The organism is Flavobacterium potami, assembly GCF_020026915.1.
GTDB classification, from domain to species: Bacteria; Bacteroidota; Bacteroidia; order Flavobacteriales; family Flavobacteriaceae; genus Flavobacterium; species Flavobacterium potami.
In genome coordinates, this window is record NZ_JAINUY010000002.1 from 576,714 (window position 1) to 634,384 (window position 57,671).

56 protein-coding genes (1 of these 56 only partly in view) are annotated in these 57,671 nt (G+C 32.9%); 17 read left to right on the forward strand and 39 right to left on the reverse strand.

Annotation, left to right across the window (positions count from 1 at the left end):
- Window positions 1–691, reverse strand: the 5' portion of a protein-coding gene (locus K6T82_RS08355) for a DUF421 domain-containing protein (RefSeq protein WP_223705475.1). 2 nt of this gene lie to the left of the window's left edge; the window shows 691 of its 693 coding nt (coding positions 1–691); its start codon is at window positions 689–691; only part of the stop codon is in view: it crosses the left edge, with 1 base visible at window position 1.
- 175 nt (window positions 692–866) lie between these two features.
- Window positions 867–1,838, reverse strand: coding sequence for a D-alanine--D-alanine ligase (locus K6T82_RS08360; RefSeq protein ID WP_223705476.1), 972 nt, complete (start codon window positions 1,836–1,838; stop codon window positions 867–869).
- 234 nt (window positions 1,839–2,072) lie between these two features.
- Here K6T82_RS08360 and K6T82_RS08365 point away from each other — a divergent pair, with 234 nt between their 5' ends.
- Together K6T82_RS08365 and K6T82_RS08370 are read left to right on the forward strand one after the other, a co-directional pair.
- A complete protein-coding gene (locus K6T82_RS08365) occupies window positions 2,073–2,693 on the forward strand; it encodes a PASTA domain-containing protein (RefSeq protein ID WP_223705477.1) in 621 nt (206 codons plus the stop codon).
- Window positions 2,683–3,726: an RluA family pseudouridine synthase gene (locus K6T82_RS08370; protein WP_223705478.1), complete on the forward strand. Its 1,044-nt coding sequence runs from the start codon at window positions 2,683–2,685 to the stop codon at window positions 3,724–3,726. Before K6T82_RS08365 ends, K6T82_RS08370 begins: the two co-directional genes overlap by 11 nt.
- A 253-nt stretch (window positions 3,727–3,979) precedes the next feature.
- Here the strand turns inward: K6T82_RS08370 and K6T82_RS08375 are convergent, their stop codons facing one another.
- The 17 genes from K6T82_RS08375 to K6T82_RS08455 all read right to left on the reverse strand — a co-directional run bounded on the left by K6T82_RS08375 (window position 3,980) and on the right by K6T82_RS08455 (window position 17,664).
- Window positions 3,980–5,221, reverse strand: coding sequence for an ATP-binding cassette domain-containing protein (locus K6T82_RS08375; protein ID WP_223705479.1), 1,242 nt, complete (start codon window positions 5,219–5,221; stop codon window positions 3,980–3,982).
- A gap of 15 nt (window positions 5,222–5,236) precedes the next feature.
- A complete protein-coding gene (locus K6T82_RS08380; RefSeq protein WP_223705480.1) occupies window positions 5,237–6,082 on the reverse strand; it encodes a sulfurtransferase in 846 nt (281 codons plus the stop codon).
- Window positions 6,083–6,086: 4 nt separating this feature from the next.
- Window positions 6,087–6,941 carry a ThuA domain-containing protein gene (locus tag K6T82_RS08385; RefSeq protein WP_223705481.1) on the reverse strand — a complete coding sequence of 285 codons (855 nt, stop codon included), beginning with the start codon at window positions 6,939–6,941 and terminating at the stop codon, window positions 6,087–6,089.
- 17 nt (window positions 6,942–6,958) lie between these two features.
- A complete protein-coding gene (locus K6T82_RS08390; protein ID WP_144214307.1) occupies window positions 6,959–7,348 on the reverse strand; it encodes a DUF1398 domain-containing protein in 390 nt (129 codons plus the stop codon).
- Window positions 7,349–7,457: 109 nt separating this feature from the next.
- A complete protein-coding gene (locus K6T82_RS08395; protein ID WP_223705482.1) occupies window positions 7,458–8,447 on the reverse strand; it encodes an alpha/beta fold hydrolase in 990 nt (329 codons plus the stop codon).
- 141 nt (window positions 8,448–8,588) lie between these two features.
- Window positions 8,589–9,437, reverse strand: a complete 849-nt coding sequence (locus K6T82_RS08400) for a mechanosensitive ion channel family protein (RefSeq protein WP_223705483.1) — start codon at window positions 9,435–9,437, stop codon at window positions 8,589–8,591.
- Between the two features lie 16 nt (window positions 9,438–9,453).
- On the reverse strand, window positions 9,454–9,879 hold the full coding sequence (locus tag K6T82_RS08405) for a hypothetical protein (protein ID WP_223705484.1): 426 nt from the start codon (window positions 9,877–9,879) through the stop codon (window positions 9,454–9,456).
- A 12-nt stretch (window positions 9,880–9,891) separates the two neighbouring features.
- Window positions 9,892–10,329, reverse strand: a complete 438-nt coding sequence (locus tag K6T82_RS08410) for an acyl-CoA thioesterase (protein WP_057122622.1) — start codon at window positions 10,327–10,329, stop codon at window positions 9,892–9,894.
- A gap of 88 nt (window positions 10,330–10,417) precedes the next feature.
- Window positions 10,418–10,837 (reverse strand): nuclease-related domain-containing protein, encoded by a 420-nt coding sequence (locus tag K6T82_RS08415; protein ID WP_223705695.1) that lies wholly within the window; start codon window positions 10,835–10,837, stop codon window positions 10,418–10,420.
- Window positions 10,834–11,514 (reverse strand): hypothetical protein, encoded by a 681-nt coding sequence (locus tag K6T82_RS08420; RefSeq protein ID WP_223705485.1) that lies wholly within the window; start codon window positions 11,512–11,514, stop codon window positions 10,834–10,836. Before K6T82_RS08420 ends, K6T82_RS08415 begins: the two co-directional genes overlap by 4 nt.
- A gap of 15 nt (window positions 11,515–11,529) precedes the next feature.
- Complete coding sequence (locus K6T82_RS08425) at window positions 11,530–11,991, reverse strand: SRPBCC family protein (protein WP_223705486.1); 462 nt, start codon at window positions 11,989–11,991, stop codon at window positions 11,530–11,532.
- A 70-nt stretch (window positions 11,992–12,061) separates the two neighbouring features.
- On the reverse strand, window positions 12,062–12,532 hold the full coding sequence (locus tag K6T82_RS08430) for a hypothetical protein (protein WP_223705487.1): 471 nt from the start codon (window positions 12,530–12,532) through the stop codon (window positions 12,062–12,064).
- A gap of 46 nt (window positions 12,533–12,578) precedes the next feature.
- Window positions 12,579–13,838 carry a Na+/H+ antiporter gene (locus K6T82_RS08435; protein WP_223705488.1) on the reverse strand — a complete coding sequence of 420 codons (1,260 nt, stop codon included), beginning with the start codon at window positions 13,836–13,838 and terminating at the stop codon, window positions 12,579–12,581.
- 18 nt (window positions 13,839–13,856) lie between these two features.
- Window positions 13,857–14,585: a hypothetical protein gene (locus K6T82_RS08440; RefSeq protein ID WP_223705489.1), complete on the reverse strand. Its 729-nt coding sequence runs from the start codon at window positions 14,583–14,585 to the stop codon at window positions 13,857–13,859.
- Window positions 14,586–14,607: 22 nt separating this feature from the next.
- Window positions 14,608–16,095: a TlpA family protein disulfide reductase gene (locus tag K6T82_RS08445; protein ID WP_223705490.1), complete on the reverse strand. Its 1,488-nt coding sequence runs from the start codon at window positions 16,093–16,095 to the stop codon at window positions 14,608–14,610.
- Between the two features lie 106 nt (window positions 16,096–16,201).
- Window positions 16,202–16,681 (reverse strand): hypothetical protein, encoded by a 480-nt coding sequence (locus K6T82_RS08450; RefSeq protein ID WP_223705491.1) that lies wholly within the window; start codon window positions 16,679–16,681, stop codon window positions 16,202–16,204.
- 47 nt (window positions 16,682–16,728) lie between these two features.
- Window positions 16,729–17,664 carry a toxin-antitoxin system YwqK family antitoxin gene (locus K6T82_RS08455; protein ID WP_223705492.1) on the reverse strand — a complete coding sequence of 312 codons (936 nt, stop codon included), beginning with the start codon at window positions 17,662–17,664 and terminating at the stop codon, window positions 16,729–16,731.
- Window positions 17,665–18,062: 398 nt separating this feature from the next.
- Here K6T82_RS08455 and dnaK point away from each other — a divergent pair, with 398 nt between their 5' ends.
- The 13 genes from dnaK to K6T82_RS08520 all read left to right on the forward strand — a co-directional run bounded on the left by dnaK (window position 18,063) and on the right by K6T82_RS08520 (window position 41,086).
- A complete protein-coding gene (gene dnaK / locus K6T82_RS08460; RefSeq protein WP_223705493.1) occupies window positions 18,063–19,946 on the forward strand; it encodes a molecular chaperone DnaK in 1,884 nt (627 codons plus the stop codon).
- Window positions 19,947–20,111: 165 nt separating this feature from the next.
- Window positions 20,112–21,185, forward strand: coding sequence for a magnesium/cobalt transporter CorA (corA, locus tag K6T82_RS08465; RefSeq protein ID WP_223705494.1), 1,074 nt, complete (start codon window positions 20,112–20,114; stop codon window positions 21,183–21,185).
- A gap of 66 nt (window positions 21,186–21,251) precedes the next feature.
- Window positions 21,252–23,345: a phosphate acetyltransferase gene (pta, locus tag K6T82_RS08470; RefSeq protein WP_223705495.1), complete on the forward strand. Its 2,094-nt coding sequence runs from the start codon at window positions 21,252–21,254 to the stop codon at window positions 23,343–23,345.
- Between the two features lie 114 nt (window positions 23,346–23,459).
- Window positions 23,460–24,644, forward strand: a complete 1,185-nt coding sequence (locus K6T82_RS08475; protein WP_223705496.1) for an acetate/propionate family kinase — start codon at window positions 23,460–23,462, stop codon at window positions 24,642–24,644.
- 96 nt (window positions 24,645–24,740) lie between these two features.
- Window positions 24,741–27,485: a helix-turn-helix and ligand-binding sensor domain-containing protein gene (locus K6T82_RS08480; RefSeq protein ID WP_223705497.1), complete on the forward strand. Its 2,745-nt coding sequence runs from the start codon at window positions 24,741–24,743 to the stop codon at window positions 27,483–27,485.
- A 244-nt stretch (window positions 27,486–27,729) separates the two neighbouring features.
- Complete coding sequence (locus K6T82_RS08485) at window positions 27,730–30,744, forward strand: SusC/RagA family TonB-linked outer membrane protein (protein ID WP_223705498.1); 3,015 nt, start codon at window positions 27,730–27,732, stop codon at window positions 30,742–30,744.
- A gap of 4 nt (window positions 30,745–30,748) precedes the next feature.
- Window positions 30,749–32,227: a RagB/SusD family nutrient uptake outer membrane protein gene (locus tag K6T82_RS08490; RefSeq protein WP_223705499.1), complete on the forward strand. Its 1,479-nt coding sequence runs from the start codon at window positions 30,749–30,751 to the stop codon at window positions 32,225–32,227.
- A gap of 73 nt (window positions 32,228–32,300) precedes the next feature.
- The gene (locus tag K6T82_RS08495; RefSeq protein ID WP_223705500.1) at window positions 32,301–33,677 is read left to right on the forward strand and encodes a glucoamylase family protein; all 1,377 of its coding nucleotides are present in this window, start codon (window positions 32,301–32,303) and stop codon (window positions 33,675–33,677) included.
- Between the two features lie 6 nt (window positions 33,678–33,683).
- On the forward strand, window positions 33,684–34,397 hold the full coding sequence (locus K6T82_RS08500) for a carboxylesterase family protein (protein WP_223705501.1): 714 nt from the start codon (window positions 33,684–33,686) through the stop codon (window positions 34,395–34,397).
- A gap of 10 nt (window positions 34,398–34,407) precedes the next feature.
- The gene (gene bglX, locus K6T82_RS08505; protein ID WP_223705502.1) at window positions 34,408–36,708 is read left to right on the forward strand and encodes a beta-glucosidase BglX; all 2,301 of its coding nucleotides are present in this window, start codon (window positions 34,408–34,410) and stop codon (window positions 36,706–36,708) included.
- 90 nt (window positions 36,709–36,798) lie between these two features.
- Window positions 36,799–37,572: a glycerophosphodiester phosphodiesterase family protein gene (locus tag K6T82_RS08510; protein ID WP_223705503.1), complete on the forward strand. Its 774-nt coding sequence runs from the start codon at window positions 36,799–36,801 to the stop codon at window positions 37,570–37,572.
- 36 nt (window positions 37,573–37,608) lie between these two features.
- Window positions 37,609–39,528, forward strand: a complete 1,920-nt coding sequence (locus K6T82_RS08515) for a discoidin domain-containing protein (RefSeq protein WP_223705504.1) — start codon at window positions 37,609–37,611, stop codon at window positions 39,526–39,528.
- A gap of 166 nt (window positions 39,529–39,694) precedes the next feature.
- Entirely contained in the window at window positions 39,695–41,086 is a 1,392-nt protein-coding gene (locus K6T82_RS08520; RefSeq protein ID WP_223705505.1) for a M20/M25/M40 family metallo-hydrolase, read from the forward strand.
- Window positions 41,087–41,211: 125 nt separating this feature from the next.
- On the opposite strand, the gene K6T82_RS08525 is transcribed toward K6T82_RS08520, so the two are convergent.
- The 16 genes from K6T82_RS08525 to K6T82_RS08600 form a co-directional block, all read right to left on the reverse strand.
- A complete protein-coding gene (locus K6T82_RS08525; protein WP_223705506.1) occupies window positions 41,212–41,514 on the reverse strand; it encodes a hypothetical protein in 303 nt (100 codons plus the stop codon).
- Window positions 41,515–41,518: 4 nt separating this feature from the next.
- Complete coding sequence (locus K6T82_RS08530; protein ID WP_223705507.1) at window positions 41,519–41,971, reverse strand: ubiquinone biosynthesis protein COQ4; 453 nt, start codon at window positions 41,969–41,971, stop codon at window positions 41,519–41,521.
- A gap of 88 nt (window positions 41,972–42,059) precedes the next feature.
- Window positions 42,060–42,737: a YiiX family permuted papain-like enzyme gene (locus K6T82_RS08535; RefSeq protein ID WP_223705508.1), complete on the reverse strand. Its 678-nt coding sequence runs from the start codon at window positions 42,735–42,737 to the stop codon at window positions 42,060–42,062.
- A gap of 100 nt (window positions 42,738–42,837) precedes the next feature.
- Window positions 42,838–43,734, reverse strand: coding sequence for a hypothetical protein (locus K6T82_RS08540; RefSeq protein ID WP_223705509.1), 897 nt, complete (start codon window positions 43,732–43,734; stop codon window positions 42,838–42,840).
- A gap of 19 nt (window positions 43,735–43,753) precedes the next feature.
- Entirely contained in the window at window positions 43,754–44,572 is an 819-nt protein-coding gene (gene kdsA / locus K6T82_RS08545; protein ID WP_223705510.1) for a 3-deoxy-8-phosphooctulonate synthase, read from the reverse strand.
- A gap of 288 nt (window positions 44,573–44,860) precedes the next feature.
- On the reverse strand, window positions 44,861–45,340 hold the full coding sequence (locus K6T82_RS08550) for a hypothetical protein (protein WP_223705511.1): 480 nt from the start codon (window positions 45,338–45,340) through the stop codon (window positions 44,861–44,863).
- Between the two features lie 15 nt (window positions 45,341–45,355).
- Window positions 45,356–45,724: a hypothetical protein gene (locus K6T82_RS08555; protein WP_223705512.1), complete on the reverse strand. Its 369-nt coding sequence runs from the start codon at window positions 45,722–45,724 to the stop codon at window positions 45,356–45,358.
- A gap of 9 nt (window positions 45,725–45,733) precedes the next feature.
- Window positions 45,734–46,186, reverse strand: a complete 453-nt coding sequence (locus K6T82_RS08560) for a 2-dehydro-3-deoxyphosphooctonate aldolase (RefSeq protein ID WP_223705513.1) — start codon at window positions 46,184–46,186, stop codon at window positions 45,734–45,736.
- 29 nt (window positions 46,187–46,215) lie between these two features.
- The gene (locus K6T82_RS08565) at window positions 46,216–46,896 is read right to left on the reverse strand and encodes a lysoplasmalogenase (protein ID WP_223705514.1); all 681 of its coding nucleotides are present in this window, start codon (window positions 46,894–46,896) and stop codon (window positions 46,216–46,218) included.
- Window positions 46,897–46,904: 8 nt separating this feature from the next.
- Complete coding sequence (locus K6T82_RS08570) at window positions 46,905–48,176, reverse strand: sterol desaturase family protein (protein WP_223705515.1); 1,272 nt, start codon at window positions 48,174–48,176, stop codon at window positions 46,905–46,907.
- Between the two features lie 64 nt (window positions 48,177–48,240).
- Entirely contained in the window at window positions 48,241–48,516 is a 276-nt protein-coding gene (locus tag K6T82_RS08575) for an ATP-dependent Clp protease adaptor ClpS (protein ID WP_223705516.1), read from the reverse strand.
- Between the two features lie 34 nt (window positions 48,517–48,550).
- Window positions 48,551–49,384, reverse strand: a complete 834-nt coding sequence (gene prmA, locus K6T82_RS08580; RefSeq protein WP_223705517.1) for a 50S ribosomal protein L11 methyltransferase — start codon at window positions 49,382–49,384, stop codon at window positions 48,551–48,553.
- 125 nt (window positions 49,385–49,509) lie between these two features.
- Window positions 49,510–50,262, reverse strand: a complete 753-nt coding sequence (gene tpiA, locus K6T82_RS08585; RefSeq protein ID WP_223705518.1) for a triose-phosphate isomerase — start codon at window positions 50,260–50,262, stop codon at window positions 49,510–49,512.
- 98 nt (window positions 50,263–50,360) lie between these two features.
- Window positions 50,361–50,858, reverse strand: coding sequence for a TlpA family protein disulfide reductase (locus K6T82_RS08590; RefSeq protein WP_223705519.1), 498 nt, complete (start codon window positions 50,856–50,858; stop codon window positions 50,361–50,363).
- Between the two features lie 310 nt (window positions 50,859–51,168).
- A complete protein-coding gene (locus K6T82_RS08595; protein WP_223705520.1) occupies window positions 51,169–52,269 on the reverse strand; it encodes a BT_3928 family protein in 1,101 nt (366 codons plus the stop codon).
- An 80-nt stretch (window positions 52,270–52,349) separates the two neighbouring features.
- Complete coding sequence (locus K6T82_RS08600; RefSeq protein ID WP_223705521.1) at window positions 52,350–52,889, reverse strand: DUF1599 domain-containing protein; 540 nt, start codon at window positions 52,887–52,889, stop codon at window positions 52,350–52,352.
- Window positions 52,890–53,115: 226 nt separating this feature from the next.
- Between K6T82_RS08600 and folP the strand changes: the two genes are divergently transcribed.
- Both folP and K6T82_RS08610 read left to right on the forward strand, forming a co-directional pair.
- Entirely contained in the window at window positions 53,116–53,940 is an 825-nt protein-coding gene (folP, locus tag K6T82_RS08605) for a dihydropteroate synthase (protein ID WP_223705522.1), read from the forward strand.
- A gap of 162 nt (window positions 53,941–54,102) precedes the next feature.
- Complete coding sequence (locus K6T82_RS08610; protein WP_223705523.1) at window positions 54,103–54,735, forward strand: hypothetical protein; 633 nt, start codon at window positions 54,103–54,105, stop codon at window positions 54,733–54,735.
- 27 nt (window positions 54,736–54,762) lie between these two features.
- Here the strand turns inward: K6T82_RS08610 and rlmH are convergent, their stop codons facing one another.
- From rlmH to K6T82_RS08630, 4 genes are all read right to left on the reverse strand, one after another.
- Window positions 54,763–55,236: a 23S rRNA (pseudouridine(1915)-N(3))-methyltransferase RlmH gene (gene rlmH / locus K6T82_RS08615; RefSeq protein WP_223705524.1), complete on the reverse strand. Its 474-nt coding sequence runs from the start codon at window positions 55,234–55,236 to the stop codon at window positions 54,763–54,765.
- Between the two features lie 107 nt (window positions 55,237–55,343).
- Window positions 55,344–56,789: an amidohydrolase family protein gene (locus tag K6T82_RS08620; protein WP_223705525.1), complete on the reverse strand. Its 1,446-nt coding sequence runs from the start codon at window positions 56,787–56,789 to the stop codon at window positions 55,344–55,346.
- 195 nt (window positions 56,790–56,984) lie between these two features.
- The gene (locus tag K6T82_RS08625) at window positions 56,985–57,269 is read right to left on the reverse strand and encodes a GNAT family N-acetyltransferase (RefSeq protein WP_223705526.1); all 285 of its coding nucleotides are present in this window, start codon (window positions 57,267–57,269) and stop codon (window positions 56,985–56,987) included.
- Window positions 57,270–57,275: 6 nt separating this feature from the next.
- Window positions 57,276–57,671 carry an OsmC family protein gene (locus tag K6T82_RS08630; RefSeq protein ID WP_223705527.1) on the reverse strand — a complete coding sequence of 132 codons (396 nt, stop codon included), beginning with the start codon at window positions 57,669–57,671 and terminating at the stop codon, window positions 57,276–57,278.

Here is a 57,671-nt window from a genome sequence, read left to right on the forward strand (position 1 = left end):
ACGTTATCCTTTTTGTATTAATAGATTCAACCCATTCGTCTTTTTTACAGACTTTACAATTTGCTGTTCCTGCTTTTTGTTCTTCTGTATTTCCACAGAAACTGCAAGAGTAAATGCCATCAGTAGGGATGAATTTACTTTTTGCATAAAATAAGGAAGGCAGAATTGGTAATCCGTATCCAACCTCTTTGTCTTCGTAGTAAAAAACACTTATCTCACCACTGGTTTCAATAAAAGCATGTTTGACTTGCCCTAAATGTTCAATAGATTTGATACGCAATTCTGCGAAAAACTCATCTTGCGCCAAACTTTCTTTTCTGAAAGTAGAAACAGAAAATTTCCCATCATTGATCAAACATTCGGTTTTACCTTCTATAAACTCTTCAAACTTCTTGCTTTTTCCTGTCAGCCAGGTTACAGAACGGTATAAAATAATAATCGTAGAAAAAACTATCGCTGCAGGAATAATTCCGACATCTTCATAAAACATTGGGTCGCCGGCAGCAGAACCTAATGCAATAATAATTACGGTTTCGAAAATAGATAATTGTTTTACACCTCTTTTTCCTGCCAGTTTTAAGGTCAGTAAAAGAATGATAAACATTACGGTTGAACGAAATATTACTTCAAAAATAAAGCTCTCTGGTAGATTGTTAAAAAGAAGTCTTTCCCACTCGAAAATTTGTTTCATTTTTTAATTGCTAAAAATTATCTATCTAAGGTACTAAGTTTTGATGTCTAAGATGTATTTAAATTTCCATGTCTCAAACTACGTTTTTCTGTAAATTTTGATAAACAAGCAATTCTAAAAATAAAAGTAAAGGTGCTAAAATCTTAGAATCTTAGCACCTTTGTATTTTAGTAACTTATTTCAAAGCTAACTCAATCGCATTTGTAAATAAATCTTGCAGAGAAATTCCGGCCGCTTTTGCTTGTTGCGGAATCAAGCTTTCTGTTGTTAAGCCAGGAATCGTGTTCATTTCCAACATATGTGGTTCGTCGTTTACAATGATGAATTCGCTTCTTGAGAAACCTTTCATTTTTAAAACTTCGTAAGCACGTTTTGCAGTTTCTCCGACTTTTTTAGTCATTTCGTCAGAGATTCTCGCTGGTGTTATTTCTTGAGATTTCCCTTTGTATTTTGCTTCATAATCAAAGAAATCATTGTCTGATACAATTTCTGTAATCGGCAACACTTTAATTTCACCTTGGTAATTGATTACTCCAACAGAAACCTCAGTTCCGTCAAGGAAACTTTCAATGATGATTTCGTTGTCTTCTTTATAAGCCACTTCAATAGCAATTGGAAGTTCAGCTTCTGTTTTTACTTTCGAAATTCCGAAACTTGAACCTGCTTTGTTTGGTTTGACGAAACAAGGAAGTCCCACTTTTTTCACGATTTCTGCTGTATTGATTTCGTCTCCTTTATTCAAATAATAAGAAACAGCCGTTTTGATTCCGTATGGTTTTAGAACAGACAATAAATCTCTTTTATTGAAGGTTAGAGCCGATTGATAGTAATCGCAAGAAGATTGTGGCAGACCGATTAATTCGAAATACGCCTGCATTAAACCGTCTTCACCCGGAGTTCCGTGAATAGCATTGAAAACACAGTCAAAAGTAATTTTTTCGCCGTTTACTGTAACTGAAAAATCATTTTTATCTATTGGGAATTCGGCATCGTTTTGGTCTACATAAACCCATTTTTCTTTAAAAATGTGAATACGGAATCCGTTGTATTTTGTTTTGTCAAGATATTGATAAACGACATTTCCGCTGATTAAAGAGATCTTGTATTCGCTAGAATAGCCGCCCATGATGATGGCAATGTTTTTCATGTTTTTGTTTCAGGTTTTAATTTGTTTACTTCGTCTGTTCGGCTTTTAGCCTCGGGGTCAAGTTTCAGGTTTTACTATGAAATGTTAATCTGTTTTTGAAACTTTTATTGAGTATATGATTTTTTAATAAATAACGTTCTTATGAAACCAATTCCAAAGATCTTTGTTTTAAACAAAATTATCATTTTTTTTGAAACGAAATACTTTATCTTTGTCGCTATTAAAAATAAATTTATGAGTTTACGTCAGTATTTAACAAGTCGAGTTTTTTTCTTGCAATTGCTTGCGGCCGCAGCTATTATCGCGATTATTGGTTACTTATTTATGCATTGGTTGACTTTTACAACAGATCACGGACACGAAATTGCAGTGCCAAATTTGTCTAAATTGACCGAAGAACAAGTAGAGCAAAAGCTTGATGAACTGGATTTGGATTACGTTCTACTAGACAGTGTTGATTACAGAAGTGAATTTCCTAAATATAGTGTTGTTGAGCAAGATCCGCTTCCTGGAACGAAAGTGAAAGTGGGAAGAAAAATTTATATAAAGATTAATGCTTCAGGTTTTTCTTCTGTGAAAATTCCTGATTTGATTGAAAAAACATACCGCGAGGCTGTGCCAACTTTGAAGGCATTAGGTCTTGAGCTTGGAACCATTACCTACATTCCAAATCTTGGAAAAGATATGGTTTTGGAAATGCGTTTGAAAGGTAGAAACTTAAAAGTAGGAGATCGTGTGCTTAAAGCCTCTAAAATTGATTTGGTTTTAGGTGACGGAAAAGCAAGTTATGTTGATGAAAGTCAGTCGGATAGTACAGCTACGGCGCCTGCAGAAACCCCAAATGATGAACAATAATATTGAAGAAAACTTAGATCTGGAAGACGAATTATTCGAACATTACAGATTTGAAGTCCCAAAAGGTCAAGCGTTTTTGCGTATTGACAAATATTTAATGTATTTGATTCCGAATGCCACACGAAATAAAATTCAGAATGCGGCAACGAATGGAAATATTTTTGTGAATGATATTCCAGTAAAATCAAATTATAAAGTGAAACCTCTTGATGTGATAACGGTTATGTTGTCGCATCCTCCTTTTGAAAATCATATTCTACCAGAAGATATTCCGTTGAATATTGTTTATGAAGATGACGCTCTCTTGTTAATCAATAAAGAGCCAGGAATGGTTGTGCATCCAGGTCACGGTAATTATACTGGGACTTTGGTAAATGCTTTGGCGCATCATTTTGATAATTTGCCAATGAACAGCAGCGAACGACCAGGTTTGGTGCATCGAATTGACAAAGATACTTCTGGACTTTTGGTTGTGGCCAAGACAGAAGCAGCAATGACGCATTTAGCAAAACAATTTGAAGCTAAAACAACCGAACGTGAGTATATTGCTCTTGTTTGGGGAAATGTTGTGGCAGATAGCGGTACAATTGAAGGAAACTTAGCAAGACATTTGAAAGATCGCATGCAAATGGCGGTTTTTGATGATCCAGAAATTGGTAAACCTGCCATTACGCATTATAAAGTTTTGGAGCGTTTTGGTTATGTAACTCTTATTTCTTGTAAACTGGAAACTGGAAGAACACACCAGATTCGTGCGCACATGAAACATATTGGGCATCCGTTATTTAATGATGAACGTTACGGCGGACATTTGATTTTGAAAGGAACTACTTTTACAAAATACAAACAGTTTATAGAAAATTGTTTTAAAGCTTTGCCACGTCAGGCTTTACATGCTAAAACACTTGGTTTTGTTCATCCGAATACAGGAGAAATGATGCGATTTGATACAGAACTGCCTCAAGATTTTAAAGATTGCATCGAGAAATGGCAAAATTATGTGAAGTCGCATAATGTTGAAGATGAAATGTAATTAGATGATTAGAAAATGTGCCAATTAGAAAATTACTTGAATATTGGTTAAAATAAAAAAAAGCTCCTTTTGGGAGCTTTTTTGTTTTTACGATATTTTTATTCGTTCCAATATTCCGTAGAGACGCACTGTAGTGTGTCTATGTATTGTGGATATTCGTTGGGGAGACGCACTGCAGTGCGCCTCTACAAATATGTTTTAGGTTATAATTGATAATTATCTAATTATCTAATTGACACATTTTTTAATTATCTTAATTCAATTCTGAGTGGTATTTTATTTTTCCAACTGAACCCGTTTCTGACGGTAAAAGTTCGAAAACAGAAGTAGGAGCGAGGCCTTGTTCTATTCTATGTGAAACGTAAATAATACTTACGTTTGTTTCTTGTTTGATGGTGTTGATTAATTGAATCACTAAATCTACATTTTCATCGTCTAAGCCTTCAACCGGTTCGTCAAGAATTAATAATGGCGGATGTTTTAAAACCGCACGAACAATTAATGCTACTCGTTGTTGCCCGATAGAAAGATCGATGAAACGTTTTTTTCTTAAGTGCGTCATTTCGATTACTTCAAGCCATTGTGTAACTATATTTTTTTGATGTGTTGTTGGTTCTGTGTACAATCCGATTGAGTCAAAGAATCCTGATAAAATCATTTGTTCCAATGTGTGACTTTTTTGGAATAAATCGGTCATCGATGTCGTGAAAATTCCGATTTGTTTTTTGATTTCCCAAACACTTTCGCCAGTTCCTTTTTTTCTTCCAAACAAAAATAAATTCTGTCCAAAACCTTTCGGATTATCTCCTGTAATTAAAGATAAAATGGTACTTTTTCCAGAACCATTCGGACCTATTAATTGCCAGAATTCGCCTTGTTTTATAGTCCACGAAATGTTGTTCAGAATTTTTTGTTCTTCGTAACTTACTGAAACATCGTCTAATTTTATTAAGACACTTTCGTGAAAATTATGTGGTTCTGCAGCTTTAGGAATTGCAGCAGTATTTAAAGTTTTAAAATGATTGTCGTTTTTTACAAAAGGATGTAATTCGAATGAATTGTCTTTTATTAATGCTTTATTTGGAACAAAATCCAATACATCGACATTACGATTCAATAATTGAATAATCGCAATAGAATCGGTTAGTTTTTCTAAAGATTGTGCCAAAACAACTCTCGAAGCTTGATCTAAATGATCAAACGGATTATCAAAAATGATAAAATCTGGTTTTTGATCAATGCAATAGCGTAAAAACTCTTTTTTGCGTTCTCCAGAAGAAAAAGTTCTCAATTGTCTGTTAGATGTTGTTGAAGCTTCAACGCTGTCGTATTGAAACTCTTTTTCAATAAATTTTTCAATTGAAATATCGGAGAAAAGAATTCCTTTTTGGTTATTAAAAACGGCTAAATCTCCTTTTGCTTCTCCGTTCAATATATTGTCTATAAAAGCTTTTTTGTTTACCTGATTAGATAAAAGTATATCCCAATGCTGCATTGTGTTTTTTTAATATTATTTATTCTCTTTTAAAGCCATTTCGCGGTCGTTTCTCGACCATTCGCTCCAAGAGCCGACATATAGTTTTGGAATTGGAATTCCAGCGTAATCCATTGCTAATAGTGTGTGGCAAGCTGTAACACCCGAACCGCAATGAACGATTGTATTTTCTAGTTTTTTGTTCCCAAGAATCGCTGTGTATTTTTCAGCCAATTCATCGGAAGATTTAAATAATCCGTTTTCGTTCAAATTTTCAGTTAAAGGAACGTTCACAGCTCCCGGAATATGTCCTGCAATTAAATCCAACGGTTCTGTTAAGCCTTCAAATCTATTTTTGTCTCGAACATCGATTACAATATTTTGATCATTCTTACGAGCTTTTTCAACTTCTTCTATATCCGCTAAGGCTAATTTCCATTCTTTAGAAGGGTATGTTGTTTTTTCAAAAGTTTCAGTTCCAGAATTTGTTTGAAAACCTGCTTGGAGAGCAGCTTGATAGCCACCATTTAAAACCTGAATTTTTTCATGTCCCACGGCACGCATCATCCACCAGAATCTGGCAGCGAAGTTTGAACCATTTTTATCATCATAAACCACAACATGATCTAAAGGTAAAATTCCTAAAGAGGAAAGTGTTTTTGCAAATTCATCGGGAGAAGGCAATGGATGTCTTCCACCATGAGCAGGATTTTCTGGAATGGAAGCCAAATCACGATTTAAATCTACAAAACGCGCACCTTTTAAATGTTCGTTTTGGTATACTTCAAAAGCATTTGATCCAGCTCTTGCATCAATTAAAATGATTTCTGAAGCAGATATCAATTCTTCAGCAGAAATTAGTGGTGAGATAGTTGCAGCCATTCTTTTATTTTTTCTTTGAATTTCCCATCCAAAGAAGGGCATTCAAAATTAATTGACTTTCTGTTTTATTTTCAAAAGTGTACGATAAGGTTTTGTTTGTTCCGCCTTCGTAATCAATATCATTATGTCCCATATTTACGTACAGCATTTTGTATTTTTTGTTTGTCCAAACCACAGGATAATAACCGCTATGCCAAATTTCATGAGCTTTTGGACCAGTTCCTAAAGGAAAACTAGATTCATCTATTGCCAATAAAATTTCAATATCTGGATTTTTGGTCAAATCATTTGACCATCTGTACCATTCGTTTGGCGCTGAACTAAACGTCTTTGGCAGATTTTTAGTTACAGGATGCTGATTTTCTACCCTTAAAACAGCAGATGTAGGTCTCCACGTATTGCTTCCATATTCACCAGAACCTAAAAAAGTGTTATGATACCAATTCCAATCTTCTGGATAACTTGAATCTTTTAAAGCGAAAGCTGAGAAATGAAATCCAATAAAACCACCACCGTTTTCCATGTACTTTTGAAAAGCCTCACGTTGTTCTTTCTTTTCCGGACGTGTGTCTAAAAATAAGACAACCTGATATTTTGATAGAAATTTTGCGTTCAAATTTTCCCAATTACTGGTTGAATCGTATTGGAAATGATTTTCAGAAGCCAATTTCGGAAAGTATTTATTCGCTTCATGCACAAAACTAATATGCGCCTGATCGTTTTTTGCGGTATAAAATGCGATTACTTTAAATTTTGAATGTTCTTTTTTGGTTTGAGAAAAACCAAATAGAGAAATCAGCAATGCAAAAAATATAGTACTTCTTTTAAAAACAGTTTTCGGATTTAAATGGACAGACATGAAACGGTCGTGATAAATTAGCTAGGAATTTTTTCAATCAAAATCTCGTTTTCAGATTTGTCAAAATAAGTGCAGGTCATTTCGACAATATCAACACGCCATTTTGCAATTCCCGCTTGTGCACAGTGATTGCAGAAAGTCATATAATCGGTCTCTCCATGCTGATGTTTTACCAAATTTTCTATAAAAAGCTCTTTGTTTGGAAAGTCAGCTACTTTGATTTCAGGATATTTTTCTTCCGCTTCAGCGGTATAATTATTTAATCCATAATAAACAACACTTCCATCTTTTACATAAGTGTCATAACCTTTTACTCCTAAGATGATTAAATCTTGAATGTAATTTGGAAAATCTGCTCCCGATTTTACTTTTGAATGTGCTTCTTTTATTTGTTCTATTGTAAACATGTTTCTTAGATTTTAAGTTAGTTAAGGTTTTCCGCCACGAATTCACGAATTATTTTTAAAGATTTTTTTTTGAAGAAAAAATTCGTGAATTCGTGGCGGAAAAAAAAAATTATTTCAAAAATACGATTAATGATTTTATAAATGAATCAAAAGATTCAATATGTGGCAAATGTCCCGTATTTGGAATTTCGACCAGTTTTGCATTCGGAATTGCTTTTTGTGTTTTTTTGCCCAATTCAGCATAGTTTCCCATTGTTTTTTGAATTTCGGCAGCAACTAAAGGTTTTCCTAAAGCGGTTTTATCTCTCGTTCCAATGATTAAAAGTGTTGGACTTTTTATGTTTTTAAATTCATATAAAACGGGTTGTGTAAAAATCATATCGTACAAAAGAGCAGAATTCCATGCTACCTTGTTATAATCTGGTGCGGTTGTCCAGCCGGCGCCAAGTTCTGCCCATTTCTGGTAATCGGTATTCCATTTTCCGTCATAATAATTGGCCATTTGGTATTTTTTGATGCCTTCGTAATTTTGTTTCAATTCAGATTCATACCACCAATCTACAGGTTTGTAAGGAACAATCAATTTCCAATCTTCTAAACCAATCGGATTTTCTAAAACCAGTTTTTCTGTAGTTTCAGGATACATCAATGCAAAGCGTGTTGCCAGCATTCCGCCCATTGAATGTCCTAAGATGGTTGTTTTTAGAATTCCTAAATGATCTAAAAGTTTTTTTGTGTTTTCTGCTAATTGCTGAAATGTATATTGAAAATTGTCTGGTTTTGTCGATTTTCCGAAACCAATTTGATCTGGAACAATTACGCGGAAACCTTCTTTCGTTAAAGCTTTAATTGTAGTTTCCCAATAAGCGCCGTTGAAGTTTTTTCCATGCAGTAAAACAATATTTTTATTGTTGTAATTGGTTGGTTTAATATCCATATAAGCTATTTTAAGAGCTTGACGTTGGTTATTCAGTTCTAAAAACTGAACAGGAAAAGGATATTCGTAGTTCGTTAGATTAATGTCTAATTGTTTGATTTTCTGTTCTTGTGCAAAACAGAAAACGGGCAATAAAAGTATAAGAAGTCTTAAGGTTTTCATTCAGAAACGGTTTTTATTAAGGATTATAAATTTACCGCTATGCATTTTTAAAACCAAAAAATAGATTCTTAAAGTTATCTCAAAAAAGCGATTGAGTTAAAAATTAAGTTGTTACAGCAATTTTGCCTTAGTGAATGAAATTTATTTTAAATCGTTGTTTTTTAAAGTGATAACACGTTGTGGATAAGGAATATCAATATTACTTTCATCAAATCTCTTTTTGATGCTTTGTAATAAATCACAATACATTACAAAACCGTCAGTAGAATTTTTTGCCCAAGCCCATGCTTTTAGATTGACACTCGAATCGGCCAGCGCAACAACTCTTGCTACAACCAAAGGTGTTTTTTGTTTTTTGGCTTCGGCAGTTCTAGTATCAATAAATAATGGATGTTTGGCAATTTCTTCTTGCATGATTTCTAATGCTTTTTCGATATCAGAATCATAGCCAATTCCGATTTCGATTATTTTGCAACTTTTAATATCATGCATATTTGTATTTACAATAATCTGATTGCTGATAACCGAATTTGGAATGATGATTCGATTGTTTTCTGCATCTTTCAAAACTACCTGACGAAGATTAATATCTTCAACAGTACCTACAAAATTGTTAATCGTTATCTTATCATTGATTTTAAAAGGTTTAAAAATAACTAAGAAAATACCGCTCACAATATTACTTAAAGCTTGTTGAGAAGCCAAACCAGCAACAAGAGAAATAACCCCAGCGCCCGCTAAAAAAGAGTGCCCAATAATTTTAAATTCAGGAATTTGAATTAAAGCAAAAGCAAATCCAAGAATGTAAATTACAGTGATGACGAGATGTTTTAAAAAACGAAATCCAGTTGCATCGTAATCTTTGTCGCTGAGTTTACGATATAAGAAATAACGAAGGATCTTATCGGTCAAAGCGCCTAAAAGAATCGTAACAATGCCTATAATGGCGATAAAAATACCGATTCTAAAGTCTTTTACATAATCAATCATAATTAGAGAATTTTGATTAATGAGAAACGACAGATTCTATCAACCAATTACTTTTTACTTTTAATAATTTAAATTTTATTTGAGAAGTTGCCTCTTTATTTGGCGTGACAATTATTTGAGCAGTCGAATCTGTAACTTCTTTTTCAAAATAAGAAGCCTCTTTTTCTTTGTCCAAAAATGCTGATTTTCGGTCGTCGGGTAAGCTTTTTTCCATTTTTTTGATGGTTTCCAAAAGCATTAAATTAGGTTTGTTTGGTATCAGAAATTCTTTTGCAGCTTTAAAATCAAAATGATTAGTTGCAGCCAAATAAGCTTGTACGGTTTCTTTCGGAGACTTAATCTCTTTTGTAGTGTTTATGTCGTCAGGAGATTGGTCTTCCTCACGAGATTTGCAATTAGTAAAAAGAGCCAAAACAACTATAAAAGAGATTAAGTATTTCATAATTTGATGTTTTTAAAGTCCAACAAAATCATCACTTTTTGGAAAAATTGACAATGCCTGAATAGCAATTTCAGGAGTTGGAGAAGCCAGTTTTCTTAATTTGGTATCCATCCAAGCACCATCAACAGTAATTGTTGCGCATAGCGTGTCGTCTTCTCTTCTGAATTCATGAATAATCGACCAGCGTGAAGCATCGGCTTTCATTTTTGATGTTTTGGTATGAATGAAGATTTTATCAGAAAGCTTTAATTCTTTTCTAAAAACACATTCTTCTCTAAATAAAACAGGACCAAAACCCTGTGTCTGCATAACCTTAAGTGTTAATCCTAATTCTTCTAAGATTTCGATACGATGTTGTGCGCCAAAATCATAGTAAGCACTATGACGAACGTGAAAATTGGGATCAAGATCTGACCAGCGAAAAGATATTTCTTTTGTAAATGAAGCCATTTTTTAAATTATTGTATTTTAATGATAAACCGAAATTACGAATTTTTGTAATTATAATTTTTCTACTATGGTAATTTATAGTTTCTTTTTACATAGTTAATTTTGAAATTACTTTATTGTGTTGTGAGAGATTTTGTAAATGATCAGCTATGCTTTCGGTTTCATTTTTAGTGAAGCTAGAATTAAAATATTTTATGTACGATATTAATTCATTAAGTCCAAGTATTTTAATAAATTGAAATTGTTCTCTTGGAGGATTATTTATGAAAACGATAATATTTTTGATCGGGATTTTTCTATTTCCCCAATGTTGTCTCACAAAATTCCAATTATGTTTTCTTGAAGTAATGTCCAAGAGTTTGAATAAAGCATAATTTGTTCTAAGAATTTGTTGTACTGGAGAACGTAAATCTAAATTATCTAGGGAATGATTGCTCCAATTTTTTGTTTCAATGATAAAAATACCCATTTGAGAAATTAATAGGTGATCAATTTGAATGGATTTTATAAAGTCGTTATTATTTTAATAGGAGTGGTGAAGCTATAACAGAAATCATTTATTAGAGTGTAATCATCTGATAGTCCTCTCAGTATATTTTCTACTTTTTGTTCGCCAATTGCTCCATAGATTGTATTGTTAAGTTTTGTTATGACTTCTTTTTTTAATTCAAATTTTTGAAAATCAATAAAACTGCTGCTATTTACAGCATCTTGAAAATTAGTAGAAATATATTCGAAACGTTTATTCTTTTTTCTAATTAATTTTTTAGTTGAGTGTTTCAAAAGAATAATTCTAAATGAAAATTTCAATTGCACAAACCAAAATTCAACATGAATCATAAGATTCATCCAATAGTCTTTTACTGTAGCAATAATTCTAGAATTAGTTTCAGGTAAATCTTCAATTTCTTGATTTAGATCAGTAAGTTTTTGTTGTAATTCATTTTTTAATTCACTCGTTTTTTGAGGTATGAAAGTGTTTAATTCAGAAAGTTCATTTTCTAGAAATGCTTTTTCATCCTGTATTAGTTTGTTGTGATCAGAAATTATTTTCTGTTCTGTAGTGTGAAAGTTTTTTTGAAAATCAATGAGCTCATTTATAGAATTAAAATCATCAATATTGTTTCTGACTAATTCAAGTTGTAAGGTATTTAAGCACCCAATTTTATTATGAACTCTACACATAAACCTTGATATTTATTACAATTTCATTTTTGAAAGTTCTACTTCCAACTTATCAAAATTCTCTTCATTTTTATCTACAACATAAGGTTTAAGCTTCTGACATTCTTCCTCCGTTTCAAAAAGCATTTTAAAAACTACTTTTGTCTGATTTTCTGCAACCGTTTCAAAGGTGGTTAGAATCTGAAAAAGAGGTTTAGAATGACGTTTCCAGGCGATTAAATTGGGTTTTTCAATTTTGATGAATTCACATTCGTTGGCATAATTACCCACTTCGGGACCGTGCATAATAAAATTCCATTTACCGCCTTCGCAAAAATTAAATTCATTAAATGTATTGGTAAAACCCTTTGGTCCCCACCAATTTTTTAAATGTTCAGGATCGCTCCAGGCCTTAAAAACCAATTCTTGCGGAAAATTTAAAACTCGTATCGTAACGATTTCTGAATCGGGCGTTGTGGAAAGAATCTCGGAAGTCATAACAGAAAAAATTAAGTTAAACGAATATCAGTTTTGTAAAGTTAGATTTAATTTTTTAGCAATCAATCGTTTAATTAAGACTTTCTTGATTATCCCATTCGTATTCTATTTTGTTTATTTTAATGTAATACGGAATCAATAGTAAAATTTCTAAACGTAAAGGAAAATGACCATCTTCTCTTGTAAAGGGCAAGATAAACATGGAAGCCAAACAAATCACGACACCAACAATAGCATCGATTTTGGCAATCATTATCGCATTGTCTTTCTCAAACCAAAGAGAATAAGCTGCAAAACCTTTCAGAGTCATAATTGCAATAATAAAAATTCCGAGTCCCGAATAGGCAGTATTGCTCGAAAAGCCATAAAGCGATAATTCGACGTTGTCTGTAAAAGCATTTCCGATTAATGATGCCAAACCGCAAACCGCTAGGATCATGAAAATCCAGCAGAAAGTTTTAATCCACCATGGGAGTAGTTTTCTTCTAATGATTTTTGGTTTGTCAAATTCGTCAAAATGGCCGTCTAGTTCTTGGTTCATAGTTTGTTTGGGATTAAATTGATTTATGTATAAAAGGGTTAATGATTTATTCTTCTCTAATGTTTAATTTTTTGACGATCCATGGTAATGTAAGTCCTTGACCTACAATTGTCATTAGAACCACAACTACAGAAATGAAAATTATTGCATTTCTCTGCGGAAAAGGAGTTCCATCTTCAAGAAATTTTGGTAATCCTAAAGCAATAGCTAGAGATACAATTCCACGCATTCCAGACCAGCTGATAATAAAACTGTTTTTAGTGTCCAATAAAGCATGTTCGCTGACTTTTCTCTTTTTGGTACTGTTTTTTAAAAATGATTTCTGAAGGTTCTTCTTCTGAAAAAATACCCTTACCATTCTAGTTAACAAAGCAACAATTGTAATTATGGCAGCGTAACCAATGTAAGGTAAAATCATACCATCGTCAATATTTTTTAAAATATATCGAAAGTTAAGTCCGATTAAAATAAAGATTAATCCATTCAATAGAAAAATAATAATATCCCAAAGACTTTTCGAATTGTTTTTTAAATTTTCAGGAAAGATTTTATTGCTTAAACGTGCCATTGCCAAACCTAAAATTACAACTGCGATTACTCCTGAAACATGTAGATGTTCTGCAACAAGGTAAGTGACAAAGGGCATTAAAAGCATAAAACTGACAGTTACATTGATGTTTTTGCGAACCTTTCCTAGAATGAAAGCCAGGATTTTGCCCATAACAAAACCTACTAGGAATCCGCCAACTAGTAAGAAAACAAAATTTAGTGTTGCTTTCCAGATTATAAAGGTAGAGCCCATTACGGCAGCCACAGCAAATCGATAAGCGACTAGTGCAGAAGCATCATTGATAAGACTTTCGCCTTCCAATATGGTAATTGTTTTTTCGGGTATACCAAGCCCTTTTGTAATATTTACTGCGGCAACGGCATCTGTAGCAGAAAGAATGGCGCCCAACACAAATGATAAAGGCCAGCTCATTCCTGGAATTAAGCAATGTGAGGCTACCGCAATCCAAAATGTAGTAAGAAAAACTAACGGGATTGCCAAGGTGCTTATGGTGCTTAAATTGGTTTTAAAGTGCTTGGGAGAAATATTAAAAGAAGCATCATACAATAAAGGAGGAAGAAATATCAGGAAAATAATATCAGGATTTATTTCAATTTCATTCATCGTCGGAATAAAGCCAATTGCCACACCTACAATTACTAAAAGAATAGGGTAGGGAAGTTTTGATTTTTCTGCAAATGCAGAAAGACCTATAACTATCGCAAGTATAAAAATGATGATGGTATAATTTTCCATTATTCTGCAGGCTAATTTTTAAAAGTCAGAGATTGAAGTTTTTTCAAATAAATGAGGTTTTCTTTTTATTTTAGAAGTATTAGATGTAGTTGGCTCATTTTCCTGCATTGTATTGGTTTCAGTGGTTGTTACTTCACTCTTTTCGTAATCGTATAAAGACGACGAATGGCTACCAGCACCGCCAAAGTAAGTTTCCATCTTATACAGTATAAGGTCGTTTTCTAGATACTTAAATGTACTTAAAAATGTTCCGCTGGCGCCGCCGCCATAAAGATTTATATGCAATGCTCCTTTTTCAATACTAATGTTTTCTGTATCATACAGTTTGTAATCGTAATCATTATATTCTAAAGGAATTGTTATATCCGAAAATTTATCTAAACGATAGGAATGATCTTCATTTTGTAAAAGAATCAACATTGGTCTTTTTAAAACATTGCTTTTTTTATGCTTGAAAACAAGGGCAACATCATCTAAATTATCATTGTTTAAATCTCCTTCAGCTTCATATTGAATTTCATAAACATAAGGAACGAAATCTGTAATTTTATTTCCTGTTTTTGGGTAAGTAACATTAGGTTCTTCGGGAATGCTTTCCTCTATTTCTTCGCCTATTTCTTCAATTTTTTGCTGTGGAAGACTGTCTACAATTTCAACGTTTTTTGTATCGTTATTTGATTGTTTTTTGCAAGATTGAAGAGCGAAAATAAATATAATAACTGCGATAATCGATGATAGTTTATTCATTGAAATGATGTTGCCTAAATAATTAATTTTTGATGAGTTCTATTTTTAAATTTTCGATTTTAGAAGGACCGCTCATTCTTTTATTAATGATATTTCCGTTTTCATCTGCCAGGAAATGCCACGGAATTGCCAAAGATGAATTGCCATTTAAAATTCTTAAGTCAGCATCTAATTTTTCATTTACTCTAATGTGATAACCTTCTAGATTGTAAAAATGAGCCATTTCTTTCCATTGTTTTTCTTTAAAATCTTTATCAATTGAGATATAGACCATTGTAATGTTTTTAGATTTTAGCAATTCGTACAATTTGGCATTGTATTTAAATTCCTCTTTGCACGGACCACACCACGTTGCCCAGACATCGACATAATATTGCTTTCCTTTTAAATCTTTTAAAACGTCTTTTAACAAAGTAAAATCTGCGGTATTTTCTGCAAACTTAATTTTTTCATTTAAAGATTCCTTTTGTTTGTTATGAAAATTAATGACGGGAATAATAACAGGTTCTAAAAAAGAAATAAAACGGCTTGAAGGGTATTCTTTTTTAAATTGATCAAAAAGGGTAAGCAGTTCTTTTTCATAATTTTGATTAATCGCATTGTAATAAATGTAAGCTGCGATGAAATATTCTAATTGAAATCCAGTTAAATATTTTTTTGCAGTTTCAATATTATGAGTATGAATAAGTCCTTTTTTTCCAATTTCTGATAATGCAGAAGTGGTTACTTTTTCTAAAATCAATTCCTTGTAACGTAAATAATTTTCGATGTAAAAATAAAACCAAGGCGAACTTAAAAGCTTTGGATCTGTAATAGGATTTGATTGAAAAACAGATGCCCAAAGTTCAGAATATTCTACTTCTGTCAAGGTGTTTTTATTTCTTTCTGAATTTAAAAAGTTGATAAAGGCGAGACTTCCTTGTGCGCCTTTGTAAAAATAATCTCGATCTGATTCAATAAGATCATAAAAGTTTTTTGAAATCTTTTTCTCTTTCAATAATTTTTTAAAACCGATGATTTCGGTTTGGTAGCTTTGATTGAGTTTTTGATTGATATTATAAACGATGCTGTCCTTTTGGTAATTTCTTGTTTCGAGTTCAAAGTGACCGCCGACAATCATACTTCGATTAGAAAGTTGATTGTATAATTCTTGGCCTTTTTGGTTTGAAGATTCTACGCGGAATTTATTTTCAGCATTTTCGGTATTGATATCAACTTTATAATTCATTCCAGGCTCGGCAATTAAGGTTCCAAATGATTTATAATTGTTTGATAGATCAATAAAACAAGTTTTGTCTGAATGCAGTTGTATTTCAAAATTTCCTGCTGAATCTGGTTGTATAGAATTGGTAAAACCAAAATATTCGATTCCGTTAATAGGCAAGGTATATTCAATTGTTTCAGGGATTTTTCCATTTATTTTTCCGGTTATTTTAATATTGTCCTTTTTGGTCTGACAAATTGAAATTGCAGGAAGCATTAGTATTAGGATTAATTGAAACAACTTCATAGTTTAAGGTTTTAATTAATTTTTGATTACCTCAAATATAGATTTTTTATTATGTAAAAAACGCATTTTTAAAGAGATAACGTCCTAAAAACTCCATTGAATTTAGCTATTGATTGTATTTAGAAAGAACATATTCCTTAAGTTTTTTGTCGAATCTCGGATCTGTTCCAAAACGATAATTTTTAGGTAACCCAAAACGAATTTTAAAATCAATAGTCGGAAAAGTATATACTCTATCGCAACCAAATGAAGATACTGCATTCCAAAACCAGAGGCCATAAATTTTTCTTCCATTTAATGTGAGTACTACTGGCAATCCTGATAAAGGAATTTTTAAATCTGTAAATTTATGTTTTCCTTTTTCGGTTAAAATTATTTGTTGCGTTTGCCAATTAAAATGCTTGATGTCCTTTTCATTTAATAGAGGAACGGAACTCAATTTGGCTTTTTCTAAATCAAAACAATATTTGCAATCAGAATTCGAGTTTTTATAATTTTCAACATAGAAAAATTCAATTTCGGATTTTTGTGAATATAAATTAAATCCGATGAAAAGTAAAAACGTGAAAAATAGATTTGGTTTCATTATTTTACAGTTTTAGAAAAAAGAGTAGCAGTGTCATTATTCAGGTGTTACTTCATTTCAACTTTCAAATTATTTACAAACTCTTCCAGGATACTTTCATAAAATGGAAATTTAGCTTCTTTAACACTTATTCCAATCGTAAATGAATTAGTTTTGGAACTTACATCAATAAAAAAGTATCGATACAGATTATTGTTTGATTCCACATTCTTATCCATTTTTACTTTAGTAATTTTTAGTGCTGGATCATTAATACTAAATTTATAATCAAATTGTGTAGAAGTAGGATTAGGTTCTTTTTTTTCTTTCGGAATATATATTTCTACATCAGGAGCTTCTGAAAATTTATTTATGGCATTTTGTTTGTCATTGACAGGTCTACATAAATAGGTAATCAATGAATCCTCTTCAGTTTTGTCGAAATAAATCCAAATGTGATTAGGAGTAGAAGCTTTAACATTTATTTCGTCAAAAGTATATTTGTCGTCATAATAGATATTTGTCATAAAGCTTCCGTCATCATTATATTTTTTCCATTTCCCATACCAATAATTATCCTTAGCGAGGCCTTTTCCAATTAGTATTCCTTTAGCATTATAATAGGATGTTTCGCCGTTAAAAGCGTCATTTACATAGTTTGTAGCTCTTCTGATTTGGCCATTATCAAAATATGAAAAAGATTTTCCTTGTTTAATATTATTTACAAATGGAGTGGTTTCAATTAAAATTCCTTTTTCATTATAAAAATTAAATTTTCCCTGTCTAACTAAAGAATCCTTTTTTGTAGAATATCCTGTCATTTGAAGCGTATTGTTTATGTAATAATCTTTAACTTCAAAAAGATTGGCACTAGGCGAAACGACTCTGTAAAAGGCGGCGTTTTTCTTTTCACAAACTTTCCAGTCTGCGTCATAAAATGTGGTGGTCTGAGAAAAACTTAAATGAGCAATTACAAAAGATAAAACTGAAAAAAAGAATTTCATAAATTTAGATTAGTTAGTTTTGATGCTGTTTTTTTTTATTTCGTTTTGTCAATCAGTCATTTATCAATCAGTTGCTTTTGGGTCTGACAAAAGTCAGGATTTGTTATTTTCTCAAATATATGATATTTCCTTATAAAATTTCAAAAGTTTTTTCTAGTTTTAAGTGATATCCATTGTTTACCACTTTAAGGTGTCAAAAAAAGCATCAACCTGTCTAATGATGACATGCAAAACATCATTTTATTAATCTGTCAGGTTTTAAAAATGTCATGTTGTCAGATGATTATTGTCGTGCCAATAGTAAAACTGACAATTTACTTTGGTTTTTTATATTGGCACAAAGATTGACTTATGCCACCTGAGTTATAAAATTAAATCAAAAATTAAATATATAAAAAATGGGTAAAATAATCGGAATTGACTTAGGTACGACGAACTCTTGTGTTTCTGTAATGGAAGGTAACGAAGCAGTTGTTATCCCTAACGCAGAAGGAAAAAGAACTACACCATCTATCATCGCTTTTGTTGAAGGTGGAGAAATTAAAGTAGGTGATCCTGCAAAAAGACAAGCAGTAACTAACCCTACAAAAACGATTGCTTCTATTAAACGTTTTATGGGACACACTTTTGCTGAAACTCAAGATGAGGCAAAAAGAGTTCCTTACAGTGTTGTAAAAGGTGACAACAATACTCCACGTGTGGATATTGACGGTCGTTTATACACTGCTCAAGAATTGTCTGCAATGACACTTCAAAAAATGAAAAAAACTGCTGAAGACTATTTAGGTCAAACAGTAACTGAGGCAGTTATTACAGTTCCTGCTTACTTTAACGATGCTCAGCGTCAAGCTACAAAAGAAGCTGGAGAAATCGCTGGTCTTAAAGTTATGCGTATCATCAACGAGCCAACTGCTGCTGCACTTGCTTACGGATTAGATAAAAAAGGAACTGACCAAAAAATTGCTGTTTACGATTTAGGTGGAGGTACTTTTGATATCTCTGTTCTTGAATTAGGAGACGGTGTATTCGAAGTATTATCTACAAATGGTGATACTCACTTAGGTGGTGATGATTTTGACCAAGTTGTTATTGACTGGTTAGCTGACGAATTCAAAACTGAAGAAGGTATTGATTTACGTTTAGATCCAATGTCATTACAGCGTTTGAAAGAAGCTGCTGAGAAAGCTAAGATTGAATTATCATCTTCTGCTGAAACAGAAATCAACTTACCATACGTAACGGCTACTGCTTCTGGACCAAAACACTTAGTGAAAAAATTATCTAGAGCTAAATTTGAGCAATTATCAGATTCTTTAGTAAAACGTTCTATGGAGCCAGTTGCTAAAGCATTAAAAGATGCAGGTTTATCTACATCTGATATCGACGAAGTAATCCTTGTGGGAGGTTCTACTCGTATGCCAAGAATCGCTGACGAGGTTGAAAAATTCTTCGGTAAAAAAGCTTCTAAAGGAGTTAACCCTGATGAGGTTGTGGCTATTGGAGCTGCTATTCAAGGTGGAGTTTTATCTGGAGATGTAAAAGATGTATTGTTACTTGACGTAACACCACTTTCTTTAGGTATCGAAACTATGGGTGGTGTATTGACTAAATTAATCGAGTCTAACACAACTATCCCAACTAAAAAATCTCAAGTATTCTCTACTGCTGCTGATTCTCAACCATCTGTTGAAATCCACGTATTACAAGGAGAAAGAGCAATGGCTGCTGATAACAAAACTATCGGTCGTTTCCACTTAGATGGTATTCCACCAGCACCAAGAGGAGTTCCTCAAATCGAAGTAACTTTCGATATCGATGCTAATGGTATCATCAAAGTTTCTGCAACTGACAAAGGAACAGGAAAATCTCACGATATCCGTATCGAAGCTTCTTCTGGATTAACAGCTGAAGAAATCGAAAAAATGAAAAAAGATGCTGAAGCTAACGCTGATGCTGACAGAATCGCAAAAGAAAGAGCTGAGAAATTAAACGAAGCTGACAGTACTATCTTCCAAACTGAATCTCAACTGAAAGAGTTAGGAGATAAATTGACAGACGAGCAAAAAACAGCTATCGAATACGCTTTAACTGAATTGAGAATGGCTCACCAATCTCAAGATCTTGATGCAATCCAAAAAGGATTAGACAATGTAAATGCAGCTTGGAAAACGGCTACAGAAGCAATGTACGCTCAAGGAGGTGAAGGACAACAAGCTGCTCCACAACAAGAGCAGTCTTCTGGAGACAATGTTGAAGACGTTGAATTCGAAGAAGTAAAATAATTCTTTAGTACTAAGTAATTAGTACAAAGTATTAAGATAGAAAACCGAGTCAGAAATGGCTCGGTTTTTTTTATGGGATATAATTTGGATGATTTCCATAAACTGATAAATGTCATTTCCTGTTCGAATTCTTTTTCGTAATATTACTATTGTAAATTTTCATGAATGAGAAAGATCAAATACAAGAAAGGACGCAAGCTGCAACACATTACATTAGAGTATACAGGTACGCATAAAGAACATGAAGCCGAAATGCAACTTTTTGTGTATGATGATGCCGATGTAGTTGAATACGAAAAGTTCACTGTTTTAGCTTTAAACTCTTGTTTTGATTACACTAAAAACAATTGGCTCAATATTCATGGTTTAAATGATATCAATCTTATAAAGACGATTGGAGCTCATTTTAAACTAGATGATTTTTTACTTGCCGATATTTTAAACACTACAAAGAGAACAAAACTAGAAGAACAGCAAGATGTTTTGTTCTTTAATATAAAATCGCTTCTTCCTTCTGAAAACTCAGATAATATTAGCGTAGAACAATTAAGTTTCATTTTAAAAGACGGAATCTTAATTTCCTTTCAAGAAAAACGAAGCGACTTCTTTACCCATATTCGAGAACGTTTACGTACTCATGCAGGAATAGTTAGAACCAAAAAGGTAGATTATCTCTTGTATTTACTTTTAGACGCTGTAATGGAAAATTTTTACATTACATTGGAGGATGAAGAAGATAAAGTTGAAGAGTTGATTAACCAAACTAAAAAAGAGGCCAAGCCCATTATTTTAGAAAAGATAGAAAACCACAGAGATAATTTAAATTTTTTGAAACGTTCTATTGTACCGCTTAGAGATTCACTTTATTACTTAAAAACTAAGAAAGATGATAACGATGATAATGGTTTAATTCAAAAAGAAACATTCAATTTCTTCATAAGACTACATCAAAAAAGTTTGGAACTTTTAGAACAGATTGAATCGGATATGAGTGCTTTAGAAAGTGCTTCCAACTTTTATTTTTCGGAACAAAGCCGGAAAATGAATGAAATCATGAAAACGCTGACCATTATTTCAGCCATATTTATTCCGCTTACTTTTATTGTGGGAGTGTACGGAATGAATTTTGAATACATGCCTGAACTCAAAATGAAAAATGGCTATTTTATGGTTATGGGAATAATGTTTTTGTTGGTGATAGCCCTAATCATTTATTTCAAGAAAAGACGGTGGTTTTAACGTTTGTTTGTCTTCGAAAAATTTGATTTTGTATAAATTTGTTATTTAGAATAAATATAAATAATTATGAGTAAAGCAATATATATAGCCACTAGTGATCATAATAGTGGTAAATCAATTATTACACTCGGATTAATGAGTATCTTAATTGGTAAGACAGCCAAGGTAGGTTATTTTAGGCCTATCATTGAAGATTTTGATGATGGTGAAAAAGACAATCATATCGAAACTGTTTTGTCGTATTTTAATCTTGATATTCAATTTGAAGATGCTTATGCCATTACAAAAAGCAGATTGATCAAGAAAAAGAATAAAGGGAAAATAGGGGAGGTTTTAGATACTATTATTGAGAAATACAAAAAATTAGAAGAAAGATTCGATTTTGTTTTGGTTGAAGGAACAAGCTTTACAGGAGAAGGAACTTCAATCGAACTAGATTTGAATGTTCTGATAGCCAAAAACCTTGGAATTCCAACCATTATTGTCGGTTCTGGAGTGGGCAAAACTTTAGAAGAACTTTTAGATAGTTTGTATTTGGTTTATGATTCTTTCAAATTAAAAGAGGTTGAGGTTTTATCAGTTTTTGCCAATAAAGTACAGCCTGAAAATATTGAATTGGTTACGAATAGTTTGCAAAAAACATTGCCATCACATGTTTTGATCAATACCATTCCGTTGGTTTCTAGTTTGAATAATCCAACAATGCAGGAAATTGTCAATGTTTTGGATGCGAAAGTTTTGTTTGGAGAAAATTATTTAAACAACGAAATCGGTCATTACAGCGTGGGAGCCATGCAGCTTCATAATTACCTTGTACATTTAAATAACAATGCGTTGGTAATTACTCCAGGAGATCGTTCAGATATTATTTTAGGGGCTTTACAGGCGAATGAATCAGCCAATTATCCAACGATATCAGGAATTATCCTGACAGGAAATATTGTTCCAGAAGAAAGTATTTTAAAGCTTATTGAAGGACTTTCTGCTATCGTTCCGATTATTGCTGTTGACGGAGGAACTTATCATATTACAAACAAGATTGGTTCGATAAAATCGGAGATTTATGCCAATAACACACATAAAATAGAAACATCAATAACAACATTCGAGAAATACGTCGATAACGAAGCGCTGTCTGAAAGATTAATCACTTTTGTGGCAGAAGGAATGACGCCAAAAATGTTTCAATATAATATGGTTAAAAGAGCGAAACAGCACAGAAAACATATTGTATTGCCAGAAGGAAATGATGATAGAATTATTACAGCCGCATCAAGGTTATTAGATATGGATGTGGTTGATATTTCAATTATTGGAGATAAAAAACAAATCGAGAATAAAGTAGTTGAACTTGGAATTACACTCGATTTTTCAAAAGTAAATATCATTAATCCAAAAGAATCTGAACTTTACGAAGATTATGCTAATACGTATTACGAGCTTAGAAAAGCGAAAAACGTAAGTATTACCATGGCAAGAGATTTAATGGAAGACGTTTCCTATTTTGGAACAATGATGGTATACAAAGGGCATGCAGACGGAATGGTTTCTGGCGCAGCACATACTACACAGCATACCATTTTGCCAGCATTGCAATTCATTAAAACAAAACCAAATTCATCTGTAGTTTCTTCTGTATTTTTTATGTGTTTAGAAGATCGGGTTTCAGTTTTTGGAGATTGCGCCATCAATCCAAATCCAACAGCAGAACAATTGGCAGAAATTGCGATTTCTTCTGCTGAATCAAGTTTGGCATTCGGAATTGAACCAAAAATTGCCATGCTTTCTTATTCTTCTGGATCATCAGGAAAAGGAGATGAAGTTGATAAAGTAAGAACTGCAACGGCAATCGTAAAAGAGAAAAGACCAGATTTAAAAATTGAAGGTCCAATTCAGTACGATGCTGCAGTTGATTTAAGCGTTGGAAAAAGCAAAATGCCAGATTCTGAAGTAGCAGGGCAAGCAAGTGTGTTAATTTTCCCTGACTTAAACACAGGAAATAATACTTACAAAGCCGTTCAGAGAGAAACCGGAGCTTTGGCCATCGGACCAATGTTGCAAGGTTTAAACAAGCCTGTAAATGACTTAAGCCGTGGTTGTACCGTTGATGATATCATTAATACCGTGGTTATTACAGCGATTCAAGCTCAGGGAATGTAATACAATTGTGAATTGTTAATGGTAAATTGTGAATTATATTTTGCCTTAAAAAGTTTTGAGTCTTTTTAAAAACTCAGCGCCTTATAAACTTAGCATCTTAGCACCTTAAAAAAAATGAAAATACTTATTATAAACTCAGGAAGTTCTTCAATTAAATATCAATTAATGGTTATGCCAGAAAACGAAGTAATTTGTTCTGGAATGATCGACAGAATTGGTTTAGAAACTTCAAATGTAACTTTTAAAACAGCAACAGCTTCAATTGAAGAAATGCTTCCAATTCCGAACCATAAAGTAGGTTTGCAGAAAGTAGCCAATATGCTTTTGGATGCTGAAAAAGGAGTAATTAAATCGACTTCAGAAATTACAGCAGTTGGACATCGCGTTGTTCACGGTGGAAGCGATTTTAGTGATACAGTTAAAATTAATGATAAAGTAAAAGAAAAAATCAAACAGCTTTTTGAATTGGCACCTTTACACAATCCAGCAAATTTGGAGGGGATTAATGTAGCGGAAGAGATTTTTAGTTCTGCCGAACAAATTGCAGTTTTTGATACTGCTTTTCATCAAACAATGCCAGAAGTGGCATATAAATATGCTATTCCGAATTACCTTTTAACAGAGAATAAAGTTCGTGTTTACGGTTTTCACGGAACAAGTCATAAATATGTTTCTGAGAAAGCAATTGATTATTTAAAAGACAATTCTAAAATAATTACCATTCACTTAGGAAACGGTTGTAGTATGGCAGCTATTAAAGATGGTAAATGCATTGACACCACAATGGGATTTTCACCTTCAAATGGTCTGATTATGGGAACTCGAGCTGGTGATATCGATCAGTCGGTTATTTTTTATATGATTAAAAATCTGGGATATACTCCAGATGAAGTAAATGCCGTTTTATTAAAACAAAGCGGAATGCTTGGACTTACAGGTTATAGTGATTTGCGAGATATTGAAGCAGAAGCAGAAAAAGGAAATAAAGACTGTAAGTTGGCATTGCAAATGAATGCTTATAGAATTAGAAAAACTATTGGTGCTTATGCAGCAGCTTTAAACGGATTGAATGCGATTGTTTTTACTGCCGGAATTGGAGAAAACTCATCTTTCATGCGTAATTTAATCTGTACAGATATGGATTATTTTGGAATTGAAATCGACAAAGAAAAAAATCAAATTCGTTCTAAAGAGCCAAGAGAAATAAATACAAATAACTCAATTGTAAAAGTTTTGGTTGTTCCGACAGACGAAGAATATGAAATTGCCAATCAGGTTTATCAGTTATTAGAAAATTAAATTTAAAAATAGTATCAGAAGAAACTCCTCAAGCTTGAGGAGTTTTTTTTGCCCTAAAATGAATATTGAGTATCTTTGGATTTAAAAACGAATATCTTGAAATCGATACTTTTTAAATCAGTTATCTTCTTTTTCATCGCTTTACAACTTCAAGCCCAAGAATTACTTCCATTTGTCGAAAATTACAGCAAATCAGATTACCAAGGAGATAATCAGATCTGGAATGTGGCTCAAGGAAATAATGATGCGATGTATTTTGCTAATAATCACTATTTATTGCGTTACGACGGAGTAAAATGGGAAAAATATACACTTCCAAATAAAACCATCATTCGATCTATTTTGATTGAAGGGGATAAAATCTATTCTGGTTCTTATAAAGAATTTGGTTATTGGTACAGAAAAGACGGGACAATGCACTATGTTTCGATTACCAAAAATCTTAGATTATTTGATGAAAGGGATAATGAGGAAATTTGGAAAATCTTCAGATTTAATGGTTCACTTTATTTTCAATCGTTCAATGATGTCTTTATTTATGATGGAAAAACAATTAAGAAAATCAAATTTCCATTTCTGATTTCTTACTGTTTTGCTGTCGATAAAAATTTATTTGTGGCCTCTGTTCAGGATGGAATTTTCAAAATGAATGGTAAGCATATTGCTAATCCGAAAGGTTGGGATGTTCTAAAAAAGACAGTTGTACATGCGGTTGAAAAGTATCAGAACAAGATATACATTTTTACACAAAAAAAAGGTGTTTTTGTTTCGGATAAAAATGGCTTAAAACCTTGGGATAATCCAATAAACGAGACTTTAAAATCGGCTACGATTAATGTAGCAAAATTTATTAAAGGAGAAAAGTTGATAATAGGAACCGGAAATCGTGGTATTATCATTTTAGATTTAAAGAACAACTCTTATAAAAACATTGAACGTGATAATGTTTTAATGAATAATTCGGTTTTAAGTCTAGGATTTGATAAGGAAAATGATCTCTGGGTTGGTTTAGATAATGGTATTGCACATGTTGAAGTTAATTCTCCTATTTCTTTTTTCTACGATAATTCAGGACTTTTGGGTTCTGTATATGCTGTAGCGACAATTAACAAAGGATATTTAATTGCTTCTAACCACGGTATTTTTGAATATAGTGGTGGAAAATTTAATATAATGCCAAATACACAGGGGCAAGGTTGGAATATTTCTTTAATTGACGGAAAATACATTATTGGTCATAATGACGGAACTTTTTCGTACGCCAATAACACTTTAGAAAAAATAAACGGAGTGAGTGGCGGCTGGAATATGTCAAAAAGTAGCATTAATAATACCTACTTTCAATCCACCTACAGTGGTATTTTAGTTTATGATGATCTGTCCAATTTATCTCATTATAAGATTATTAAGGATCTCGCAAAGCCTATTAAATATGTAGCTCAGAATAAAAAGAATGAAATCTGGGCGGCTGACAATTACCGTGGTTTGTATCGTGTTTTATTAGACGATAATTACAATACGCTGAAAGTTGAAAACGTGACACAGCAAAGTAAAATAAAAAACGACTTTGGGATAAAGATTTTTGAATTTAGAAAAGAAATCCTCTTTTTGATTAATAATGTTTGGTATACTTATAATTCAATTTCTAATAAATTGCAAGAAAACGATTTGTTCAATGCAAGTTTTAAAAATGTGACTGATATTGTATCTATAGATGAAGATCATTTCATGGTTTTACAAAATGGAATTTTATATCACATCTATGCGCAAGGAAACAAGTTTATTTGGAATATCATTCAGGAGAAATATTATAAAGGAAAGCTAATTAATGAAAATTTAAGAATCTTTAAAACTGGCAACGATTATTTGTTTAATCTTGATGATGGATTTATTTCTTTAAAATTAAAATACGAAAACAAACAAAACTCGAAAGTAGAAGTAGAAGCTTTTAGTAATGATGTCTTAATTCCAAATGAATCGAAAATAAAATTCAATACAGAATTGAAGATTAATGTTATTTCCGGAATTTACGGTGCAAGTAAGCCAAATTTATTTTATAAACTAAATAGGGAAAAAGATTTTGTACCCATTTCTGACGGGTTAATTATTTTGAATAACCTAAGCAGCGGATATCATTCTGTAGAAATATTTAAGCATGACGGAGCAACTTATGACAAAGTTTCTTCTTATAAGTTTAAGGTTTCAGAACCTTGGTATTTTTCTTTCTGGATGATTCTTCTTTATCTTTTAATAATTGGTACAGTCTTATTCTTTTATTACAAATGGAATAAACTTCGATATATGCAAAAATTAAAATTGCAGGCAGAAGAACTGAAACATCAGAGAGAAATTCTCGAAATGGAACTGAAGAAAGAAAATGAATTGAATATTCAGGAATACGAAAAACATATTTTAGAATTAGAATTACAGACAAAATCTTCTGAAGTTGCTGGAAAATCACTTTCTATTGCAAAACAGACAGAAATGATTGATAAAATCCAGGATATTTTAGAAACCGAAAAAGATTTCAGTAAACTTAAGAATGAAATCAAGAAAGCGATTAAGATTAATGAAGTAAATAAACACGAATGGGAAACATTTGAGACAAATTTGAATCAAATCCATAATGAGTTTATCATAAATCTATCTAAAAAATTCCCACACCTTACACCTAAGGATATTAAACTCTGTGTTTATCTTAAAATGAACCTTTCTTCTAAAGAAATTGCACCTATGATGAACATCTCATTTAGAGGTGTAGAATTGCATAGATATCGCCTAAGAAAGAAACTAAACCTTACCCAAGACGAAAACCTATCAAAATTTTTATTAAGTCTCTAAGATTTGATTTTGTTTTTTACAGAATTTATATTTTTAGATATCATTTTTTATATAATTGTGATACATCATTACTACATCATAACGATATGTTAAAGGATTTTTGTTAACATTTATTGCGTTGATAATCATTATGGTAACATAAAATTTTAACATAATGATGTAGCTATGCTGTAGTGGTATATGATGTACTACAACGTTGTAATTGCTTAATTTGGCTCTACTAACTTAAACGATTACGTACTGTATGAAAAATTTTATTTTTAGCTTTTTAGCTCTCTTGTTGCTGCCTACATATATGATGGGGCAAGCACAAGCAATCAAAGGGAAAGTAGTTGACAGCAGCGGAATGGGAATTCCAGGAGCAATAATTGCTTCTTCTGATGCTAGGGCAACTGCAGATGCAGATTTCGATGGGAACTTTACAATCAACGCAAAACCTGGAGACATTTTAAAAATCTCTATGTTAGGTTTTGATTCGGTTTCTGTGCCAGCTACTGCCGCACCAATGACTATTACTTTAAAAGAATCAGGAGATACTGCCTTAAAAGAAGTAGTTGTAATTGGGTACGGTACAAGAAAGAAAATTGATAATACTTCGGCGGTTAGCTCAATTAAGTCCGAAGAGATTACCAAAATGAAAGTAATAAACGCATCGCAAGCTATTCAAGGTAAAGCTGCGGGGGTTCAGGTTGCTACATCAGATGCGCCAGGTAGTACTCCATCTATTGTTATTAGAGGGGTTGGTACCGCATTAGGAGGAAGAAATCCATTGTATGTTGTGGATGGTATGCCTACTGATAATATTAATAATATCAACTCAAATGATATTACTTCTTATGAAGTTTTAAAAGATGCTTCTGCACTTGCTATTTATGGTACAAGAGGTGCGAATGGGGTTATCATGATTACTACTAAAACTGGTAAAGGAAAACTTGTTGTAGATATCGACAGTTATGCAGGTTTTAGATCGCCTCTAAAGAAAGTAAAAATGGCCAATGCTGACCAATATATTCAGTATAACAATGCTGCATTTATTAGTCAATTTCCTGCCGGAAGATTTTCTCAAAATCAACCTTATAATACAAACTGGTTTGATGAGATTACTAGAACAGGAACTTATACTCAAAACAACATCTCGCTTTCTGGATCTGGAGACAATATAAAATACTTTTTCAGTGTTGGTAATTACGAAGAAGATGGAATTTTAAAAGGTACAGAATATGGCCGTACTACTTTTAGAAGTAATAATGAGTACAAAATCTCAGAAAAACTTAAAATTAGCCAAAATTTCAGTGTTAGTTCTATAAAAAATACTCCAAAACCAATGTCTGCATTTACATCTGCTTACAGACAATCTCCATTGGTTCCAGTACGTTTTCCTGATGGAAAATATGGTGTTCCATTTTTACAAAATGGTGTAATCTCTGAATCAGGAGATTCTTTCAACTCAGTTGGTAATCCTGTTGTTGCTTTAGATTATAATAATGAGCAGCAAAAGACGGTTATGCTTCAAGGTGGATTAAAATTAGACTGGGATATCATGAAATCTTTGAAATTTACTTCACAGTTTAACGGAGAATATTATACGTATAAGCAATATAATTTTGTTGATAATTTAGGTCTTTGGTTAGCAGCAGATCCAACAAGAGTAGAATCTGCTTATGATAAAAATAGTTTGAATACAAACACTTTGACAAGAAATACAGAAGATTATTTCAATTGGAATTTATCAAATTATTTTACATATAATAAAGTTTTCGGAGAAATTCATGACGTAGAAGTAACTGCGGGTATCGAGGCTAATGTGGTAGGAATTAGATCAAAAACTACTGCAGAAATAAAGAATGTTAATCCAAATAGTAACTATTGGGCACTTGATGGTGTTGCCTACGCTCAAAATGGAGGTGTAACTAATTATAGAGCTATAAATGAAAATGAATCTCGATTAGCATCTTATTTTGCTCGTTTCCAATACAAATTAATGGATAGATATTTATTGACGGGTACTGTGAGACGTGATGGATCTTCAAATTATTCAAGCGATTATCGTTGGGGAACATTCCCGTCAGTTGGACTTGGATGGATTGTAACTAAAGAAAGCTTTTTATCTGACATCAAAGGTTTAGATTTATTAAAACTTAGAGGTTCTTGGGGTAAATTAGGTAACCAAAAAGTACCATTAAACATCCAATCATTTACATCTGGAGTAGATTATAATGGAGGTTCTGGAACAACTATTAATTCTCAAATTGACCCTAGTTTAGGATGGGAAATTGTTGAAGAAGCTTCTGTAGGTTTAGATGTTGAATTATTCAATAGCAGATTTAAAGGATCATTTGATGTGTACAGCAAAAACACAAATAACGCGATTTTAAATGTTACGCCTTATTCAACTTCAGGAATTACTTTAGAGTCTCCAACACATGTAGGAGAAGTAACTAATAAAGGATACGAAATTGCTTTACGTTGGGATGATAAAATTACAGATAACTTAAGCTACTGGGTAGGAGGAAATTTCTCTCATAATAAAAATGAATTAGCTAGTTTGAAAAATGTTAGACTTGCAACAATCAATGGAGGTTCATTAGGTAACGGTCAAGTAACAAAGATTCTTGATAATACATCGGTAGGACAGCCTTTAGGTAGTTTCTATATGTACGAATATGCAGGTGTTGATCCAGCAAACGGACAGATGTTATACTACACAGCAGACGGTAATAAGGTAGCTCAAGGAGCTTTAGATCAAACTAAAGATAGAAAATATGTAGGTTCAGTTCTACCAACTTCTACTTACGGAGTTACTTTAGGATTAAATTACAAAAACATTGATTTCTCTGTAGATGGATACGGTACAGGAGGAGCTAAAGTATATAATGGTAAAAAAGCGCAGCGTTTTTATGGTGAGAATGTAGAAACATCTTTACTAAATAACATGTGGACTCCAACCAATACAACAGGATCTAATCCAGCTCCATTTAATCAAGTTCCTGTAGCATCGACCTATTACTTAGAATCTGGAGATTATTTCAGAATTAATAATATCACTTTAGGATATAAACTTCCATTAAGAGAAGAAGGTTTTATCAGTTATTGCAGAATTTATGTAAATGCTATGAATCCTTTCATCACTCAAAAATTTTCAGGATTCTCACCTGAGGTCTTAGGAGATGGAGAATTAGTTAAAGGTACTCAGGGAGTAGAGCTAGATGCTTATCCAGCATTAAGAACATTTGTAGTTGGTGCAAACTTAAAATTTTAATATCATGAAACGATTATATATATCACTTTTTATACTTTCTGGTTTGCTTGTATCTGGATGTTCAGATGAATTTTTAGAGGTAGACCAAACAAAAAACATCCCTGCAGATCCTGCTTTAGTTGATAGCGATGCAGGTGCTACGTCAATGGTTAATGCAGTTTATAATATATTTTTAACTTGGGACATGTCTTCTTTTGCTTGGAACGGAGTTACAAGTATTATGACTGATGATGCAGACAAAGGCTCAGATCCAGGTGATACTGGAACGGATAAAGATGTTTTAGATGCTTTAACATTTAATTCTTCTACACCATCTTTTAGCAGTATTTGGAATTATAATTATGCAGGAATCAACAGAGCAAATCAAGCATTGGCAATGTTTCCAAAGCTTACAAAAGTAACTCCAGCTTTAAAAACTAGATTAGAAGGAGAAGCAAAGTTTTTAAGAGCTTTTATGTACTTTACTTTGGTTAAAGGATATGGAGGAGTTCCTATTGTTGACCGTTTACCAGTTCCTGGGAATGAGGACGATAGAATCATGCAGTTAACTCGTAAAACTCCTGCGGAAGTTTATGCTTTTATTGAGCAAGATTTAAATGATGCTATTCAAGCATTGCCGTTAAAATCAACATATAGCGGAACTGATGTTTCACGTGCATCTAAAGGAGCTGCTTATGCTTTATTGGCTAAAGTTAACTTATACCAAAAAAATTGGCAAAAAGTAGTTGATAATTGCAATTTGGTAACAGGTTATTCTCTAGTTTCAGATTATTCTGTGCAATACAAGAAAGAAGGAGAGTTTGGTCAAGAATCAATTTTCGAAATTAACGGAATCGGAGGGACTTCTTCTCCAGGATTTGGAATCGGAAATTATACTGTATCTCAGGCACCTAGAGGTGCTGGAGGATGGGGATGGGGTTTCAATACACCTTCTCAAGGACTTGCTGATGCTTATGAAGCTGGAGACGTAAGAAGAGCTGCAACTATTATTTTTAGAGGTTCAGTTTTATATGATGGAAGAGAAGTAGCATCTACAGTTTCTAACCCGATGTACAATTATAAAGCTTATTCTTCAGCGTTTTACAATCAGGAATTTACAGATACAAATCTTAGATATTTAAGATATGCTGAGGTAATCTTAATGAAAGCTGAGGCTTTAAATGAATTAGGACAAACTTCAGATGCAATTCCTTTAATCAATCAGATTAGACATAGAGCGGGCTTAGGAGATACTCCAGCAACAGGTCAGTCAGATGTTAGAAAAGCAATTTATAAAGAAAGAAGATTAGAATTTGCTTTTGAACACGATAGATGGTTTGACCTTGTAAGAACAGGACAGGCTGAAGCAGCAATGAAAGCGGATGTAAGTCCAACTTTTCCTAACGGAAAAACTTTTATAGTTGGTAAACATGAGTTATTCCCAATTCCTGCTGTTGTGGTTCAGCAATCGGCAGGTGTAACAACTCAAAACCCTGGTTATTAATCAAAATCTTTAAATCACTTCCTTCAATTTTCTGAAGGAAGTGATTATTTACTACAATCTCAAAATCTTTATAATGATTAGAATTTCAGTTTTATTTTTAGCTTTTACTTTTTTTAGTTGTGGATCGAATGCAGAGAAGTCAAAAGAAAATGCAGAAGAAAATACTTCTGGCGTTGTTGCATTAACAGATGAACAGCTTTTAGATGCTGTTCAAAAACAAACTTTTAAATACTTCTGGGATTACGCAGAACCAAATTCTGGTTTAGCAAGAGAGCGTTATCATCCAGACGGGAATTATCCTGAAAACGATTCAAATATCGTAACGACAGGAGGTTCAGGTTTCGGATTAATGGCTCTGGTTTCAGGAATGTCTCAGGGGTATATTACCAAAGAACAAGGGGTGGAGAGACTTAACAAAATTGCCGATTTTTTAGGCAAAGCAGATCGTTTTCACGGAGCATGGTCCCACTGGATTGATGGAAATACAGGAAAAGTAAAACCTTTTGGAACCAAAGATAATGGTGGAGATTTAGTCGAAACTTCATTTTTGGTTGCAGGAATGATTACCGTTCGTGAATATCTTAAAGATGGTTCTGAAACAGAAAAAGCGGTTGCTAAAAAATACGACGAACTTTGGAAAGGTGTTGATTGGCAATGGTATACAAATAAGAAAAATGTCTTATACTGGCACTGGTCTCCAAGTTATGCTTGGGAAATGAATTTTCCACTAGAAGGATATAATGAATGCCTTATTACGTACATAATGGCTGCCTCTTCGCCAACGCATACAATTGATGCAAAGGCTTACCATGAAGGTTGGGCAAGAAGTGGAGGCATAGTTTCTTCAAAAACAAAATATAACATCCCACTTATTTTAAAACACAATGGTGCAGAAGAATTTGGAGGTCCGTTATTCTGGGCGCACTATTCTTATGTAGGTTTAGATCCAAATCAATTGACAGATAAATATGCTAACTATTGGGATTTAAATGTAAATCATACCAAAATCAATTACCAATATTGTGTAGAAAACCCTAATAAAAATGCGGGATATGGTCCTGAATATTGGGGATTGTCAGCATCATATTCAAGAAATCCTGATGGATCTATCGGATATAATGCACACATGCCAAGCAACGATCAAGGTGTAATTTCGCCTACAGCAGCAATCAGTTCAATTGTATATACACCAAAAGAATCAATGGCTCTAATCAGAAATTTATATGATAATCATAAAGAGGAGACTTGGGGAGACGCAGGTTTTTATGATGCTTTAAGTTTAGGAAACAAATGGGTTGCAAAACGTTACTTAGCAATTGATCAAGGTCCAGAAGTTGTGATGATTGAAAATTACAGAACTGGATTATTATGGAAATTGTTCATGCACGCTCCAGAGGTAAAACAAGGTTTGACAAAACTTGGATTTAAATCTGGTAAATACGGAATCTAAGTTTCTATGAAAAATACATTAGCATTTATATTTCTATTATTTTCTATAGTTGTTTTTGGTCAGAGTGAAACAACAGGAAAAATTAATACAGTTATAATGTCTAAATATGAGCTGGGATATGTTTTGCATCGTCCGGCGAATGTTAAGGAGAAAAAGCCATTAATTGTTTTTATTTCAGGTGATGGAGAAAAAGGTACCGATCTGGAAAAAGTAAAAATAAATGGTCCTCTAAAATATCTAAAAACAAACCAATTAGACGCTTATGTTTTGGCTCCACAATGCAAAGAAGACGAAAATTGGGATATAGAATCGATTTATCAGCTGATTGTGAAAATTCAGAAAGAAAATAAAATTGATTCAGAAAGAATTTATGTTACTGGTTTGAGCTCAGGAGGTTGGGCTTCGTGGAATTTGGCTTTTGCACATCCGGATCTATTTGCAGCAAACGTACCTGTCGCTGGTTTTGTAGATTTAATTCAGTTAGAACACGCTTGTGAAATAGCCAATATTCCAACCAGAATTTACCATGGATTGTTGGATGATGTAGTAAATGTAAATTATGCGATTACCATTTACAAGGAATTGAAAAAATGTAATGCCAAAGATGTAAAGCTGACCATTTTTGATGACGCAAATCATGACAGCTGGACAAAAGTTTATGATAATTCAGATATCTATAACTGGATGTTTCAGCAAAGAAAAACGAATACAAACAAATAAATAGAATAGAATGAAAAACAAATTAGTCTTACTTTTTTTAGGATGTGCTGTTTTGGGTTATGCTCAGAAGAAGCCAGCTAAAAATACAGTGAAAATTAAACCAAAGTCTGAATTTGTGGCGGAGTTAATGTCAAAAATGACTTTAGACGAGAAATTGGGTCAGTTAAACTTGCCTACATCTGGTGATATTACCACGGGGCAGGGAAACAGCTCAAATGTGGCAAAAAATATTGCTGAAGGTAAAGTGGGTGGTTTGTTCAACATTAAATCAGTTCAAAAAATCAAAGAAGTGCAGAAAATTGCGGTTGAACAAAGCCGTTTGAAAATTCCGTTGCTTTTTGGTATGGACGTTATTCACGGTTACGAAACGACATTCCCAATTCCACTAGGATTATCTTGTACTTGGGATATGGGCTTAATCGAAAGAAGTGCTCAAATTGCTGCTAAAGAAGCAAGTGCAGACGGAATTAACTGGACATTCTCTCCAATGGTTGATGTTTCTCGCGATCCAAGATGGGGAAGAGTTTCTGAAGGATCAGGAGAAGATCCGTACTTAGGAAGCCAAATTGCAAAAGCAATGGTAAACGGTTACCAACAGCATGATCTTTCTAAAAATAATTCAATTTTAGCTTGTGTAAAACACTTTGCATTATATGGTGCTCCAGAAGGAGGACGTGATTATAATACAGTTGACATGAGCCACATTAGAATGTTCAACGATTATTTCCCTCCTTACAAAGCAGCTGTTGACGCTGGTGTAGGTTCTGTAATGGCTTCTTTCAACGAAGTGGACGGAATTCCAGCAACAGGAAACAAATGGTTAATGACAGATGTTTTAAGAAAACAATGGGGTTTCAAAGGATTTGTAGTAACAGATTACACTGGAATTCCTGAAATGATTCCTCACGGAATGGGAGATCTTCAAGATGTTTCGGCTTTGGCTTTAAACGCTGGTGTTGAAATGGATATGGTTGGAGAAGGTTTCTTAGGAACTTTGAAAAAATCTTTAGACGAAGGAAAAGTAAAGATAGAGACAATCGACAATGCGGTTAAATTGATTTTAGAAGCAAAATACGATTTAGGATTATTCCAAGATCCATATAAATACTGTGATGAGAAAAGAGCTAAAACAGAGATTTTTACAACAGACAGCAGAAAAGAAGCTCGTTCAATTGCTGCTCAATCTTTAGTTTTATTAAAAAACCAAAACCAGCTTTTACCACTTAAAAAATCTGGAACTATTGGTTTAATCGGGCCATTAGCAGATGCTAAAGAAAATATGCCAGGAACTTGGAGTGTGGCTACAAGAATGGAAAATGCAGTGTCACTATTAGCAGGAATCAAAGAAGTAGCTGGAAAAAATACAAAAGTTTTATATGCGAAAGGAAGTAACTTAGATTACGATGAAACTTTTGAAACAAATGCTACAATGTTTGGAAAAACATTACACCGTGATTCTCGTTCAAAAGAAGATTTATTGGCAGAGGCTTTAAAAGTAGCTGAGCAATCAGATGTTATTGTTGCAGCTTTGGGAGAATCTGCTGAAATGAGCGGAGAATCTAGTAGCCGTACAAACTTGGAAATTCCACAAGCGCAAAAAGATTTATTAAACGCTTTATTGAAAACAGGAAAACCAGTTGTTGTCGTTTTATTTGACGGACGTCCATTAGTAATTACTGATGAAGAAAAAACAGTTCCTGCAATCTTAAATGCTTGGTTTGCTGGTACTGAAGCAGGTTACGCTATTGCTGATGTTTTATTTGGAGATGTAAATCCTTCTGGAAAATTAACTTCAACTTTCCCAAGAAGCGTTGGACAATTGCCAATTTATTACGCACACAAAAATACAGGAAGACCACTTTCTAATACAGAAGGAAAATTCGAAAAATTCAGATCAAATTATATTGACGAAAGAAACGAACCTTTATTTCCATTTGGATTCGGTTTAAGCTACACAACTTTTGATTATTCAAACATTAAAATTTCTTCTGATAAAATGAATGCTTCTGGAAAATTGAAAGTAACTGTTGATGTAACAAATACTGGAAATTTTGACGGAAAAGAAACGGTTCAATTATACATTAGAGATTTAGTTGGTTCAGTAACAAGACCAGTTAGAGAATTAAAAGGTTTCCAAAAAATTACACTTAAAAAAGGTGAAAAACAAACAGTAAGTTTTGACATTACTGTTGAAGATTTAAAATTTTATAACTCTGATTTACAATTCGTAGCAGAGCTTGGACAGTTTGAGATTTTCATTGGAGGAAATTCGAACGCCGATAAGAAAGTTAGTTTTGAGTTAACTAAATAGTTGGTTTATTGATTAGTGAAAAGCCCTTCGTTTGGAGGGCTTTTTTTCTAAATTGAAGAGCCTTTTTTGTAATTTTTTAACTACGGTAATATGAATACTTTAAAATTAATTAGTGCAGTTTGCCTTTTGGCTTTTTCTTATGGGAACGCACAGAGAAACGCAATTGTAGCACATCGCGGAGCATGGAAAAAGAATAACCTGCCAGAAAATTCAATTGCGTCATTAAGACATGCAATCGACTTAAAGTTGCCAGGTTCAGAATTTGATGTATGGAGAACTGCTGATGATTCGCTTGTAATCAATCACGATGCACATTACAACAAACTTCTCATTGAAGAAACGAATTACGCAGATTTAATAAAATTTAAGCTTTCGAACGGAGAAAAGCTTCCAACACTTCATGAATACATTTCTGAAGGGATGCGAAACAACAAGCATACTCTTTTGGTTTGCGAAATAAAACCTTCTGAAATCAGTAAAGAAAGAGGACAAAAAACTGCTGCAGCAACAGTCGAAACCATTAAAAAATTAAAAGCCGATAAGAATACCTGCTACATCAGTTTTGATTATGATATTTTAAAAAAAATCAGATCAATTGATCCTAAAACTTCTTTGCAATATTTAGAAGGTAACAAATCTCCAAAAGAAGTAAAAGCAGATAAAATCAATGGAGTTGATTTCCATTATTCTGTTTTTCAAAAACATCCAGAATGGATAAAAGAGGCAAAGGATAACAAAATTATTTTAAATGCCTGGACAGTAAATGACGCTCAAGTTATGGATTGGCTTATCGATCATAAATTCAATTACATTACGACAAACGAACCCGAACTGTTAAAGGAAAGATTACAGGCAAAAAAATAAATCTTTCAGGCTTTACAAACTTAAAATCTAACCATGATGAAAAAGATATATAAAAAATTAACGCCAATTCTTTTGTTTTCGATTCTTTTCGGAAGCAGTCTTTTGGCTCAAAATTCTGGTAAAACAGAATGGTTTGATCCTAATAGACCAGCCACAACGTATTGTAATCCGATTAATATTGGTTACAATTACACCACGTTTAATCACAATAGAATTCCAGAATCGCGTCGTTCTAGTGCAGATCCTGTAATTATTACCTACAAAGGAGAATACTATTTATTTGCAACCAATCAAGCAGGTTTCTTTTGGAGTAAAGACATGTCAGACTGGAATTTCGTTTACGGAAGTTTCCAAAGACAGCCGGGTGACGATGATCAATGTGCTCCTGCAGCCTGGGTTGTAAACGATACATTATTTTATGTAGGTTCAACTTGGAAAAGAGATCATCCAATCTGGAAAACAGCAGATCCGAAATCTGGAAGATGGACGCGTCATGTAGACAAAGCCATGTTGCCAACTTGGGATCCAGCAATTTTTCAAGACGATGATAAAAAAGTCTATATGTATTATGGTTCAAGCGGAAAACTGCCACTTGTTGGAGTAGAGGTTGATTATAATACTTGGCTTCCTAAAGGAAATCAGGCTGATTATGCAGAATTGTACAAAGCAACTGAGGTAGAAGATATTCAGAAAGTTTACGGACAAGTAAAAGAAGTGGCTATCTTGGATCCATCTGCTCACGGTTGGGAACGTTTCGGACCAAATAATGATATGGAACCAGCACCTTGGGGAAATTTCATTGAAGGAGCTTGGATGACTAAACACAACGGAAAATACTATATGCAATACGGAGCGCCAGCAACCGAATTTAAAGGTTATGCAAACGGAGTTCATGTTGGTGATAATCCATTAGGACCATTTACTTACCAAAAACACAATCCAATGTCTTATAAACCAGGCGGATTTGTAATTGGTGCAGGACACGGAAATACGTTTGCAGATAACTACGGAAATTACTGGAATACAGGAACCTGTAAAATCTCAATTAAAGACCGTTTTGAGCGTCGTATTGATATGTTTCCAGCTGGATTCGATAAAGATGACGTAATGTATTCTATTACAGCATATGGAGATTTTCCAATTGTATTGCCAACAAGCGAACGTGATCAGACAAAAGGAGCTTCATCAGGATGGATGTTGCTTTCATACAAAAAGCCTGTAACAGTTTCTTCTTCTGAAGAATGCATGGAAGTGGAGACGCACAGAATGGATAATGGAGGAAAAAAAGTGTATGAGAAATTCTGCTACGGACCAGAAAACCTAACAGATGAAAACATTCAAACCTATTGGTCGGCTAAAACTAGCAATCCAGGCGAATGGCTTCAAATGGATTTAGGTAGACAAATGGAAATTAATGCGCTTCAAATTAATTATGCAGATCATAAGGCGACACAGTATAATAAAGCGATGGATATTTATTATCAATACAAAATCTATATGTCTGATGATGCTCAAAACTGGACTTTGGTTGTAGATAAATCTAAAAACGATAAAGATGCGCCTCACGATTATGTTGAACTTACAAAATCGATTAAAGCACGTTATATCAAGATGGAGAACATTCATAATGCCTCTGGTTTATTTGCTATTTCAGATTTCAGAGTTTTTGGAAATGGATTGACAGCAAAACCAAAAGCAGTGGCTTCTTTTAAAGTGGACAGAAATAAAACTGATTCTAGAAATGCTATGATTTCATGGAAAAAACAAGCAGATGCAATTGGTTACAACATTTATTACGGAATCACTCCAGACAAATTATACAACAGTATTATGGTTTATGGTGACAATTCGTATGATTTTAGAGGGTTGGATAAAGGAACTAAATACTATTTCACTATCGAACCATTTAATGAAAATGGTATTGGAACAAAAAATAAGATTATCGAAGTAAAATAATCTTTATTTATCGAATCTGTAAAAGCTCCGATTGCAAATTGAAGAATTTGTAATTGGAGCTTTTTTTTGAGAAAAGGTTGAAGAAAAAGCTTTCGAAATGTCTGAAATTTTGTTCCTTTGTGAATATGCTGTGGGCATAATAAACTCCAAAATTACTATACAAACTATGAAAAAAACGATTCTTTTGACTGCTTTAGTCTTAAACGGATTGACATCTTTTGCTCAGTCAAATGATGAAAAAAACATTAAATTATTTTACAAAAAAGCATTGACCGAGGCAAAATGTTATTCTTGGCTGGAATATTTATCTAACGACATTGGTGCTCGTTTATCGGGATCGAAAGGAGCAGAATTAGCCGTAGATTATACCAAAAGACAATTAGAAAGTCTTGGACTTGATAAAGTTTATTTACAGGAAGTTATGGTTCCTCATTGGGTTCGCGGCGAAAAAGAAACCGCTTATATCCTAGATGGAAAAGTAAAAACTAATGTGCCAATTTGTGCGTTAGGAGGTTCTGTTGCAACACCAAAAACAGGTCTTACCGCAGAAATAATCGAAGTGCAGGGAATCAAAGAATTGACTGAATTAGGTGCTGATAAAGTAAAAGGTAAAATTGTATTTTACAACAGACCAATGAATCCTGAAAACATTGAAACTTTTACTTCTTACGGAGCTTGTGTTGACCAAAGATATGCAGGAGCAAAAGAAGCGGCTAAATTAGGAGCTGTTGGAACAATTGTTCGTTCAATGAATTTACGTTTAGATGACTTTCCTCATACAGGAGCTCAGAGTTATGGCGATTTGCCAAAAGAACAATATATACCAACGGCAGCAATTAGTACAAATGGAGCTGAATTGTTGAGCAAAACTTTAAAAGTAAATCCGACTTTGAAATTTTACTTCAAACAATCTTGCGAAACTCTTCCAGATGCATTGTCTTATAATGTAATTGGAGAATTGACAGGAACTGTAAGTCCAGAAAATATTATGGTTGTTGGCGGACACTTAGATTCTTGGGATTTAGCAGATGGTTCTCACGATGATGGAGCAGGAGTAGTACAAAGTATGGAGGTAATTCGTATTTTGAAAAATTTAAACTACAAACCTAAAAATACGATTCGCGTGGTGTTGTTTATGAATGAAGAGAACGGCGGAAAAGGTGGTGCTAAATACGAAGAAGTTTCAAAAGAGAAGAAAGAGAACCATATTTTTGCAATGGAAAGCGATTCTGGCGGATTTTCTCCAAGAGGATTTTCAATTGAGGCGGACGATGCTAACTTGAAAAAAATACAAGGCTATAAAGATCTTTTTGAGCCCTATTTAGTACACAGTTTTACAATTGGTCACGCAGGTTCGGATATTAACCATTTGACTTCTCCGGCAATTGTAAAGGCAGGTTTAAAACCAGATTCTCAGCGTTATTTTGATTATCACCACGCAGCAAACGACAAATTTGATGCTATCAATAAAAGAGAGCTCGAGCTTGGTGCAGCAACAATGACTACATTAATGTATTTATTAGACCAAAACGGAATCGAAACGAAAAAAGCAAATTAAGATTCAAAATAAAAAACGAAAAGCCAGAAGTTTACTTCTGGCTTTTTTGTTTAAATCCCGTTAAAAGACTTGATTTTGTAGCGATGGATTTCAATTCGTCAAGTAAATGTGAAAAGTGTTTAAGGTCAAGATTTCATCACAACCAAATAATAAAAGAAGAGAATCGGGATATTAGAAAGTAAAATTATAATCTTCATTCCGATATCTTTTCGCTGTCGAGGTAGGTGAATAAATCGATCGGTTAAATGTACAAACATAATCGCATTTACTATTATTACTGCTAAAGCAAACGGCCAAGCAATAACCATAACCATAGAGTTTCCGTTTGAAATGATATAAAGAATAAATAGAATTGTACTAATAATAAATGTTCCAACAGCTAATTCAATAGATTGTTTCTCTTCGAAAGATTTATGAATTGTTTTCATGATTTTAAATATTAAAAGATTGTTGAATAGTTTGAACAGGAAGTAAAAGCATTTTCGAAAAATCTAAATAATGGAAAGAATGTGCCCTTTTTCCTCTTTTGTATTGTTGAATGAAATAACTCATTCGTTTCGGATAAAAAATAGTTCCACTTAAAATGACCATAAACAAATACATGCTTTTCTTTCCGTTTCCGAGTAAGTAATATTGCATTCCAATTTCTTCATAAACTGAAACTCCAGTATTTGTTAAAACATGAATAATGTCGTGGTCTTCGAGTTTTTCCTGAATATCAAAATGATTATTATAAAGAAAATTTCCCAATCCCAATCCTAAACTTGCTTCAGGATAATCCATCAATTTAGATTTATCAATATTCCAAGGTTCGTTTTTCTTGAAATATTTCTGATACGGTTTTTTAGAAGATTCATATAATCTTTCAATAAGATAATCTCTCATAAAAATACTTTTTAAAAGTTCTTTGTAATTCAAAGTTAAATAATAAATAAAAAAGCTAGAAATAATAAGTTAACTAGCTTTTAAAATATTAATAAGTGTCTACTACTGTTTTCAACAAATTAGAATCCGATAGGTCAGAAGGAGCAACGACCTTTTCATCTAACGGAATATCATTGCCATAACGTTCTTTTAATATTTTTTGAACCCTTGGATCAGTTAAATTAAAATCTTTCAATTCGCGAAGTTTAGACAATTCAATTCCTGCCGCATTTTTGTAGATTTTCCAGATCAATTCAGAACAATAAATTCGGTTATCGGTCCATTCAAAATAAGCATCATATTCTTTGCCATCAAATTGCTGACTGTAGTCTTTCATTTTTTGCAGAATTTCTGGTTTTAAAACGCTATCATCTTTCAATCGTTTCACCACATATTTGCTGTCTCTTCCATGTTTAATCCAATCTTCTAACGGAGTCAGTTTTACAGGCTGAACAGCTTCAAAAACAAACCATTTTCCGTTAATATCATAAATGATTCCGCAATGAGAAAACTTCGAGTTTGTGGCAATACGAACCGCTTCACACTGTTTCGATTCTGAAGTCTGAAAAATAAGATCTCCATCCTTGAACTTGCTTACTACGTTTTTTTCTGTTTTAGATTTTCCAGTAAACGGATTATTTGGAAAAACCTTTATGGCAACAAATAAAGCACAGCCAAAACTTAAAAGGAAAGTAATAATCGGAAATAGATATTTTTTAGATTTCATAAAGTTAAAATTTAAAGTACTTTGAAGTACAAAGTAAATAATAAAAAAAATAGCTGCCAAATAAAATGACAGCTATTTTCTAAATATATTTTACGAAATACTAGATTCTAAAAATACCTCCAACAGCAATAATACGTTGAAAATAAGTAAAGTGTTGAGAAGCTTTGTCCTCAGGACTTGTTGTAGTTTTAATATCCTGCATGTTGATATAACCACCCTTTAACTCTCCTTGAACATAAAAATGTTTAAAAAAAGTAACATTCAGACCCGCTTTCGCAGAAACACCATAACCAGAAACGTGAAAATCATCATGACGTTCTTTTCCTAAAAGGGTTGTATTGGTTTTAGGATATAAAACTCCGGCTCCGATACCTTCCGTCAAGTTAATTTGTACTTTATCAATATTTGGTAATCCGAACCATTTTGAAACATCATCAAATCTAGCCACTTCAGTATTTACGTAGTTTAAACCATCGGTATGCTCGTAAATTAAAAAAGGAATAGTAGTACTGCCATCTGGCATACCACCTTCTACAGCACCACCTTGTCTCATGTCTACAGGTCTGTTATTGTATTCTCCATTGTAAATATGACCAGGGTCACTTTCAGGTAAATTGATGTTTCCGTTCACGTTTGCAATTTGATTCTGAGTCATTACATATTTCATGTGGTCAACACCAATTGTAACACTGTAATGATCGCTAAAAAAGTAACCAAACCTCAAATTCGTTTGCGGAATAGTCATGTTGGCAGGATTAATATAATCCACATGCCATCCTTTTGGTTTATCATGAGCCCTCATATCCTCAACAGTAAAGTTGTAATCCTTACCTCTAAAGTTTACATCAGATTTTGAGTAGCTTTCTCTGTTTCCACCCCACATAACAAAGAATTTTCCTTTGTTATGAGCAGCATATTTTTGTACAGGTATTTCTTCCTGAGCAAATGTGCTTAAAGAAACACAAGTCAGTAAGAAAAATAAAATTTTTGTTTTCAAAGAACTTAAGTATTATAATTTAAAATGCGTTAACTGTTTTTCTGATAGCAACTAACTTGTTCATTAAGCCTTCAAAATAGTCTAAATTAAGCATATTAGCACCATCACTTTTTGCATTAGCTGGATCAAAGTGTGTTTCTATAAAAATACCATCAACACCAACTGCGATACCTGCTTTTGCTACTGTTTCAATCATATCAGGTCTTCCACCCGTAACACCAGCTGTTTGATTTGGCTGTTGCAAAGAGTGGGTTACGTCTAGAACTGTAGAAGCATATTGTTGCATAGTAGGAATTCCTCTAAAATCAACAATCATGTCCTGATAGCCAAACATAGTACCACGATCTGTAACCATCACGTTCTCATTATTACAGTCTAATACTTTTTGAACAGCGTGTTTCATGCTTTCTGGACTCATAAATTGTCCTTTTTTCAAGTTTACTGTTTTACCAGTATTGGCTGCAGCCACAACAAGATCAGTCTGACGAACCAAGAAAGCCGGAATCTGCAATACATCAACGTATTGAGCAGCCATATCGGCATCTTCGTTAGTGTGGATATCTGTAACTGTTGGAACATGAAAAGTTTCAGAAACTTTTCTTAAGATTTTTAATGCTTTTTCATCACCAATTCCAGAAAAACTATCAATTCTAGAACGGTTTGCTTTTTTGAAAGATCCTTTAAACACATAAGGAATCTGAAGTTTGTCGGTAATACCAACTAATTTTTCAGCAATTCTTAGCGCCATTTCTTCTCCTTCGATAGCACAAGGCCCCGATAATAAAAAGAAATTTCCGCTGTCAGTATGCTTAATTTGAGGAATATGTTGTATGTTCATAATATGATTTTTTGACAGTGCAAAGGTAGTTATGATTTATGAGTTTCAGATTAAGATTTAAGATTATTTTATGAAGCTATTCCTGCTATTCGCTACAAACAACGTTCACTGAACTCTTCTTAAAAATATAATATAGTGAAGTAATCTTTTTCTCCAAATCCTTTTTTTCTAGATCCTTGCAGGAGCTTCCGTTGGTCGCTCTGCAACGACCAGAAAAAATAGTCTTTCTCCAAAAAGGATTTCCGCTGCTATCAGGGCTAGACTTTAGTGGAATTATGTGAAATTAAGTTAATTGGAGATGTTGAAATTTTCTCTTTTAAGTTTTAAAAAATTACTTTTCGCTTTTAAATAAAACTTCCAAAAAATAATTTGACCAATAAAAAATAAGATATTCAAACAAATAGTAATAGTAACTATAATTTGAATGCGATTTGTAAAATTTTCTGGAGTTAAAGAGCCGAAAGGAACAAGTTCGTAAAGACTAATTCGACCAATAAACACCGAAGGAATAGTAAGAGCAAAATGAATGAAAAATTTCTTGAAAGATATTTTATTGTCAATTTTTAGAAGTTTCCAGTAACAAATTGTAGTAATAAAAAGGGCAATAAACTTAATGAAATTTGAAATGATTTGATCAGAAACAATAGTTGTATTCCACCCAGGAACAATCGAGGAGAAAAAATCTGATTGTAAAAAAAATATATAGTATGGGAAAATTATTAATGATAAAATTAAAAATACCGTAAAAGCTAATTTTGTTTTAATCATCTTATGGTTCTGAATTTAATTGCTTAAAATAGTTTCAATCACTTTTCTATTCTTTAACTCAATTATTTTTTCAAAAGTCAAATTGCCTAAATCAAAATCTTTTTCACATCTAAAAACATCATATTTGTTTTGATTAACAAAATCATAAAGATCTAAAGTGTCATTTTGTTTTGTAATGATATTAGCTCTTTTCCAATCTTTTGAAATTACACCAAAATTTCTGGTTTGCGTATTTAGAATCAAATCTCCGCTTTTCGATTCAAGATAAACATTTTGTAAATCTCCGTAATGATCTTCAATTTCCATTAGATATAATCCCCAAGCGATTAAACTAAAAAGAAGAATTAATAGAATGAAAGTAGAAACAATGATCTTTTTTAGCATGACAAGAAATTAATTCTGTTTCAATCTCAATCCCATCGGAACCATTAAAATTCCTTTTTCATAAATGTTTAAATAAAGCTTAATTGGTTTTTTCTGTCCTTCCCATTTCAACTCGTAAACATTTAGAAAACCAGCTCCCATATTGCTTCTTTTAGTTGGAAAAGGACAACAGGTTTCTAATTTAGCATAGGTGATTTTTTCGCCACTTGGTCCAGCCAAAGCGTTAAGGAAACGGCTTTCGTTTAGCGTTTCGCTATTTGTATTTTGAAAAAACAGATTTACAGGATAATCAGGATCATAACCGTATTTTTTGTCTTTTGCAAATTGAGTAATTACAAAAGTATTGTCTTTCTTTAAAACTAAGTCAGGAGCATTATCGTCTACATTTTTTAAAGTTGATTTAGTACTTACACAAGAAGATGCTGTAATTAATAAAACAATAAATAAAACTATTTTTTTCATGAGGTTTGGTTAGGATTGAGAGTACAAAATTACTCTTTTATTTTCTTTGGATTAAGTTTTAAAATACCAAGTACAATCAGATATTGTGCCAGAAGATAGGTTAACATTATAAAAAAAGAGCTTTTCTGAATGGGAACATAAAATTTATTTACTGCCAAAATGCTATCCGAAACAATGAAGAAAAAGGCACCAAGAAAGACCAACAAATTACCCGGTCTTTCCCAAACCAAAAGTCCGTTGAAAGCAAACAGAAGCATTATAGAAATTATCGTAGCATAAACAATAACCGGAATTTGAAGATCGCCCAAATGAGGCATCAACACAGAAACCATACCGATTAAATACAAAGCAATGAGAATACTTCCAATTATAAAAAGCGATTTATTCTGCTTTTTTCTTATTCGATTTTGTTTATTAAATAAAATGCAATACAGAATGTGGGCGGTTAAAAAGGACACCAATCCCAATATAAAATAGATTTCTCCTAGATCTGTAAAGAGCAAAATAACATCTCCAATCCAGGAAAAAACAAGCGCAGCAAGCAATGTATTTTTAGTTGGAAATTTTCTGTAAAAATAAGCTCCAAAACCAATAATAGGAATTAAAATTGGTTTTAAAAACAAATCAAAACGCTCGTAACCTAAAAACAAAATAATGAGGTAGACTATACTGAACACAATATAAATCTTGAAAAAGGAAGAATTTCTCATAATAGGGGTTATGAATTTATATATTGGTTTTGGTTGATTTTAAACTCAAAATATACAAAATATAGTGTTGTTAAGAATGATAAAATCAGATACGTAAAAATAATATAATTACTCATTGGAATTACATTATTTAAGCCAAACCAATCTCCATAATAACCAACAATAGAAATTACAAAACCCAATCGTAGTGCTTCCCAGAAAACAGCAAACCGACTTTTGTCCATCAACTCGGAGTAGCTATAGATTGTCAGGAAAATAAAAAATCCATAAACGAAGATGTTTGGAAGACCAATTTTGGCAATATTATCAAACAGATAACTCACAAATAACAATGTAATTAAAACTTGAATAACCGACCAATAAATTAATCTTTGCGAATTTTGCGTTCCATATTTTTCAAAATCAAAAACATTTTCAATTTTGTTTACCGGATATTGTTCTTCAAAATTTTCAGGGCGCCAGCCTGTTGGTTTAAACCAGATCGTCAATTTATCTTTCCATTTTGGAGCGCGCCATGCATCTGAAATCAATAAGCTTAAATGCTGAAAATTGATTTTGATTGGATTCCACGTGTTTGCGGGTCTTGTTATTCCGAAAACAGGCGGAACATCATCTAATTCTTCCTGAAAAGTGCCGAAAAGTTTATCCCAAAAAATAAAAATCTGCGAATGATTTTTGTCTAAATATTCGGGATTAATCGCATGATGTACGCGATGATGTGAAGGCGTTACTAAAATATGTTCCAAAAATCCCATTTTTTTGATATGTTTGGTGTGATACCAAAATTGTAAAAACAAATGAATAGGAAGCGTTATAGCAATTACAGAAGCAGGAACGCCCAATAAAGCAGCAGGAATCAATAAAAAAGTAAATAGATTGACTAAACTCGCAATAGGTTGTCTGAGCGCACAAGCCAGATTAAACTCTTCACTGCTATGATGAATGGCGTGTTTGTTCCAAAGAAAATTGATTTGATGTGCCAGTCGATGACTCCAATAACCGTAAAAATCAATTACGAAAAAGGCGATAAAATAGGAGAGAACATTAGCTTCCAAATGTTGTAAGGCAATCTTAGAAACCAACCATTCATAAGAAAGAAAAGTGATACTTAACCCCAAAACATCTTTAACAGAATTGGTAATTCCGGAACTAATGCTTGATACGCTGTCGATTAGAGGAGCCGTATCATTTTTTTTATAAATGCCGTATATTTTTTCGATGATAATGAGAGTCAAAAAAACAGGCATTGCAATAATTAGTATTTTTCCATATTCCTCCATAAAAAAAGCATTCTATTTCATTCAAATATAGAATAAAATAGAATGCTTTTTAAATTATTTACAATTAAACAATTTCGGCGCTAAGACCAGCTTCCAAAAGTTGTGTACATTGTGGTTTTAATTTTTCGATCGGGCCTGTTTTTACAGTGCATTTTCCGTTGTAATGTACAATTAAGGAACATTGTTCTGCTTGTTCTGCCGTATGGTCGCAAACGCGCATTAAAGTATCAATAACATGATCAAATGTATTTACATCGTCGTTATACATAACGATTTCGTTATTGAAAACGGCCGCTTCTTTCTCACGGACTTTTTCTCTTACTTTCTCTCTAGTACTCATCTTATTTAGTTTTTGTACTTTGTAATTACTCTATCTAATTTACGTATTTTAATGATACCCAGTTGTTTCTTTGTAGCTTTTTAACATACGTTAACCCATTTTCAACACAAGAAGCATCGATAAAAGGAATGTCTTCTTCATAAAAACCGCTAAAAAGAATAATTCCTTTTGGGTTTAGCGCATCAACATAAGCCTGCATATCATTCAACAAAATATTTCTATTGATATTGGCAATAATCAAATCGTATTTTTTACCAGCTAATAAGGCCGCATCGCCTTCGTAAACGCTAATGTGTTTGCAATTATTGCGTTCGGCATTTTCGATAGAATTTAAATAGCACCAGTTGTCAATATCAATAGCATCAATTGGTTCTGCACCTTTCATTTCGGCTAAGATTGCTAAAATAGCAGTTCCACAGCCCATGTCTAAAGTTTTCAAACCTTTAACATCCATTTCCAATAAATGCTGTATCATCATATGAGTTGTCTCATGATGACCGGTTCCGAAACTCATTTTAGGTTCAATTACAATATCAAATTCAGCATCTGTTTTTGGATGAAAAGGAGCACGAACATGACATTTTCCATCCACATCAATGGCTTCAAAGTTCTTTTCCCATTCTTCATTCCAGTTTACCTGATCGATTTCCTCAATTGTATATGATATTTTAAACTCTTCAGACTGTAAAATGTAAATACCATCCAGAATATTCTCATCCCATAAATCTTTCTTCACAAAAGCCGAAATTCCGTTTTCTGTTTCTGTAAAACTTTCAAACGCTTTTTCACCTAGTTCCGCAACTAAAATTTCAGAACCTAATTCTTTTGGCTCAATCGTAAAATGATATCCTAAATATATATTTGACATAAAAAAAATTTTTGCAAAGGTAATTTTTTAAATTATAAAATTCCAATTTTTAAAAAATCCAAATTCCAAAACGAAAAAACCATTCGCTGTGCGAATGGTTTTTATGTAAAATCTTAAATCTAAAATTAGATAGCAGTAACAATAGCTAAGAAATCGTCAGCTTTTAAAGCTGCACCTCCAATTAAACCACCATCTACGTCTGGTTTAGAGAAGATTTCTTTAGCGTTTTCTGGTTTTACAGAACCACCGTATAAAATAGAAACTTCGTCAGCGATTTCAGCTCCGAAAGCTTTGCGGATAGTTTCTCTAATAAATTCGTGCATTTCTTGTGCTTGTTCTGGCGAAGCAGTTTCTCCAGTTCCAATAGCCCAAACTGGTTCGTAAGCCAAAACAACTTTAGACCATGATTCTTTTGCTATGTGGAAAACTCCGTCACGCAATTGGTTTTCAACGATATTGAAATGATTGTCAGACTGACGATCTTTTAATTCTTCTCCAAAACAGAAAATAACTGTCATGTCATGTTTTAAAGCTGTATCCACTTTACTAGCGATTAAAGCATCACTTTCGTGGAAAATTGCTCTACGCTCAGAGTGACCTAAGATTACAGTATTTACTCCAATGCTTGTTAGCATATCTGCAGAAATTTCTCCAGTAAAAGCACCACCTTCAGCTTGGTGAACGTTTTGAGCAGAAACTCCGATAGTTGTGTTTTTTAATTTTGCAGCTGCCGCTTGTAAGTTTACAAAAGTTGGTGCTACAATTACTTGTGCATTTGTTTTTGCTGGAATTTTAGCAATTAACTCGTTTAATAATTCTTCAGTTTGCCCTGCATTTTTATGCATTTTCCAGTTTCCTGCAACAATCGATTTTCTCATTTTGGTAGTTTTATATTATTTTTTTGTTTTTTGTTTGAATTTAAAGTCAGAACTCAAATTGATATTTGAATTTTGACATTGCTATTGTCATTGAAAAATTATTTCAAAGATTGCAAAGTAGAATTGATTTTGTCAAAATCAGTTTCAATAGCACGATAAAGAACAATTTTTCCAGTTTTATCTACAATGATATAACGTGGAATCCAGTCTAAATGGATCGCTTTTCCGAAAAGACCTTTCATTCCGTCATTCATCATGTAATGATCGCCTTTATTCAATTCGTGTTTTTCGATTCCAGCTTTCCATTTTTCAGCAGTTTTGTCAGCCGAAATAAATAAATAAGAAACATCAGGATTATTTGCTTGAAGTTCTTTTAGTTTTGGCATAGCTTTTACGCAATCCCCGCACCAAGAAGCCCAAACTTCAATCACTAAAGTTTTTCCTTTGTATTTTTTTAAGATGTTTTTAAAAGCAGTCTGACTATTGTCAGTTCCTAATAATTTTTCAGATAAAGCTTCTTTAGAAAAAGTTGTTTTCTGAGCTTGTGAACATGAAAAAGTAATAAATGCAATTACGATTAAAGCAATTTGTTTCATATAAATAATCATTTTCAACAAAGTTAAACAAACAAATCGAAAGCCAAATGCAGATTAACAAAATTTGAAGACTCGTTTATTTTGTAACAAAACCACTATTTTGGGTTAGAAAAAGTGGAATGAAATCGTAATAGTAGAGGCAAAAAATCTTGGTTTTTACTAACTAAGATTTTTTAGAAATAAAAAAGTGATGAAAATTTTATTTTTAAGAGAAAATTTTTGTTCAAAAAACGTCAGATTTGAATGAAAAAAGCCTTCAATAATTTAATTTTTATTGAAGGCTTTTTTTGATTTATATATTGTTGAAATATTACAATTTCAAATCCTCAACATCATTGTAATGCACTTTTTGAACAATAGTTCCATTTTGAACCACAACAATACTCGGATTAGCTCTTTCAACGGTTTTTAAAGCTGTTCCATCGCAGAAATAGAAATCAATATCTAAAGCGTAATCTTTTTTCGCTTTAGCGATTTCGTCTGCTCCAGAAGCCGTCATTCCAATTACTTTGTAACCCTTTGCTTTTGCATCAGCAGTAACTTTTGCTAATTTTTTCATTCCTTCCGGGTTTGATAAATTCAAATCGTAAGTAACGTAGATTAACAATTTTGGCTCTTTCAATAATTCTTCTTTATAATCAGAATCGTCTTTTGTCATGGTAAAATCGTGAATTGGCGGTACATAACCTTCAGAAATTACTTTGTCTTTACGATCCACAAAAGTGGCACCTTCTGGAATATTCATTAAATCTTTCTCAGTAAATTCTTTGTCAACACCGTTTACTTTATAAATAAAGATCATTTCAACCACCGATTTTGGAGCACCTTCCGGAATTTCCATTCCTTTCTCAATGTTTGTTCCTACTTTATACGGACGGAAATCTTTTATCGGATTGTGATTGATAACCCAAACGGCCATAAATACACATAAAACAATACTCAATAAAGTAATGATGTTGGTAACCATTTTTGAAAATAATGGTTTTACTAATTTTTTATTGATGAATAAAATCAAGATGAAGAATAATAAAACAACATCTTTTGTGAATGACTGCCAAGGAGTTAAATGTAGAGCGTCTCCAAAACAACCACAATCTTTTACTACATCAAAATATGCCGAGTAGAAGGTAAGGAAAGTGAAGAAAACAATTAAAAGCAATAAAGCCCAAATGGTCAATTTTGATTTATATCCTACCAAAAGCATTACGCCTAAAACTACTTCTAAAATCACTAAAAATATAGCTAATCCTAAAGCCAAAGGCTCTAAAAAAGGCATATTGAAAACGGGCTCGCTGAAATATTCAGCCAATTTATAAGAGAAACCAACAGGATCGTTTAGTTTTATTAATCCAGAAATGATAAATAGCACACCGACAAATAATCGGGAGAATTGGGTAATGATGTTTTTCATGGGTAAAGTTTTTTCTGCCACGAATTACACGAATCTGCACGAATTAATTTGTGGGAATTTGGGTAATTTGTGGCTAAATATTATTTTATTGGATTAAGAATTAAAGCAAAAACAGAATAATTAATCATATCCTGATAATTTGCGTCTATTCCTTCAGAAACTAAAGTTTTTCCTTTATTATCTTCAATTTGCTTAACGCGAAGGATTTTCTGCAAAATCAAATCGGTTAAAGAACTTACACGCATATCACGCCAAGCTTCTCCGTAATCGTGATTTTTGGCTTCCATTAAGTCTTTGGTCAATTTTACTTTAGCATCATATAATTCAGTTGCTTTTTCAACGTCAAGATCTGGCTGATCTACAACACCTAATTCCAACTGAATCAAAGCCATAATAGAATAATTGATGATTCCGATAAATTCTCCTTTTTCATCTTCATCCACTTTACGAACTTCGTTCTCTTGCAAACTTCTAATTCGCTGTGCCTTTATGAAAATTTGATCCGTCAATGATGGCAATCTTAAAATTCTCCATGCACTGCCGTAATCTTTCATTTTATTGATGTACAATGTTCGGCAAATCGCGATAACATTATCAAATTCTTGGGAAGTATTCTTCATTTATATGCTGTATATTTGCTAAAATTTCTTCAAAAATAGGGATAAAATTAAAGAGTTTCAAGTTTCAGGTTTTCTTTGTTTCAAGTTTTTTCTAAACAAAGTGTTAATGGAACTAGAATGTGAAAAAGTTTCAAGTTTAAGGTTTCAGGTTTCACGTTGATATAGATTGCGTTTTCGAGAACTTGAAACCTGAAACTTGAAACATGAAACCAAAAACAACAAAATCATGACAATTAATTGCAAAGGAGAACTTATCGATTTATCAATCCCAAAAGTAATGGGAATCTTGAACGTTACTCCAAATTCTTTCTTTGACGGAGGAAAATATAAAAACGAAGACGAAATTATTTCGCAAGTTGATAAAATGCTATCTGAAGGCGCAACTTTCATTGATATTGGTGCTTATTCGAGTAAACCAAGTGCAGAATTTGTTTCGGAGCAAGAAGAAATCGACCGAATTGTCCCAGCAATTGAATTGATTTTAAAACACTTTCCGAAAGCATTATTGTCAATTGATACTTTTAGAGCTGAAGTTGCAAAAGCAAGTATAGAAAGCGGTGCTGCAATTATTAATGATATTGCAGCTGGAGAATTGGACGAAAAAATGTTTGACGTAATTGCGAATTACAATGTTCCATACATCATGATGCACATGCGAGGAAATCCGCAGACGATGCAGAGTTTGACTCAATATGATGATATTATAAAGGAAATGCTTTTTTATTTTTCGGAGAAAGTAAAAAAAGCCAGAAGTTTAGGAATTAACGATTTGATTTTAGATCCAGGTTTCGGTTTTGCCAAAACAACCGATCAGAATTATGAAGTAATGCAAAAAATGGAACTTTTTAATCTTTTAGAATTACCAGTTTTAACGGGAATTTCAAGAAAATCAATGATTTATAAAACGCTTGGAAATACACCTCAAGAAGCTTTAAACGGAACGACTTTTTTGAATACTATCGCTTTGACAAAAGGAGCAAAAATTCTTCGTGTTCATGATGTGAAAGAAGCTGTGGAATGTGTTACTTTGTTTAATAAACTGAATTCGTAATAGTTTAATTTGTCATTTCGACTGAAAGGAGACCCGAGCGATAGCGAATAGGCGAAGCAAATCACAAAAGAAACTCGATAAAGATTGGCGATTTTCTTTGTGGAATCCCGCGTGTGATTCCTCGTTCCTCAGAATGACAAACCTTGACGTAAAAAAAATAATATGAAATACCTTTCTCTATTTATAATTTGCCTTCTATTTTCCTGCGGAAAAAAAGAAGATGTTTTATTGCCAAAATCAAATATTACAATTGTGAAAGATGTGCAAGATCTTTCGCCGATTTATATTTTCTTTAAAAAGGAAGGAAAAGATACAATTGCCGATGTAAACCGTAAAAGTAGTATTATCTCTACCAATTGGATTTTTAATATTGACAAGCGCTTGCCTCTAAAAGTAGTAATTCCAGAAGTAATGAAACTACAGGAAAAGAAAAGAGCAGACAGCGCTCATAAAAATGAAAATGCTGAAAACTATTATTCTTATGCTGATTCAATCGGGAAAAATTTGGCTTTTGTTCCTTTCACGAAAGTGTATTATAAAATGGAGAGACCTAATAAAGATAATTTCGTGGTTTATTTCAAAAAAGGAAGAAAACAAGTTTTTATGGGAAATAGGGAAATAAAAACCACTCAAATACTACAAAACTTTTATAGCATAAAGTTTCAAAAAGTACCCGATTTAGTATTTGTTTTTGACAAGAATATGAGTTATGAAGAATATATTCGATACAAAATTTTGCTGCATAAATATGTAACGTCTAATCTCGATAGGCTTCCAGTAGAATTTATTTTTTAATACTAAAAACTATAAACTGAAAACTAATTATTGGTGATGATAAGGTTCATTTCTTAAAATTGTAAATCCGCGATACAATTGTTCGATAAAAAATAAACGAACCATTTGATGGGAAAATGTCATTAGCGAGAGCGAAACTTTTCCTTGTGCTTTTTTATAAACGGTTTCAGAAAAACCATAAGGTCCGCCAATTACAAATACCAACGTTTTTACGCCAGAATTCATTTTCTTTTGCAATTCTTCGGAGAAACCAACGCTTGAGAAAGTCTGTCCGTTTTCATCCAACAAAATCAATTGATCTGTTGCAGAAAGTTTGGAAAGAATCAATTCGCCTTCTTTTTCTTTTTGCTGACTTTCAGATAAGTTTTTTACATTTTTGATATCTGGAATAATCTCCAATTCAAATTTGATGTAGAACGACAAACGTTTGGTATAATCGTCAATCAAAGTTTGAAGCGACTTATTGTCTGTTTTGCCTATTGCGATAAGTTTGATGTTCATTTTAGTCTTTTTTTGCCACGAATTACACTAATTGGCACAAATTTAATTTTTAAATATAATTTTATCTGCCTGATTTGCGAGAGTATAATGTTTCACGCATATAAATATTAGTTTTTAGAAAATTTAGCTTCAAAAACTTTAAAACGAGTATCTAAATCCTTCAGTAATTGTTTCTTAACCGAAGCATCTTGAATAAAACTATAATTAATGCTGTTGTAAACGTATTTTTTAATCGTTTCGTAATTCACATCAGGATATCTTTTTGCCAGTAAAACATATTGTTCCGTCATGCTACTTCTTAAAATTCCCGCATCATCAGTGCTGATTACAATTGGAACATTAAATTCTTTGTAAAGTGTAAACGGATGTCTGTTTTCTTTTACTTTTAAAATGAATTCGTTACTCGCTAAATTGATCTCAATCGGAATATTATTTTTAGACATGTATTTCAATAAATCATACGAATTGGCTTCGTAAGCAATATCAACTCCGTGACCAATTCTGTTTGCTCCGGCAACGTGAATCGCGTCATTAATATGCCAAGTCAATTCTTCTGGCTGAACCAAACCTAAAGTCAATTCGCCAGCATGAAGTGTGTATTTTACCTCCGGAAATTTAGAATGACAATATTTGAACATTACCATGTGCAACCAATAATCTTTCATTGAATTTTCGCCGTGTTCTGGAGAAACGATATTTACTCCGGCAACCAATTTACTGTCGTTTGCAGAAATAAAAGCAATTGTTAGATTCTTGAATAAATCAACCGGACTCATAAAACGAAGCACAAAGTTTTGATAACGCATGGTGAAATTTTCGTCATCCATTTTTAAGTCTTTATGCAGTTTTGCAATAAAATTATTGTTGAAATCTAATGCGTATTTTTTAGCATCTTTCTGCTGTAATGATTTGTATAATTCATCTAAAAGTTTGAAAGCAGCTTTTTCATCTTTTTGAACAGCAGTCTGACGTAATTTTGAATTGAAGTCTGTTAAATCAGAAACATTCATATCGCACGGAATTGTCGATAATTGTGTCTCAATATAAAGTACATTTTCTGCAATGGCGCGTTTTTTTAATTCGAGCATTCCTTCTCCAAAATGACCTGCAATTGTTGGTTCAAATTTCATGAAAGAATCAAAGAATTGATCATCTGAAGGAACGGCACCATTATAGTCTTTAATAGACCAAGTCTGCATAATCTGCTGTTTGTAGTAATCTAACTTTTCATTTTCTGGTTTTTCGGGATTTAATTTTTCTTCTTCTATTATCGAAGAGAACTTTTTCCACTTTCCTTTTTCTGGTTTGGTTTTAGAAACCGCCATAGTTTCCAGATTCAAATAAAAGTCTTCTGCAATAGCTCTTTCCAAAAGAGGTTCTGCATAAATTGACCCTGAAAAATGATGGTGTAAATCGCCTCCTTTAGGCATTTGTTGAAAGAAAGCTGTTAATAGAGCTTCATTATTTCTGATTTTTTCTAAATAACTCTCAGCTGATTGAGAAAAGCCGATTTGTGCTATAAAAATACAGAAAAGCGTAATTATCCTTGTCATACTCTAAGTTTAAATTACATGCAAATATACGATTTTTCTTTGAGGTTCAAAGTGACAAAGTTACAAAGGGGCAAAGTTTTTCGCGCTGTTGTCGTTACTCGAAATGACAAACTGTATGTAAATAAAATAAAAAAGACGCACATTGGTGCGTCTCTACAATAACTTTGTTACTTTGTCACTTTGAACCTTTGTCCCTTAAGAAAAAAGTACATCACGAATTTCTTCAACCTTATCAAAAACGCTTTTCGCGAAAGGACAAAGCGGAATAATTTTCACATCATTTGCTCTAGCATAATCTACTGCCGCTAAAACCAGTTTTTTACCAACACCTTTTCCATTAAAATCGGGATTGACTTCTGTGTGATCAATAATGAATTTATCGTCTCCAGCCCAAGTATAGGTCATTTTTCCAGCTTCTTTTCCGTCTTCTATAGCATCAAAAGAACCTCTTTTTGTATTGTTTATTTGTTGAATTTCCATAATTATTTATACTAATGAAGTTTCGATTTTAATCGTATTGATAAGTGTTTTGTGAACAGGACAACTGTTGGCAATTTTCAAAATGCGTTGTTTTTGTGTTTCGTCTACATTTCCTGTGATTAGGATTTTTGTTGAAAATAAAGAAACAGTATGTTCTTCATTTTTTTCAAAATCTACCCAAATCGAAAGTTCTGAAACGTCCCAGGCTTTTCGGTCAATATACATTCGTAATGTAATTAAGGTACACGAGGCTAGAGAAGAGGCCAAAAGTTCAAACGGACTAAAGCCTAAATTTTTCCCTCCTATTTCCTGTGGTTCATCAGAAATAAGGATGTTACCAGTTTTAGATGTTATTTCTGTACGATATTTTCTTGTATCGATTGTTGCTTTAACTGTATCCAT

Coding starts and splice junctions, on each gene's coding strand:
- K6T82_RS08360 (WP_223705476.1), bottom strand. CDS start 1,838: ATGAAAAACATTGCCATCATCATGGGCGGCTATTCTAGCGAATACAAG.
- K6T82_RS08365 (WP_223705477.1), top strand. CDS start 2,073: ATGAGTTTACGTCAGTATTTAACAAGTCGAGTTTTTTTCTTGCAATTG.
- K6T82_RS08370 (WP_223705478.1), top strand. CDS start 2,683: ATGAACAATAATATTGAAGAAAACTTAGATCTGGAAGACGAATTATTC.
- K6T82_RS08375 (WP_223705479.1), bottom strand. CDS start 5,221: ATGCAGCATTGGGATATACTTTTATCTAATCAGGTAAACAAAAAAGCT.
- K6T82_RS08380 (WP_223705480.1), bottom strand. CDS start 6,082: ATGGCTGCAACTATCTCACCACTAATTTCTGCTGAAGAATTGATATCT.
- K6T82_RS08385 (WP_223705481.1), bottom strand. CDS start 6,941: ATGTCTGTCCATTTAAATCCGAAAACTGTTTTTAAAAGAAGTACTATA.
- K6T82_RS08390 (WP_144214307.1), bottom strand. CDS start 7,348: ATGTTTACAATAGAACAAATAAAAGAAGCACATTCAAAAGTAAAATCG.
- K6T82_RS08395 (WP_223705482.1), bottom strand. CDS start 8,447: ATGAAAACCTTAAGACTTCTTATACTTTTATTGCCCGTTTTCTGTTTT.
- K6T82_RS08400 (WP_223705483.1), bottom strand. CDS start 9,437: ATGATTGATTATGTAAAAGACTTTAGAATCGGTATTTTTATCGCCATT.
- K6T82_RS08405 (WP_223705484.1), bottom strand. CDS start 9,879: ATGAAATACTTAATCTCTTTTATAGTTGTTTTGGCTCTTTTTACTAAT.
- K6T82_RS08410 (WP_057122622.1), bottom strand. CDS start 10,329: ATGGCTTCATTTACAAAAGAAATATCTTTTCGCTGGTCAGATCTTGAT.
- K6T82_RS08420 (WP_223705485.1), bottom strand. CDS start 11,514: ATGTGTAGAGTTCATAATAAAATTGGGTGCTTAAATACCTTACAACTT.
- K6T82_RS08425 (WP_223705486.1), bottom strand. CDS start 11,991: ATGACTTCCGAGATTCTTTCCACAACGCCCGATTCAGAAATCGTTACG.
- K6T82_RS08430 (WP_223705487.1), bottom strand. CDS start 12,532: ATGAACCAAGAACTAGACGGCCATTTTGACGAATTTGACAAACCAAAA.
- K6T82_RS08435 (WP_223705488.1), bottom strand. CDS start 13,838: ATGGAAAATTATACCATCATCATTTTTATACTTGCGATAGTTATAGGT.
- K6T82_RS08440 (WP_223705489.1), bottom strand. CDS start 14,585: ATGAATAAACTATCATCGATTATCGCAGTTATTATATTTATTTTCGCT.
- K6T82_RS08445 (WP_223705490.1), bottom strand. CDS start 16,095: ATGAAGTTGTTTCAATTAATCCTAATACTAATGCTTCCTGCAATTTCA.
- K6T82_RS08450 (WP_223705491.1), bottom strand. CDS start 16,681: ATGAAACCAAATCTATTTTTCACGTTTTTACTTTTCATCGGATTTAAT.
- K6T82_RS08455 (WP_223705492.1), bottom strand. CDS start 17,664: ATGAAATTCTTTTTTTCAGTTTTATCTTTTGTAATTGCTCATTTAAGT.
- dnaK (WP_223705493.1), top strand. CDS start 18,063: ATGGGTAAAATAATCGGAATTGACTTAGGTACGACGAACTCTTGTGTT.
- corA (WP_223705494.1), top strand. CDS start 20,112: ATGAGAAAGATCAAATACAAGAAAGGACGCAAGCTGCAACACATTACA.
- pta (WP_223705495.1), top strand. CDS start 21,252: ATGAGTAAAGCAATATATATAGCCACTAGTGATCATAATAGTGGTAAA.
- K6T82_RS08475 (WP_223705496.1), top strand. CDS start 23,460: ATGAAAATACTTATTATAAACTCAGGAAGTTCTTCAATTAAATATCAA.
- K6T82_RS08485 (WP_223705498.1), top strand. CDS start 27,730: ATGAAAAATTTTATTTTTAGCTTTTTAGCTCTCTTGTTGCTGCCTACA.
- K6T82_RS08490 (WP_223705499.1), top strand. CDS start 30,749: ATGAAACGATTATATATATCACTTTTTATACTTTCTGGTTTGCTTGTA.
- K6T82_RS08495 (WP_223705500.1), top strand. CDS start 32,301: ATGATTAGAATTTCAGTTTTATTTTTAGCTTTTACTTTTTTTAGTTGT.
- K6T82_RS08500 (WP_223705501.1), top strand. CDS start 33,684: ATGAAAAATACATTAGCATTTATATTTCTATTATTTTCTATAGTTGTT.
- bglX (WP_223705502.1), top strand. CDS start 34,408: ATGAAAAACAAATTAGTCTTACTTTTTTTAGGATGTGCTGTTTTGGGT.
- K6T82_RS08510 (WP_223705503.1), top strand. CDS start 36,799: ATGAATACTTTAAAATTAATTAGTGCAGTTTGCCTTTTGGCTTTTTCT.
- K6T82_RS08515 (WP_223705504.1), top strand. CDS start 37,609: ATGAAAAAGATATATAAAAAATTAACGCCAATTCTTTTGTTTTCGATT.
- K6T82_RS08520 (WP_223705505.1), top strand. CDS start 39,695: ATGAAAAAAACGATTCTTTTGACTGCTTTAGTCTTAAACGGATTGACA.
- K6T82_RS08525 (WP_223705506.1), bottom strand. CDS start 41,514: ATGAAAACAATTCATAAATCTTTCGAAGAGAAACAATCTATTGAATTA.
- K6T82_RS08530 (WP_223705507.1), bottom strand. CDS start 41,971: ATGAGAGATTATCTTATTGAAAGATTATATGAATCTTCTAAAAAACCG.
- K6T82_RS08535 (WP_223705508.1), bottom strand. CDS start 42,737: ATGAAATCTAAAAAATATCTATTTCCGATTATTACTTTCCTTTTAAGT.
- kdsA (WP_223705510.1), bottom strand. CDS start 44,572: ATGAACATACAACATATTCCTCAAATTAAGCATACTGACAGCGGAAAT.
- K6T82_RS08550 (WP_223705511.1), bottom strand. CDS start 45,340: ATGATTAAAACAAAATTAGCTTTTACGGTATTTTTAATTTTATCATTA.
- K6T82_RS08555 (WP_223705512.1), bottom strand. CDS start 45,724: ATGCTAAAAAAGATCATTGTTTCTACTTTCATTCTATTAATTCTTCTT.
- K6T82_RS08560 (WP_223705513.1), bottom strand. CDS start 46,186: ATGAAAAAAATAGTTTTATTTATTGTTTTATTAATTACAGCATCTTCT.
- K6T82_RS08565 (WP_223705514.1), bottom strand. CDS start 46,896: ATGAGAAATTCTTCCTTTTTCAAGATTTATATTGTGTTCAGTATAGTC.
- K6T82_RS08570 (WP_223705515.1), bottom strand. CDS start 48,176: ATGGAGGAATATGGAAAAATACTAATTATTGCAATGCCTGTTTTTTTG.
- K6T82_RS08575 (WP_223705516.1), bottom strand. CDS start 48,516: ATGAGTACTAGAGAGAAAGTAAGAGAAAAAGTCCGTGAGAAAGAAGCG.
- prmA (WP_223705517.1), bottom strand. CDS start 49,384: ATGTCAAATATATATTTAGGATATCATTTTACGATTGAGCCAAAAGAA.
- tpiA (WP_223705518.1), bottom strand. CDS start 50,262: ATGAGAAAATCGATTGTTGCAGGAAACTGGAAAATGCATAAAAATGCA.
- K6T82_RS08590 (WP_223705519.1), bottom strand. CDS start 50,858: ATGAAACAAATTGCTTTAATCGTAATTGCATTTATTACTTTTTCATGT.
- K6T82_RS08595 (WP_223705520.1), bottom strand. CDS start 52,269: ATGAAAAACATCATTACCCAATTCTCCCGATTATTTGTCGGTGTGCTA.
- K6T82_RS08600 (WP_223705521.1), bottom strand. CDS start 52,889: ATGAAGAATACTTCCCAAGAATTTGATAATGTTATCGCGATTTGCCGA.
- folP (WP_223705522.1), top strand. CDS start 53,116: ATGACAATTAATTGCAAAGGAGAACTTATCGATTTATCAATCCCAAAA.
- K6T82_RS08610 (WP_223705523.1), top strand. CDS start 54,103: ATGAAATACCTTTCTCTATTTATAATTTGCCTTCTATTTTCCTGCGGA.
- rlmH (WP_223705524.1), bottom strand. CDS start 55,236: ATGAACATCAAACTTATCGCAATAGGCAAAACAGACAATAAGTCGCTT.
- K6T82_RS08620 (WP_223705525.1), bottom strand. CDS start 56,789: ATGACAAGGATAATTACGCTTTTCTGTATTTTTATAGCACAAATCGGC.
- K6T82_RS08625 (WP_223705526.1), bottom strand. CDS start 57,269: ATGGAAATTCAACAAATAAACAATACAAAAAGAGGTTCTTTTGATGCT.
- K6T82_RS08630 (WP_223705527.1), bottom strand. CDS start 57,671: ATGGATACAGTTAAAGCAACAATCGATACAAGAAAATATCGTACAGAA.